The sequence below is a fragment of the Shewanella psychrophila genome, from assembly GCF_002005305.1.
GTDB classification, from domain to species: Bacteria; Pseudomonadota; Gammaproteobacteria; order Enterobacterales; family Shewanellaceae; genus Shewanella; species Shewanella psychrophila.
On sequence record NZ_CP014782.1, the window covers coordinates 5,651,808 to 5,709,478 of the forward strand.

Genomic DNA, 57,671 nt, shown 5'->3' on the forward strand with positions numbered 1-57,671 from the left:
AGACTGTGACTTAGATTTTCACAGCAAGGCTGCCTTACACCATCGACATAATCATAAGCTTGAGCTTGTCCTACGCTCACACTCGTAAATAACCCAGTAGCATCTATCCAGATATCATCGGGAATAACGAGTTCAGGCGCGACATCATCCACATAGAGATTACTTCCGGCCTGCCACTCATCAAAATTACTCAAACCATCTCCATCGGCATCTTGCCCGGCATCTGTGGCATCAAATGGGTCTAAACCTAACTCAAGTTCGATAGTATCGGGGATCCCATCACCATCAGAATCAAGCACCTCGACATCAATATAAAAAGGATCTAACACAACCTCTAGGTTGCCATCCGAAGCATAGATAACAATGGGGCCGTAACTACCAACATCGTCATAATCTGGAGTCCCGCTCAAGGTCCCCGTGAGCGGATCAAAACTTGCCCATGTGGGGGACCCGGTAATGGTGAAAAGCAAAGTATCATTATCTACATCTGAACTAATAGGCGTAAATAGATAATCATCACCTTCGACAAGCGTTTCAGGTGAACTCCCCGAAATCTCAGGAGTATCATTAACAGGGGCAATCTCCAAACTAACTGATGCGGCATCAGAGCTCTCACCCTCATCATCACTGACTTGATAACGGAAACTATCACTACCATTGAAATTAGTATCCGGTGTATAGCCCAAGCTGCCATCAGCATTGATCTCCAACGTTCCTGAACTTGGCGCACTTGTTATAACCACGCTACTGACATCCAGAACGCCATCCAGATCCGAATCATTAGCCAAGATATTGATTGTCACAGCACTGTCTTCCTCTAACACAGCATCATCGTCTTGAGCCAGGGGCTTATCATTGATGCTATCTATGCTTATCTCAACATTAGCTTCACTACTCGCGCCATCATTATCTTTAATCAAATAGCTAAAACTGTCTGGCCCATAATAATTATCTTCCGGCGTATATCTCAGCAGTCCACTGGGTAACACCGAGACCGTACCGTACTCCGGCATTAGGGTCACTACTAGGCTTGCTACGACAAGATCACCATCAACATCACTATCATTACCCAGCACATTGATATCATTAACCCCATCTTCAACCAGCTCAGCAACATCATCTTGCAGCCTCGGTGCGTCATTGACAGATGTAATACTCACATTCACATTACCCGGTAAAGAGACTGCGCCTTCACTGTCTTTAATCGTGTAGCTAAAGCTATCATCACCAAAGTAGTCGGCGTTTGGCGTATAGGTCACCTCACCCGTTTCATAGATACTCACTACACCATGAGTCGGTGCACTGAATAACACCACAGAATCCGAATCGATGACTGAGTCAAAATCCGTGTCATTAGCCGTCACCGTCAATTTGATGCTTCCATCTTCATCAAGTGTTGCACTATCTGTTACTGCGACCGGTGCATCATTGATGCCCTGTACATTTAAGGTAACCAGAGTCACCTGGCTCACTGCACCTTCAATATCTGCCACGGTATAGCTAAAACTATCAGGGCCGACATAATTACTATCTGGATAGTAACTTAAGACACCGTCAATATTGGTTAACTGACCATGGAGCGCCGTTTGCACTATCACCACGGAATGAATATCCAGTGATGATTCACCGCTATCATCGATGTCAACGTCATTGACCAGCACAGCAATGTCGAGAATGATATCTTCCTCGACACTGGCAAAATCTGGCTCAGGTCGCGGCGCATCGTTCACTGCACTCACCACTATGGTTACTGAAACTATGTTAGACACGGCGCCATCGCCATCGGACACTCGATAAGTCAGGCTATCGCTGCCATTGAAATCTGCATTGGGGGTTAAGGTCACTACACCATTTTCCACACTGGCACTCATCTGCAGTGGTAGGTCAACCAGCACTGCACTCGCGGGGTTGAGGGCAAACTCGACGTCGGTATCATTAAGCAGCAAGTCAAACTTAAGTGATGTATCCTCCATCATGCTGATAAGATCAGTCTCGGCAACAGGTGCATCATTAACTGCTGTAACATTGAGATAAACGACCGCCTGAGCTTCACCGCCTTGGCCGTCATTTACGCTATATTGAACACTATCACTGCCATTGAAATTAGCATCCGGCGTATAGGTGACGGTGCCGTCATAGTGATTGACTGAGCTGCCATAACTGGCGCTACTTAAAGTAACAGTTAATCCATCATTATCCACATCACTGTCGTTACTCAGCACAGAGAAAGTCACAGAGCCATCCTCGGCGACATTGGCATAATCATCCACCGCCACAGGCTGATCGTTGACGGCATTAACCGTGATAGTTAACTGCGCCTGAACCGTGCCTCCATGACCGTCATCGATTGAATAAGTCAGACTGTCAACACCATTGAAGTCCTGCATTGGCGTGTAACTAATACTGCCATCTAGCCCAACGGTGACATCTCCATTAGCCGGTGATTGTGCCGTCACCACCAATAAGTCATTATCCAGATCGCTGTCATTTGCCAGCACCAGTACCGTCACACTGGTGTCTTCATCCAGGCTCGCCGCATCATTCATCGCAACAGGTTGATCATTAACACCGCTCACCGAAATAGAGAGTACGGCACTGGCACTACCGCCATTACCATCCTCTATGGTGTAAGTCAGATTATCAAACCCATTGAAATTCGCATTCGGCGTGTACTTGACCAGACCTAGCGCAGTCACAGATGCCACACCATTGACGGCAGGTTGCACGGTTACCGTCAAGGTATCGCCATCAATATCACTGTCGTTAGCTAGCACGGGGACTGTAACACTCATGTCTTCATCGAGAGTCGCACTGTCATTAACTGCCACAGGGGCATCATTGACGCCATTTACCGTCACACTCAAGAGCGCAGAATCTTGGCCACCATGGCCATCGTCTATGGTGTAGATCATGGTATCACTGCCATTGAAATCAGCATCCGGCACATAGGTGATACTGCCATTAGCCTCGACGCTGGCTTGGCCATGACTCGGCTGAGCGATTGAAACAGTTAAAGGATGGTTTTCAATATCAGTGTCGTTATCAAGCACTGCATAAGTGAGGCTAGAATCCTCATCCAGTGACATAGAGTCATCTTGAGCGTCAGGCCCATCATTAACCGATGTGACTTGAATATTAACGAGAGCAGATTCTGATACACCGGCTTCATCATCACTGACTCGATAACTGAAGCTATCGCTACCATTGAAATTAGCATCCGGCGTGTAACGCACGCTGCCATCGGCATTAACTTCCAGAGTTCCTGAAGTAGGCGAACTAGTGATCACCACACTGCTTACATCCAACACTCCATCTAAGTCAGTATCATTCGCCAAAATATCGAGTGTGATCTGGCTATCTTCATCCAACACAGCCCCATCATCTTGGGCCAAGGGATGATCGTTGATGCTATCGATACCGATCTGAACATTCGCTGCGCTGCCGACACCGTCATTGTCCTTAATGAGATAACTAAAATTATCTGAACCATAATAGTTTTCATCAGGAGCGTATCTTAACAATCCTCCCGGCAGTACTGAGACAACGCCATGCTCCGGCATAACCGTCACCATCAGGCTATCTATGATTAACTCACCATCAATATCTGTGTCGTTACCCAGCACATTGATGTCATTGACGCCATCTTCCATAAGTTGAGCGATATCATCCTGCAGCCTGGGGGCATCGTTGATAGAAGCAATACTCACACTCACATTGCCCGGCAAGGACACTGCATCGTCACTGTCCTTGACCGTGTAGCTGAAGCTATCATAGCCAAAATAATCGGCATTTGGCGTGTAAGTGACCTCTCCCGTTCCTGAAATACTCACCACGCCATGAGTTGGTGCGCTAAATAAATTCACTGACTCAGGCACTATCTGTGAGTCTATGTCGGTGTCATTCGCCGTCACATTGAAGCTTATACTTTGGTCTTCGTCAGCTGTCAGGCTATCGCTCACGGCTACAGGCGCGTCATTGATGCCTTGCACATTTATAGTAACCAGAGCGGCCAGACTCACTGCCCCCAGTGTGTCCGCCACGGTATAGCTGAAACTGTCCGGGCCAACATAGTTAGTATCGGACTGGTAACTTAACACTCCTCCCACATAAGCTAGTTGACCATGAAGTGGTGCCTGTACGAATGCCACGGAATGAATATCCAGAGAGGACTCGTCAGCATCATCGATATCTATATCATTGGCCAAGATGTCGATATCTGAGCTCACATCTTCATCAACACTGAAAAAATCGGGCTCTGGTCTAGGTGCATCATTCACCGCCGCCACCACTATCGTCACTGACACTATGTTAGACACTGCACCGTCACCATCTGACACTCGATAAGTCAGGCTATCGCTACCGTAAAAGTCAGCATTGGGGGTTAAGGTCACCACACCATTTTCCACACTGGTCTCCATATGCAGTGGCAGGTCAATCAACACAGTACTCGCAGGATTGAGGGCAAACTCGACATCAGTGTCATTGAGCAACAAGTCAAACTGAAGTAACGTATCTTCCTCCATGCTGATAAAGTCAGCCTCGGCCACGGGAGCATCGTTGACCGCAGTAACATTGAGGTAAATTACCGCCTGAGCTTCACCGCCTTGGCCGTCACTCACGCTGTATTGCACACTATCGCTGCCATTGAAATTGGCATCCGGCGTGTAGCTAACACTGCCGTCATAATGATTGACTGTGCTACCATGACTGGCGGTGTTTAGGGCCACTGTTAACCCATCATTATCCACATCACTGTCGTTACTCAGCACAGAGAAAGTCACAGAACCATCCTCGGCGACATTGGCATAATCATCCACCGCCACAGGCTGATCGTTGACGGCATTAACCGTGATAGTTAACTGCGCCTGAGCCGTGCCTCCATGACCGTCATCGATTGAATAAGTCAGACTGTCAACACCATTGAAGTCCTGCATTGGCGTGTAACTAATACTGCCATCTAGCCCAACGGTGACATCTCCATTAGCCGGTGATTGTGCCGTCACCACCAATAAGTCATTATCCAGATCGCTGTCATTTGCCAGCACCAGTACCGTCACACTGGTGTCTTCATCCAGGCTCGCCGCATCATTCATCGCAACAGGTTGATCATTAACACCGCTCACCGAAATAGAGAGTACGGCACTGGCACTACCGCCATTACCATCCTCTATGGTGTAAGTGAGATTATCAGCCCCATTGAAATTCGCATTCGGTGTGTACTGGACCAGACCTAGCGCCGTCACTGATGCCACGCCATTGACGGCAGGTTGCACGGTTACCGTCAGGATATCGCCATCAATATCGCTGTCGTTAGCTAGCACGGGGACTGTAACACTCATGTCTTCATCGAGAGTCGCACTGTCATTGACAGCTATAGGAGCATCATTGACGGGTCTGACCGTGATAGCCACGGTAGCCGTTGACTCGCCGCCATTACCATCACTAATACTGTAAGTGATCTGATCTTGGCCGAAGTAATTTAATGCAGGGGCGTAAGTTAGGCTCTGGTCTCCATTGACTGTTGTGCTCCCATGAAGAGATTGATGGGAGGTCACAACCAGTGGGTCGTTTTCTGGATCGCTATCATTTGTCAGCACGGAAATTGAAATGCTCTGATCTTCATCTAGTTCAGCAGAGTCATTACTCGCGACAGGCAGATCATTAACGCTCAATACCGTCACAGTAACATTGGCGGTATCGCTGCCACCGATCCCATCATTAATGGTATAGCTAAATAAATCTGTGCCATAAAACTGCGCATCGGGTGTATAGGTCACTGTATTATTAACCAGGCTTAGCAGTCCATGGCTTGGAGTTGTGAGTGTCATATTTAACGCGTTACCGTCAGGCTCACTGTCGTTACCCAGCACATCCAGCACTGAACTTGTATCTTCATTTATGCTGAAAAGGTCATCTACTGCAACAGGATTACCATTGACAGTCACTAAAATATTGGCACCAGCAACTGAACCAATCCCATCAGAAATTACATAAGAAACAGTGTCTAACCCACTAAAGTTTGCGTTCGGTGTATAAGAGATGGTGTTGTCACCATTGAGCACTACAGTGCCATTAGGAGCATTAAATTGGGTAATGGTTAACGGATCGCCATCGGGATCTGAATCATTCGCCAACACATCGATTATCACCGTCTGCCCTTGCTGGGTAAATGCCGTATCATCTTGAGCAATTGGAGCCTCATTGACGATAACTAAGTTAACTGAAGCCTCGGAGGTGATGCCATTGCTATCTTTGGCACTAAAAATCACCGCATAGGCCTTACCTAACATCTCATCGGAGGGCGTAAAGATCACCTCAATTACGCTTGTCCCGGTTACAGGATCTTGGCTTATTATGCTAGTGCTCCATATTGCCGGATCCGTCGACGGTGGATTTAATACACTGAGTATTGGCACATCAGGATCGCCATTCTCATCGACATCGGTGGCCGAAATTGTAAAGGTGGTTGTTTGATGTAGCTGGATATATTGTGTTGCGGTGATCTCAGGGCCAGGATTGAAACCTGGTGAAGCATTATCGGGATCGCTGATGATAAACACAAAATCCAGTGGCGCCTTGGATTTTACCGCGCCATTAATGTCCAGATCTTCCAAGACTATGGCAGCCTGCCAACGGTTACTCGTTACTGTGCTCGGATTAGCATGATCCGTATAGGTAACAAGATCGCCATTTGCCAGATCCGCAGCTAGATCCCAGGTAATTAAACCTTCAGAAGAGAGCTGCATTCCCGTCGGTATACTTACCTGTGCATTACTGCTGCCTGAATAAAATTCTCTTTTTTCCCCCCAGCGATACCTAATTTCATCGCCATCTTGATCTACTCCAGAGACTTGCATAGTGAACAAGTGATCGTCTCGAACATAAACTAACGCCGAAACAGCCGTCACGGGAGATGCATTGGTAACCTCACCATTAACGACTGAGGTGGTGAGTTCACCGCGCCAATAAGAGTTATCCTGACTTCTAGCTGGACTTCTGGCATAAGAATTCCAGGACAGAGTGTAATCACCATCAGCCTGATATTGATGCACTATGCCTGGCTCATAGCCATTAGCACCTTGGCTGACAATTTCAACTAACGAATCATTAGTGGCACTGTCTTTTGACAGTAGTTGTACACAAATGTTGCTTTGGCCTTGGCCGTCTCCCCATGAGAAACCAGCCAGATAATTCATCTCACAGTTTACTGTGCCTACTGAGGAGTTAACCAACTTAGTCATGATGTAGTGATCTAAAGTGTAGCCAATCTGCACCTTGAGGCGAACCTTACCACTCTCCCCCGCTATAGGCTCGACCGCCATGGTACCGTAACGAAAGTGATTCAGTGTGGAGGAGTAGGAAGTTGGAAGCGCTTCAGAAAATAAAGAGCGAGAATCTATGTTTCCCACCTGATACTCCAGCTCCCAGTTGTGACCTTGTTTAACTCCCCCAGTCGTATCTGTAGAGGCTGCGACATCCAGCTGAGTTAACTCCGCCACTCTGTTTATAAAGCTTTTACCCGATACACCTGACGCTAAATTACAGCCATATAGTTTGAGATCGGCTCCCTGTTTCAGGCTAGCACCAATCTCATTCATCATAGGTTCATGCTGATTTATATAATCCTTATCGATCCATTTTCCCGACAGGAAGAGCGCACCATTAGACGCATGGGAAACAATAGATACTTGAGATAAATTAGGCGTAATTTTAATCGCGTTTCTTATCTGCTGTAAGGGCTCAAGTTCAGGCCTAAGGAAGACAATTTCAGTTTTATTTTTCAAACCTAAATGCTGGGTAAATTTGGCATTTAGGGCTTGATAAAGCATGTGAGGGTCATGAACTGCGGGATCTATGACTATCAGCTCAGTCTCAGGGATATCAACTAATAAATACCCAGTTTCATTTTCCGTCGCTTTTGCCTGTTGCACAGTCAAAAGACAAGTAATAAGTAGCAGAAAGCTACTCAAATAAGTGGCATCATCATGTCCTTTAGAAACAAGTTTAGAAATAAACTTAAAGAGATTATGTTTGCCTGAAAATAATGGCGAGAAAAATCTGCTAACCCATCTAGTTAGCAGGAGGAACCATGGATATTTGAGATCAAGTTTCATCGCTCACTCCAAGTTAAAGAGTATTCAATTCAACTTGGATGCATAGAGCAGGCCACTTTTTACTTATCTGTTTTTAAAGGAATTATATCATTTAAAATACAAGGTTCACTTCTATTCCGACAAACTGCATAGCAAAATGCGAAGTCAAAATTGATACCTTTCAACTAATTTAAAGGAGTTAGCATTATTGCAAAACCCGGCGATAGATATCCATCACCCTATGGGCATGTTCCTCAGCTGTAGCCTTGAGTATCTGCACAGGAAGATGCTGCAAGGCCAGTCTATGACTCTCATCACGAAAAAAGAAGTAGGCTTGAATGAGTGACTGAACATCGATAAGAGGCAAGAGTTCGAGTTCACCTAAGGTTTCAAATATCCTCACATTATCAGATCTGGTCGACAAATCATGGTATTCATGGGCATAAGCTAACACCAAGTATTGAGCAAGAAACTCTATATCGGCGATCCCGCCCTCACTCTGCTTAAGATCGAACATGCCGGTATCGATTTTTAATAGGTGTTCGCGCATCTTGAGACGCATCTCCCTCACATTTTTGGCTAAGGTATGCTTGTCTCGCTCCTGCTCGATAACCTGAGCTCGTATCTGACTAAAACGACTCGACAGCTCATTTGCACCGAACATAAATCTAGCCCTAACCAAGGCTTGATGCTCCCAGGTCCAGGCTTCCTCTTTCTGATACTCACCAAAATTTTCTATCTCGCTTACCAGCAAACCAGAAGCACCCGATGGGCGTAAACGCATGTCTACTTCATAGAGCTCGCCGGATGTGGTACGGGTAGAAAAAAGGTGCAAAATCCGCTGAGCTAGCTTGAGGTAAAAATGCCCTATCTCTATGGGCCGATCGCCATTGGTCTCACTATGCTGCGAATATCGCTCTCGGGAATAATTGTGTAAAAATACCAAGTCGAGATCCGAACCGTACCCAAGCTCTAACCCTCCAGCTTTACCATAACCAATAACGGCAAAACCCATATCGCCGCCTTCAAGGTGACTCGGAATGCCGTGACGACTCGTGACTTGCAGCCAGGCTTGAGTAACGACTTGATCAATAACCGCCTCGGCAAGTAAGGTAAGGTGATCGCTCACCTCGCTTACAGGTAAGACTCCTGTGACATCGGCCGCGGCTATCTTTAACTGCTGTGATAGCTTAAATTGCCTCAGAACCTCCATCTGCTGCTCCATATCCTCCTCAGGAACACGCAGTAAATATTGCCTCAGTTCGCTGCCATAATCATCGAGAGAAGTGGTGTCATATAGCTGAGTAGGATCGATAAGCTCATCGAGTAACATGGGGAATTTTGCTAGCTGCTGAGCAATCCAGGGACTCGCCTGACACAGGCTCACCAATTGTTGTCTGGCCCCAGGGTTCTCATAGAGAAGTTCGAGATAAGTAGTGCGAGTTAAAATCTGATCTAGCACCTTAGACACTGACACGAAGGCCTTAGATGGAGAGGCTAGATGAGTAAATTCACGCAATAGCCAAGGCATAAGCTTATCTAAGGTATCTCGTCCACGGGGACCTATGCTACGTTTTGCTATGGTTTCACGCCATTGTTTAAGTAAGGGCCAAAGGTCGGGATCATCTATGGCTTGTTCACTTATCAAACTTTGAGCATGATCATCTTCCTGAACATTCCAAAGATCTTGAGTCCAAAGGTCTGTTATCTCATCTTGATCATGTCCGCCAACGGTATCATTAAAGTGACGATGGATCTTAGCCATAGCCGATTCAATATGAGTCCTGAGCTCAGCTTCCGAAGCCATGCCCATAGCGTGACATAATCGATACCAGTCCAAGCCATTATCAGGCAAAGTTTGGGTCTGCTTATCCCCTATGGCCTGTAGTAAATTCTCAACTCGCCTTAACAACATATAGCTCTGCTTGAGTTCATCCACCACCAAATACTCAAGTTGTCCCAAGCTAAATAGGATATCTATCGCCGCAAATAGACTCTGCTGGCGCAAAGAAGGCTCACGACCTCCACGGATCAGTTGGAAACTCTGAATAACAAACTCAACCTCACGGATACCACCGGCACCTAATTTTATATTGTCGGTGAGCTGTCTACGCCTGACCTCTTGGGTGATAAGCTGCTTCATCTTACGCAGGGATTCGATGGCTGAGAAGTCGATATAGCGACGGTAGACGAACGGTCTCAACATGGAATGAAGTTCATCTGAGTACGAAGTCCAGGGGCCAAGAGCCCTAGCCTTGACCATGGCGTACCTCTCCCAATCTCGCCCCTGTTCCTGATAATAATCCTCCAGACCACTGAAACTAACCACTAACGGGCCGCTCTCACCATAAGGGCGCAGGCGCATATCGACGCGATAGACAAAACCATCCACAGTGACCTGATGCAGCAGATTGACCAAACGCTGACCCATACGAATGAAGAATTGCTGATTATCCAGACTTCTGCGGCCACCTTGGGTTTCGCCATGCTCTGGAAAAGTAAAGATAAGATCGATATCGGAAGAGAAGTTAAGCTCACGTCCCCCCAGTTTCCCCATGCCCAGCACGAGCAAAGGCTGAGCATTTCCTTCACTATCACAGGGGGTACCCAGTTGTTTGCACATATCTTTATATAACCAGTCTCTACTGGCTATGATTAAGGCTTCAGATAGAGCCGACAGATCTAACAGTGAATCTTCTAGGCTGACATAACCGAAAAAATCTCGCCAAGCTAAGCGCACCATTTGTCGATTTCGATAACGTCTCAGATGAGCTTTAACTTCATCTTCACTAGTCGAAAGTGCTAATAGATCATGCAACTCTCTATCGAAACTTTGACGTTCCAGACTATCTAACTGCTCATTAAATAACCCAGATATCCAATCCGGATGACGACATAATTGTTCTGCAATAAAATCACTGAGTCCCATAATGCGATAAAGCTCGTCGCTCTGCTGCTGACTAAGTTCGTTGGAGAGTTGAGGCCAGACTTCATTCAGCCTTTGCCAGTAACGATCTGCGACTTTAACAATAATGGCAGACAAGGGCTTGTTACTGATATTTTCCATTGCAATAATAATCCTTAACAATTTTGGCGGTCGACATATTATGTCTTTGGTGATATAGATATGTCTAAAATGATCTGCTTATGTCCCGAATGATATATATTAGTCATCATCTTGCATTAAGATGAACAGCTAACTGATATCTTAGATAAAACGACTATTTATAATCTCAGTTGAAAGGTTACTATAACCTAAGCAAGCACTACCTTGGGTAGTGAAATCTTGCACTGAGAATAAAAATTCAGTCACTACCACAGAATAATGGAGAAAACATGGCAGCGATGCTTATGCGCATTCTCACCCTTACATTGCTACTAACCTTAGTCGGTTGTGGCGATGACAGGCCCGACAAGATTGCTCAATTTCAGCAATTAGCCGGCCAGAGAATCGATACTTTGGGCCAAATGCTCAATGACGGCCAGATCCGTAATGCAATGTTACTCAAGCAGTACACAAGTATTTTGGAGAGGCAAAATCCGGACATGGCGCCGTTATTTGGTGAGCTAGCCAAAGATGCGACTACCAAAGGCCCCATGTACACCTCTTTGGTGAATAGATATCAAGCGCTGGGCAGTGCCAGTAACTATGTTGATCTGGATCAGCAACTCGCTGAAGCTGAAAATGTCTATTATGCCGCCGATCCTAGTCTGTATAACGATATGATCTCGGATCCACTCAATGTCGTCGCAGATATGTCTAATGGTGCATTAGCCAGAGTAAACTCTATTAGCCGTGAAGCCGCCGCTTTAGCTAATGGTGCCGATGATTTTGGTACCGGCAGCCAACTTGTGGGTAATCCAGGTTACGGTAACTGGCAAACAGGTTCAAATGGCATGTCTTTCTGGGCTTGGTATGGCATGTACTCCATGTTCTCTAATGTGATGCGTGGCCCTATCGGCTACGATCGTTGGTCAAGCCGAAGAAACTACAGCTATTACAATGATGTGGGTCGTGCTCGCTATACCTCCCCCAAACAGGCTACCGCACAAAACAAAACCTTTGAACGCACTAAGAAGCAGTTCAGTTCACAGGGGAAAAAGTTCGATAGCCCCTATGCCAAATCTCGTACAGGCTCTACAAGCCTTTCAAGACAAAGCACCAGTACACCCAAGGCGAGCACCACAGGTACTCGCAGTAAAAGTAGCAGCAAGTTTCGTTCTAACTACTCTAAGAACAGCAACTTCCGCAATTCTAACAGTCGCACGACTCGCGGTGTACGCCGAGGCAAATAGGTAAGGAATTCACATGACATTATTTCAAAACTTCGGCATCACAACGGATCTCGCAATCATCTTAGTGATCGATCTGACTATCGCCATTATTCTGCTAACTCTGATGCGCTACCTACAGGGGTGGACAGCTAAAGTTGATAGCCGTGTAGAACTGGCAGAGAAAGATAACTTTGCTTTTGGTATCAGCACCGCTGGTGCCATTGCGGGTTTAGGTATTGTACTCACGGGCGCCATCTCTGGTGAAGCGGCGAGTTCATATGCTGTCGAGGCCATCGGTATGAGTATCTATGGTTTATTCGGCCTGATACTGATTAAACTTGGTCGCTATCTTCACGATAAAATTGCGCTTAATGAATTTAATAAAGGCGAGCAGATCCTTAAAGGTAATATCTCTGTTGCCATCGTCGATGCCAGCGCCGCGATTGCTACAGCGATTATCATCCGCTCGGTACTCATCTGGGCCGAAGATCTGACTGTGGATACCTTTATCGCCATATTCAGTGCCTTCGCAATTTCTCAGCTAATGCTAGTGCTGCTGACACGTTTTCGTGAGTACAGGTATGCCAAGCGCAATCAAGATGCCTCCATGCAAGATGCCCTAGTTCAAGGACATAAAGCCGTGGCGATTCGCCATAGCGGTTATATGTTAGCTATGGCACTGAGCTTCAACGCTGCAAGTCACTTCATCATCTATAACCCCCAGGCCTACATAGCAAACCTCATTGGTTGGCTGGTTTTCTCGGTGATCATGTTGGTCGCACTCTCAGTGCTGATAAAGATAGTGAAGAAGCTAGTACTGTCGAAAATCAATTTAGCCCAGGAAGTTGAACAGCAACACAATATAGGCATCGCTACCGTGGAGTTGGCAATCAGTGTCGCCGTGGCGCTCATTCTCACCAGCTTGATGTACTAACTCTGGTTACTTTGTATAACACCAAATACGGTTAATCATCTGATTAGCCGTTTTATTTTCCTTAATGCAAGAGATACAAGTGACTGAAACAGCGCTTAATACCAGCTCGACAAACCAAGAACGAAAGCTCAGTTGGTTTGACGATACCTTACTACTCGGCATCATGGCCGTACTCGCCGGCTGTGGTTTAATCTACGAATATCTGTTATCCCACTATGCAGGTCGTATTCTGGGAGCATTAGAAGCCGCTATCTATACCATGATTGGGCTGATGATCGTCTCCATGGGCATAGGTGCATTTGCAGCCAGAAAGATACGTTGCGCCTTCACAGGCTTTGCCGTACTCGAGCTCAGTGTCGCCCTGTGTGGCTCACTGGCCATATTGATCACTGCTGCCGTTATCGGCTTCGGCCAACAGCTCCCTCTAATCATAGCTAGCACATTAGGCCTGCCACCTGATCAACTCCCCGAAGGTGGCTTTATCGGTTTGTTACAACACCTGAGTGAATATCTGCCCTATTTCTGGGGCGTACTGCTTGGCTTAATGATCGGCATGGAGATCCCCCTCATCGCTCGCGTGCGCCAATCTCTATGTGATGAGCACCTGATGCACAATGCCGGTACCATTTATGGCGCCGACTATGTGGGCGCGGGGATAGGAGCCGCCATCTGGGTGACCTTTATGCTCGCCATAGATATTCAGCTTGCGGCGGCATTGACAGCCAGCTTTAACTTACTGGCAGGCTTTATCTTCATCTGGCGCTTCTGGGATCGCATTAGGTTCGTAAAAACCTTGTTGGTTGGCCATTTTATCGCATCAGGGATATTACTCTTGCTGGCCTGGCACGGCCCAGGCTGGGAGCAGAACTTCAATAACTTGCTCTATAAAGATAATGTCATCTATGCTAAGTCGACCCGTTTTCAGCAGCTCACCTTTACCGAAAGGTTGAGAGGCAGCGGCATAGCTCCTGTCTATTCTTTGTATATCAATGGACGATTACAGTTTTCCAGTATCGATGAGCATATCTATCATGCATTTCTGGTCCATCCGACCATGGAAGCGGCGGCTCGCCATGATAAGGTATTGATCATCGGCGGCGGCGACGGATTAGGGCTAAAACAAGTATTAAAATGGCAACCTAAACATGTCACCTTGATGGATCTCGATAAAGATCTACTGGCCCTATTCACCTCACACGACGCCGATATGCCGAAGCGACTGAGCCAAACCTTGCTCAAACTCAATGGTGATGCCTTAAATGATCCCAGAGTCGAAGTCTTAGTAGACGATGCGTTCAATGGCGTAGATAAGCTACTGAGAGAAAACAAAAAATATGATGTCATCATAGTCGACTTGCCCGATCCCAGTCATCCGGATCTCAACAAGCTATACTCAGATCTTTTTTATAAAAAGCTAAAGGAACTCTTGAGTGCAGATGGGGCTCTAACTGTACAATCGACATCCCCCTACCATGCACCTAAGGCCTTTATCTCAGTAGGAAAAACCTTAGCGCTTGCAGGCTTCGATGTTAGCCAGTACCACCATAATGTGCCGAGTTTCGGAGAGTGGGGCTGGAGCATAGCCACTGCATCTGGCAAGAATGCTAAGGCAAGACTGAGTGACATCGAACAGCTATCGATAACAGATGACTGGCTGACACCAGGGCTAATTAAGGGGGCCTTCGAGTTCCCGGGGAATTTCTATCAAGAGATAGATAATATTGAGCCGAATCGAATTGGCTCAATGCAGTTATACCAGTACCATCAGAAGGCCTGGACAGAAAACCAGGGAGTGACACTATTTTGATGACCTGTGACTATCACAGGTCATCAGTTACAGAAATAAGCATCTAGATCGACATCGAGCTGTCTCAATTTTATGAAGTAATAGATAAGACAGCTCAATTTATCAGTTATTATTTTCTCAAAAATAGCACTTGACATATTATGTCGTAGTGCTATCTTTAATCGCAGACATAATATGTCAAAGAGGACAAATATGAATATCCACAATATTGCTAACCACCTCAATGATCTTTGTGACAAGAGTCACACAGGCCTCCAGTTCGATTGCTACCCAATCGATGGTGAAGTCGAAGTATTGCAGGTCAATGTCGTAGGTCGTGAAGAGATACCCGTATTTGTATCGGTAACTGAAAACCAAGTTTTGTGTATTAGTTATCTTTGGGGTGAGGAAGAAGTCAAGCAAGACCGTCGCATGGAAATGTTCGAAACCATGCTAGAGCTTAACATTCCAATGCCACTCTCATCATTTGCAAAAGTTGATGATAAATATGTGGTTTATGGCGCACTTTCTGTGCAATCAGATATGGAAGAGATAGAGCAAGAGTTATCAGTTCTATCTGACAACTGTTTGGAAGTTATCGACGAGATGTCTGACTTCCTCAAGTAATGCTAACGCATTTAATTAACTAAATTTGTAAGTAATGACACAGGTAGAAGTCAGTGTTATTACCTAATTAAAGGAGCCACATCATGGGCATACTAAACAAGATTTTAACCGCTTTCCGTGGCGGCGCTACCGAAGTTGGCCAAGGCATCGTTGATGCTAACTCTACACGTATTTTCGAGCAGGAGATACGTGATGCAGAGAAGCACCTCACCAAGGCTAAGCGTGAACTGACAGATGTCATGGCTAAAGAGATGCAAGCTAGCCGTGAAGTTGATCGCTTAAAGCGCTCTATTGCTGAGCACGAAGGTTTCGCGACCCAAGCACTTGAACAGGAAAATGAAACACTTGCCTTAGAAGTTGCTGAGAAGATCTCTCAACTTGACCAAGAGCTTGCTGAGCAGTTATCGGCTAATGATAACTTCAGTGCACATGCTGCACGCCTGAAAGAGCTAGTACGTAAAACAGAGCGTCAACTGACAGACTACCAACGTCAGCTTACTATGGTAAAGACCACTGAAAGCGTACAGAAAGCAACGGCGAGTATCACTGACTCTTTCGCTGGAAGTAATTCAAAACTACTTAATGCTAAAGACTCTTTAGAGCGCATAAAAGCACGTCAGCAGCAATTTGATGATCGCCTTGTCGCATCAGAGCAGCTAGCCGATGAAAATAGCGATAAATCGTTGCATGCTAAACTTGCAGAAGCAGGCATTGGCGAGCAAAAATCTAACGCTAATGCAGTACTTGATCGCCTTAAAGCGCGTAAGTAATCACCATTAGCTTTTACATGAAGTTAGCCACTAACTTTTCATGCATTGACTAAGAATCAAGCGCTTTTCTTATGACTAAGAAAGGCGTTTTTTTGTCAAAGCAAATCAACAACTCAGGAGTGATGATGAGTTTCTTAAAAGGTCTTTTTGGAAAAAAAGAAGTCCCCACACGTCAACTTGACCATCCCTCGAAGCTCCTCAAGGGAGATATGATATCTCTTGATGATAGCTTTGCCTTGCCCCCGCAGTTGCGCGGTCAACAACTTAGGGTTGAGTCTATCTGTACTTACGAATACCAACGTAAACAGCAAACAGAATGGGCACTAAAGGGACACGGCAGCGATACCTTATTTCTTTCTCTAGATGAAGATGACGAAACCTATCTGGCTTTCTCTATCAAGATCAACCGTTCTCTAGTCGAAAATATTTTCGATCTCGATCAGTTTGGGGCCATATTCGAAGAAGATGAGCAGGCACATTTAACCACTCAGACACTGCCTAAAGAATTAGTTGCTGAATTTTCTCAATGGCTGGGCATGGAATACCATCAGGTTAACTTCGCTCAGTTTGGCTATTTTCATCGTGAAGATTACCGGGGTAAGAAACCACCACAGGATGCCGAGGGTGCCACAGGCGATGAATTCGAGTCCTATCATCTTCTTGACGAAGATGAGAAATATGCCGTCGATGTGGAAGTCTATGCCGATGGCGATACCGATGTCATGTTAACCTTGTACCGCCCGCTTTCCGATATTCGAGATTATTGGCCAGGGAAATAGTAACAAGCTCGTAGCCCGTGGGTCGCGAGCAGCGAGCCAAAGACAGGACAAAGCAAGTCTAGCTCGTAGCTCGTAGCTCGTAGCTCGTAGCTCGTAGCTTAACAATAATTTTTAAGGTAATACCGAATGACTAAGAAAAAGAACTCACTCCCGGATCAATGGTTACAAAACCAAAAAGCCGCGAAAGCGACTCAGGTGGCGTTCGACTTAGATGAAAAATTTCAGTATTCCATCCGTAAAGCCGCTCTAGACTCAGGCTTCAGCCCCTCGGATCAGATCCGCACCATCTTAGGGCTTTCTGTCACTAAGCGCCCTAAACGTCCACGCCTTACCGTGTCTCTCAGTTCTGAAGATTATGTCCAACTCGCCGAAAAATATGGCCTACCTCCCGAGTCTCAGTTGGAAATAAAGAAACGTGTATTGGACGATCTCATCCACTTTAGTGATAAAAACTAGTACACTCAGTCAGATACCTATGGAGTATCCTATCGCTAATCTAGTGATAGGATGAAAAACGGATGTATGTGAAATGGCAAATTTAAGTCGATGGTTACCCGACACTGAGACTCACCCAACCCCCTTTCAATTAGCCATGATGGTGCTGTCTTTTCTGTCTGTCATAGTGGTGTTGGTGCTCACTTTTGCCAAAGTTGAAGAGGAAACCCGCCGTCTACTCCTGATCATCGATTTTAGTATCTGCATGATATTTCTGAGTTATTTCTTCTTCAACCTACTTAGAGCCGAAAACAAGCTTCAATATTTTCAACATAATTGGATCGATTTAGTCGCCAGTATTCCTGCTATAGAACCCCTAAGACTAGCCCGCTTGTTTCAGATATTACGGGTTATCCGTCTTATTCGTATGACCCACTCCCTGATAATACCTATGGTGAAACAGCGCAGACAAGCTACCTTAGCTAGCTTACTCGTCGCCATGGTGACTATCCTAACCTTCTCATCAGTATTGATGCTCATCGTCGAAAGTGGGGTGCCTGGTGCGAATATACATACGGCAGAGAACGCTATATGGTGGGCATTAGTCACTATCTCCACAGTTGGCTATGGCGATTTCTATCCGGTATCCACAGCTGGACATGTTATCGGGGCGATAGTCATTATCTGTGGAGTGAGCTTCTTCGGTGTGATCTCAGGTTATATGGCATCTATCTTCATCGCACCAGATGAGACTGAAAAGCTGGAAACCCAAAGTGAAGAGATAAAATGTGAACTGAAGATGGCCATCGACCGTATGGAGCAGAACCAGAATGTGTTGATGGCAGAAATAAATAGTTTACGTGAAGAGATACGTAAAGAGAAAGAAGAGCCTAGGAGCTAGTTCCTAGGCTCTAAAAGCAAAAAGCTAAGATGACGAGCTTCTTAGCTCTCAAAATTCATTGGGTTATTCTCTCCCCGGTAAAGCCAATCCAGCAACAAAGAGTTTTGATAGTGGCAAAGTCACGTCGTCTTAATCTTAGTCACTAGTATCTAGGACCTAGAGTCTAGACTAAGAACTGCTCCTATCGCCAATACGGCTGATTACTCAATGCAGAGCGTCTCGAATGCTCCATGGCAAATACTAAGCTTTCCTCTTTATTGCGTAGCCAATCCGAGATATCAATATCCAACGACTCACTGATATGGGCTAGCTGCCGGTAAGCGGCCAAGGTTCTGATGCCTAATACCAAGTCTTGCCATGGTGCTCTGAACACATCTCTGCTTTGCTTACTATAAAGCTCACCATAGGCCACACCGACGAAGATACTGTCATCTAATGCACGAGCGAAAGACTGGTACTCTCGACTAGTCAAATCGGCTTCCGATGGCATCAGGGCTAAGATCTTCTGCCAGGAAGCTTCCTGCATTTTATCGGCAAAGGTCTTAAGGTCGGTGTTAATATTGATGTTAAGATTGACACGACTCTCTCCAGCTCGCATTGCGAACAAGAGATCCACCAAGCTAAGTTGCAAACTGCCATAACAGGTATCGGCTAACATCTTCTCAATAAGACTCGAGATAGATAACTGCTGTAATGACTTTAAGGCCTGCTCGGCTAATTTAGTCTTCTTTGGCTGCTTCGCGATAAGCTGACTGTTCTGACTCAATATTTCAGCCAAACTTAATCCTGTCTCGATAAAGCTTAAGTGGCTCTCTATACAGTCAAACATAGTAATAAGACTATCGCTGAGCAGATTAAACTGCTTCAATGTACACCTCAACAGCCGCACACAAGCACGTAGACGATAGCAAAGCGTCGGTACTTGCTCCAAACTATGAACACCAGTCTCTAAAATCATGGCTTCTAGTTGCTGCCAACGTTCTAGGCCAGTGCTTAAGAGTGAAACCAGTGTTTGCTTGAGATCTTGGCTCGCTTCTAAGGCGATAAACTCCAGAACTTCCAGACTTAAGGGGCTCGATTGCGCCGCTAACCGGTAACCTCGCAGAGCCTTACTCGCCTTGCCTAATCGAACGGGAATGGTTTCGGCGACTTTTATGCCCAGCTCAATTAGCGCCCCGGTTTTACCCGCCATTAATTCAAACTCTAACTCACATATAGGCTCTGATTTTGTTTCACCACCTCTCGTGACACTCACATGCCCAATATCTAAGGCTACTTCCACCAGGCTTTCATCCACATAAATATGCCAGGTTCTTCTCTCGAAATCCGTATCGAATAAACAGGTCAATTGAGATTGCACTGCTGAAATATTCGCCTCATCTGGCCATATATTTTCTGGAAATAAATTTAAATTAGGCTCGTCTTGATCTATATCGAGGTTGTATTCCGGTCGTGAATGAATCCCCCCGACCACTGTCCCTGCCGTTTTTATCGTCTGCTCACGCTTGCCATCACAGCCACGAACCCTAAGACCCATGTCCCATTTTCTGAGTTGCAGATCTGGGGTATCGAAATAGCCATTCGACAATTTACGGCAGGCCTGCTGCTCACTACTGGGTAACCTATCAAGTAGATTAATCAAGGTTTGTTGTTGTTCTAATTGAAAAAATAATTTAAGTTCTATCTCGGCACTCATTAGCCAATCGCTCGCTTTGTCTTAGGTTTTAGTTTTGTATTTTTTGACGCTAAAAAAAATGTCATCAAAATTTCATTAATATTTAATCAAAATTTCATCTGCCGGATGAAATGTAATATTACTGTCACAAACAATCCGTAGGATTGCGCTTTGCAGTTTAGATATAACTCGTTAGAATAAAAACTGTCTTTTTTAATGTAAATCACAGTTTCAATACGCGGTCGCTTGGGTTAACATGCGCCCGCTTTTTCCAACAGTGGAATAACCTAAATAGGTACACGGCAATGCCAGTAAACTCTATTTTGGGCGTGTTTGCAAAATCGCCAATTAAGCCTCTACAAGAGCATATAGACAAAGTGCACCAATGTGCATCGATACTTGTCCAATTTTTCGACGCTACAGTCGCTGGAGATTGGGATAATGCAGTTGAACTACGTAAGCAGATCAGTGCTACGGAACGTGAAGCGGACGCTCTTAAGCGTGAAATCCGTTTAACGCTTCCTGGTGGACTGTTTATGCCCGTCGAGCGTACCGATCTACTGGAGCTTCTAACCCAGCAAGATAAAATCGCTAACAAGGCAAAAGATATCTCTGGTCGTATCATAGGCCGTCAACTTGTCGTCCCTCAGGAGATTCAAGCCCCCTTCAGTGCTTATTTAATCCGCTGCCTCGATGCAGTAGCGCTAGCAAAACAAGCAATCAACGAACTCGATGACCTGCTAGAAACCGGTTTCCGTGGTCGTGAAGTTGACTTGGTCGCAAAGATGATCGCAGAACTCGATAAAATCGAGGAAGATACGGATGATCTTCAAATCAAGATCCGTCGTCAGTTGTTCGCTATCGAAAACGATATGAACCCTATCGATGTGATGTTCCTCTACAAGATAATTGAATGGGTTGGCGACTTGGCAGATCTTGCCGAGCGTGTCGGTTCCCGTTTAGAGCTTATGCTAGCTCGCGTCTAACAACAAAGTTATCAAGGTAACAACATGGTTGATGTATTAGTCACCAATGGCCCATTGCTGATTGCAATTGCGGCTACATTTGGTTTTTTAATGGCATGGGGTATTGGCGCAAACGATGTTGCCAATGCAATGGGAACCTCAGTAGGTTCTAACGCGATTACGATTAAACAAGCGATCATCATTGCGATGATTTTCGAATTTGCCGGTGCTTATCTAGCGGGTGGTGAAGTTACAAGTACTATCCGTAAGGGGATTATCGACTCAGCTTACTTCGTCGACACACCAGAACTACTGGTTTACGGGATGATCTCCGCGCTATTAGCCGCAGGCATCTGGTTGATAGCGGCATCAGCTCTTGGCTGGCCAGTATCTACCACTCACTCTATTATCGGTGCCATCGTTGGTTTCGCCGCGGTAGGTGTGGGCACAGAAGCAGTTGAATGGGGCAAGGTTGCAGGTATCGTTGGCTCCTGGGTTGTCACTCCGGCAATATCTGGCTTTATTGCCTTTATGATATTCCAGAGTGTGCAGAAGCTCATCTTCAACACCGATAATCCATTGGAAAATGCTAAGCGTTACGTGCCTTTCTACATGGCGCTGGCAGGCTTTATGATGTCTCTGGTGACCATTCAAAAAGGTCTTAAGCATATCGGTCTACACTTCAGCACTGCCGAGGCATATGCTTTAGCTACTGGTATTGCGGTTATTGTAGGTATCGGCGGTACGATAGCGATTAAACGCCTTAAAATGGACAGCAAGGCCGATCGCCAAACTCAGTTCGGCAACGTCGAGAAAGTTTTCGCTGTCTTGATGGTCGTCACAGCTTGTTGTATGGCATTTGCTCATGGATCGAACGATGTCGCTAACGCGATTGGTCCACTAGCGGCTGTAGTATCAGTGGTCAACAGTGGTGGTGAGATTGGTAACAAGGCTGCTATCGTGTGGTGGATTCTTCCACTAGGTGCCGTAGGTATCGTCATGGGTCTTGCCATCTTTGGTAAGCGCGTAATGAAGACCATAGGTAAAAACATTACTCACCTTACCCCAAGCCGTGGTTTTGCAGCAGAACTTGCAGCAGCTTCAACCGTAGTGATTGCATCGGGCACAGGTCTACCCATTTCTACCACACAAACCTTAGTGGGTGCAGTGTTAGGCGTAGGTATGGCCCGTGGAATCGCAGCAATTAACATGGGTGTGGTCAGAAACATTGTAGTCTCTTGGGTGATCACCTTACCTGCAGGCGCCGCACTGTCGATTCTGTTCTTCTTTACCATAAAAGGCATCTTCAGCTAAGCCATTAGACTTAGCCTGTAGTCACAGATTATTAAGGGAAGCTAACGCTTCCCTTTTTTATACCTCCGCTCTCAGCCACTGAAGTAATGCTCGTTTAATCCCCGTCATTTTCATGACAGTCCCTCTAGTCTCGTCCAAGTTTTGACATTAATTAAGCTTCATCTACCCACAGACATATCTCTTGCATCTAGGCCTTGCAAAACGCCCTGCAAATCCCTAGCATGTGGCTATATTTCGTTGATGAGAATTCAAAGTGTTAAGATTCTTTGCTTTAGTGGGACTGTTACTACTCTCTCCAAGCTTATTGGCCGCAGGCCAAGCTGGATACATATCCGATAAAGTCTATCTCTATCTTCATGGTGGACCGGGTACCCAATTCCGAATATTGGGTAGTGTTGAGGCAGGCCAGGCAATCTCACTATTGGGCGAGACTCAGGGTGATTACACTAAGATCATCGACCATAAAGGTCGTGAAGGCTGGGTTGAAGCGACAATGGTGACTCGCCAAAAGAGTTTCCGTGAACAGCTACCCGAAGTGCAGGCTGAATTAATTAAGACCAAGTCTGAATTAGAGCAAGCCCTTAGCTCCAGCGATAACAATGCAGAACAGCTGAGTCAACTCAAGTCAGATCTTAGTCGTGCTCAACGAGACCTAGCTAAAGCAAGCAGTGAGCGCGATAACGCCACTAGCAAGCTAGCTAACATCGAAAAGAACGAACGTTTCCAGATGTGGCAAGAAGGTGGCATCATAGCAGCCATAGGTTTATTGATAGGTGTCATCTTAGTCTATCTACCTAGACCCAGACGTAAACAGAAGAATCGCTGGTAAACAGCCATTCCCCACACAAAACACCCCCTAAAAGCCAGCATTTAAAATGCTGGCTTTTTTATTTCTACATTCACCACCCCGCATAGACAGTGACGTTGCACACCATCTGGCCGGACAAGATCAAACAAAACTCACATTCACGACTACGATAGTGTTCCTCGTCACATTTTGATGATATTATCCCGCGGAAAGATGCTCGATTGTATACAAAAAATAAGATGCATCTTACTACGCTTATCTAAAGGCTCTTCAAAGCTAAATTAGAGAAGATTTTGTTCAAGCAAACTGTCCTTAACCGGCCCAGATGGAAGTGATTACTATGTTCAAAGCGAGTGAAGTTCTGACTGGTCTTTATGACTCAGCCAATCTCGATGAGCTGTTTAAAGCCATCACCAATAACTACATTGTCGATGAAGATGAATATCTATCTGAACTGATCAAACTTGTCCCCTCTAGTGACGAAGAAATTCAGCGCGTCACTAAGAGAGCTCATGATTTGGTTGCCAAAGTTCGCCAATATGACAAGAAAGGTTTAATGGTTGGTATTGATGCATTTCTGCAACAATACAGCTTAGAGACACAAGAAGGTATTATCCTAATGTGTCTTGCCGAAGCGCTACTGCGAATCCCTGATTCAGCGACTGCCGATGCCCTTATCCAAGATAAGCTATCGGGTGCTAAATGGGACCTGCATATGAGTCAAAGCGACTCTACGTTAGTCAATGCTTCCACCTGGGGCTTAATGATCACTGGCAAAATTGTCACACTCGATAAGAATATCGACGGCAAACCCAGCAGCCTGTTAAACCGTCTAGTCAATCGAGTCGGCGAACCCGTTATTCGCCAGGCCATGCTTGCAGCCATGAAGATCATGGGTAAGCAGTTTGTCCTGGGTACCAGTATTAAAGATGGTCTTAAGAACAGTGAAGCTAACCGCAAGATTGGCTATACACATAGTTACGACATGCTCGGCGAAGCTGCTCTCACTAAAGCTGATGCAGATAAGTATTTCGATGAATATTCATCTGCAATCGCAGCACTTGGCGCCCAAAGCTATGATGAGAACAAAGCGCCCCGACCCACTATCTCTATCAAGTTGTCAGCCCTTCACCCAAGATACGAAGTCGCCAATGAAGATCGTGTCCTCAGTGAGCTTTATGACACACTGATCAAGCTTATTCAGCAAGGCCGTAAGTTAAATGTCGGTATTTCCATTGATGCTGAAGAGATGGATAGACTCGAGCTTCACTTAAAACTGTTCCAGAAACTCTATAACTCAGATGCAGCCAAGGGTTGGGGTTTATTAGGTATCGTAGTGCAGAGCTATGCCAAACGTGGTCTCCCTGTACTTTGCTGGTTAACTCGCCTAGCAAAAGATCAAGGTGATGAGATCCCTGTACGTTTAGTTAAAGGCGCCTACTGGGATAGCGAATTAAAGTGGGCTCAACAAGCTGGTGAGGGTGGATACTCCCTCTTTACTCGTAAAGCTGGCACAGATGTATCTTATCTTGCATCTGCACGTTACCTACTTTCAGATGCAACTAGAGGTGCCATCTACCCTCAGTTTGCAACACACAACGCCCAATCTGTTGCAGTCATTATGGATATGGCAGGCGATCGCCAGTATGAATTCCAACGTCTTCACGGTATGGGACAGGAACTTTACGATACGTTAATCGCCGAAATTCCAACGACACGTATTCGTATCTATGCCCCCATTGGAGAACATAAAGAGCTACTTCCCTACTTGGTACGTCGCTTGCTCGAAAATGGGGCAAACACCTCGTTTGTCCATAAGCTGGTCGACCCCAAAGTTCCCATCGAGTCACTTGTCGTTCACCCAGTAAAGACACTGCAGAAATATAAAACCTTATCTAATAATAAGATAGTTAAACCCGCCGATATTTTTGGCGCAGAGCGTAAAAACTCCAAGGGACTCAACATGAATATAATCTCTGAATCTGAGCCATTTTTCGCGGCTCTCGAGAAATTTAAAGATACCAGCTGGAACGCGGGGCCTCTAGTCAATGGTGAGCTTTTAAGCGGTGAAACAAACGAAGTAGTCAGCCCCTTTGACACCACGAAAGTCGTGGGTAAGCTAGCTTTCGCTAATAATCAGGCCATCGAACAAGCCCTTGCTGGTGCAGATTCGGCCTTTAGTGGCTGGTGTAACACGCCTGTCGAAGTTCGTGCTAATGCATTGCAAAAGCTTGCCGATCTACTCGAAGAGAACCGTGAAGAGCTTATCGTCCTCTGTACCCGTGAAGCGGGTAAGAGCATTCAAGATGGTATCGATGAAGTTCGGGAAGCCGTAGATTTCTGTCGCTACTACGCCGTTCAAGCCAAGAAGATGATGGCTCAGCCTGAATTACTTCCTGGCCCAACAGGTGAGCTCAACGAGCTGTTCCTTCAAGGTCGTGGGATCTTCGTCTGTATCAGTCCATGGAACTTCCCGCTAGCGATCTTTATTGGTCAAGTAGCCGCAGCGCTAGCCGCAGGTAATACCGTTGTCGCTAAGCCTGCAGAGCAGACTTCTATCGTTGGTTTCCGTGCGGTGCAGCTAGCACATGAAGCGGGAATTCCTAAAGATGTGCTTCAATTCCTTCCAGGCACAGGCGCCACCGTTGGTGCGGCAATTACATCTGATGAACGTATTGGTGGCGTCTGCTTCACCGGCTCTACAGGCACTGCCAAGTTGATTAACCGTACTCTTGCTAACCGTGAAGGCGCTATTATCCCACTTATAGCCGAAACCGGTGGCCAGAATGCCATGGTCGTCGATTCAACATCACAGCCTGAACAAGTCGTTCATGATGTGGTTGATTCATCATTCACTAGCGCAGGACAGCGTTGTTCGGCACTACGGGTACTTTTCCTTCAAGAAGATATCGCAGACAGAGTGCTTGAGGTGATGAAAGGTGCCATGGATGAGCTAACCATAGGCGATCCTAGCTCAATCAAGACTGATGTAGGGCCAGTGATAGATGCAACGGCTCAGGCAAACCTCAATGCCCATATCGACCATATCAAGCAAGTCGGCACCCTCCTTAAGCAACTAGATCTGCCAGCAGGAACAGAAAAAGGTCACTTTGTCGCACCCACGGCTGTAGAAATTGATTCAATCAAGGTACTAGAGAAAGAACATTTCGGACCCATCCTGCATGTGATTCGCTACAAGGCTTCTGATCTGGCTAAGGTGATCGATGAGATCAACAGCACGGGCTTCGGTCTGACTTTAGGCATCCACAGTCGTAACGAAGGCCATGCCCTGGAAGTTGCCAGCAAGGTCAACGTAGGTAACGTCTATATCAACCGTAACCAAATTGGTGCCGTGGTCGGTGTACAGCCATTTGGTGGACAAGGTCTGTCGGGCACAGGTCCTAAAGCTGGTGGGCCACACTACCTAACTCGCTTCATCACAGAAAAAACCCGCACTAATAACATTACCGCAATAGGCGGTAATGCGACATTATTGTCACTAGGTGACAGTGACGAGTAATTGATTCCTTCAATGACTCGTTAGCTAATCTTAAGCTAAAAATTAGTTAACAAAAGAGCCAGACCCTGTATCTGGCTTTTTTTGTTTTAAATGCTGAATAGATGGAGTGACTTGGCTCTTCTTATAGGGCGCACAGCTGTGGTCTTTGACTATACTTGAGTCATTCCCATCCAATTTCAGGAGTAAAAGATGAGTGACAAAGTGTTAGGTCTTGATGAGGTCAGTAAAATCTTAGGTAAATCTGAAGCCACCATAAAACGTTATGCCAGAGAGAATTTGCTCACAAATATTGGTGATGAAGACGAATTTAAGTTCAAAGAAGATGAAGTGAACCGTTATCTTGAGTTTGCAAAACGCTTAGGCTAATTCACTGCAAAGTCAGATAAAATTCAAATCCGCAAGAGAGAATGCTACTCGCTTCTCTCTCGTTACTTCGCTTGGCCCCTTCCTTACTGTTAGCACTAGATTAGCTGTCCTTCTCGCCTGTAGTCGAGCTGGAGAGCTAGGCAGGGGCTACAGACTTAACTAGCTGAGCTTATGGTTGAGACTGGCATAGTATTCATCTTTTACTAATAGCTCACTATGATTTCCGGACGATCTCAGCATTCCTTCTTCCATCAAGTGGATCATATCCATCTGCACCATGGCCGTGAGTCTGTGACTGATCATCAACAAGCTCTTATCTTTGGCGAATTCAAAGAGCAGGTTCAGAATTTCTCTCTCGGTACGCTTATCTAAGCCTTCCGTCGGCTCATCGAGCAACAACACAGGCGCATCACGCAGCAAGGCTCTTGCTACCCCGATGCGGCGCTGCTCTCCACCAGAGAGCTGTCTTCCCCCCTCACCTATCCATACATCGAGCGGCTCTTCTCCCAGGAGCAGTGCACTAAGCCCGACTTTTTGTAACACCTCAATCAACAACTTATCATTAGTGTCTTTAGCCGCTTTACGTTCGGCCCGCGTTGGCAATTCATCCACTGGTTTTTGTGCTAAGGATAGATTGTCTCTTAATGTGCCACTAAACAAATAGATACGCTGACTCACTAAGGTAATACCGTCGGTTAAGGCCTGCTGACTATATTGGTCTATCTCAACGCCATCAAGCACAATTCGGCCAGAATCGGGCAGCCACTCCCGGGTAATTAACGACAATAAACTGGACTTTCCGCAGCCTGTCTGCCCAAGCAAAGCCACTTTTTCACCGGGCTTGATTGATAAGTTAATCCCCTTAAGTACATGGGTCTTTTCTCGAGCATCTTGCTCGTAGGCGAACACGATATCTTCAAGGCACAATTCACCACGAGTCACACGAGCAGTATTCTGGTCATTAAAACAGATCCCGGGCTCCTGCTCCACAAGCTCATTAACCCGCTCAGCGGCCGACACACACGCAGAAAGATGTTGAAAAGCGCTCGCTATTGGCATTAACATCTCGATACATGCCAAGGTCATAAAAACTATCATAGCAAGCATAGGTCCAGGAGGCAGGTGCTCACCGACGCCGGATGCTGCCATATACAACATAAGCACCACCACAAGGCCGTGACATAAAATCAAGGCACCTTGACTCAACGCTGTTACGTTTGCCATTGCCCTTTGGCTATTGAGCAAACTCGCCTCTGATTCAGCTAATCTAGCCCTAAAACGGTCGTTTGCACCAAACAGTGAGATCTCAGCCAGCCCCTGGATAAACTCCAGCACTTCAATCCGATAAGCCCGCTTACTTTCAAGTATTCCCACACCAGGTTTACGGCCAAGGAAGTAGAATATCCAAGGCAATAACAGCCATATTAAGAGTAAGCTACCGCATAGCACTAAGGCTAAGTCGGCATCTATCCAAGCTACAAACAGATATAAGGCAGCTAACATCAAGAAAGATGCCACCATAGGGGTTAATAGCCTAAGATAGAGATGATCTAAGGTATCGATATCGGCAACGAGCCGGTTTAACAGATCGCCTTGCCTCAGCCCCTGCATATTACTAGCACTGAGTGGCAGTAATTTACGCCAAGCCCAGGTACGAAGCTGTGTCAGCAATTTAAAGGTTGCTTCATGGGTAGCTAAACGCTCACCATAACGACTGGCAGTCCTGACAATGGATAGAAACCTCACCCCACCAGCAGGGGTAAAATAGTTGAACATCATAGCCGTCGCGGCAGTTAAACCCGCTACTGCCGCGGCCGATAAAAACCAGCCTGACAGCGAGAGTAACCCGATACCGGCCATCAAGGTGGTGATACTCAATATCAGACCGGTGAACATCATCAGCCACTGATGCTTAAACAACTTGATAAAAGGTAATAGGACTCTCATGAGTGTGACTCCTTATCCATACAGGTATCCAGTTCGCACTCATCATCTTGCATCTGTCTAAATAGCCCTTCTACTCGATTCAGTTCATCAAAACTTCCTCTCTGAACGATATCGCCTTTATCCAGCACTAGAATAGTATCCATCCCATCGAGCTGTTCAAGTCTATGGCTCACCATCAAACATGAGGATTGTGACATTGCTTCACGCAGTGCACTGAGTACCGCCTGCTCACTATGACTGTCTAAGCTTGCTGTAGGTTCATCTAACAGAAACAACTTAGCCTCTTGTCCTAAGGCCCTGGCTAACGCGATGCGCTGAGCCTGACCAACAGAGACACCTGCCATCTGCTCTCCAATTGGATACCCTAAGCCTAAGGCTTGCTCCTGAACGAAATCCAACACCTTAGCTTTAGCCAATAATGCCTCAACCTCGGCGTCCCCCATATCAGGATTAACCATGGCCACATTGCTTCTAATCGAGCCATGAAAAAGCTGAGGGTCTTGTCCAAGCCAAGCAAGATGCCTTCGATAATGAGCTTTATCCAGATCTTTTAACTCATTTCCGTTAATCTGAAGTGAGCCCTGATAAGGCAAAAAGCCAAGTATGGCGTTGAGTAGACAGGTTTTACCTGAGCCACTTGGCCCAACGAGCGCCACATGTTCACCGAATTTGAGGTGAAAGCTCAATGGGCCCACTAATCGACTACCATCATGACTCATCACGGCTAAATCCGTGGCGATAATCTCGGCTCCGCTGTGCCAGTCCAATTCAATGCCACCAGCCTTTTTTTCACTGACATCTGACTCAAGCCTATATTCTAACAGGGCCATCAACTCTTCGGCCGCTCCTATGGCTTGTGCTTTTGCATGGTAATGTGTGCCCATATCGCGTAATGGCTGGTAAAATTCTGGAGCCAGCATCAGCACAAACAGGCCGATAAACAGGCTAATGCCATGATCGTAGTCTCCAAAATTAAGATGACCCAGATAACTGAAACCAAAATAGACCGCCAGAACCGCGATAGACACGGCAGCAAAAAACTCCAATACCGCAGAGCTTAAAAATGCCATTTTCAGTACTGACATGGTTCTTTCACGAAACTCTTCCGAGGCAGATTCAATCTCTTTCGCTTCGGCTTCGCCGCGATTAAACAGCTTTAAGGTATTAAGGCCCTTTAATCTATCCATAAAGTGGCCACTAAGCTTAGCTAGAGCGCTGAAGTTTTTCCGATTTGCATCGGCAGCCCCCATGCCCACTAAGATCATAAACATAGGAATAAGTGGCGCCGTAGCTAATAAAATAATGCCTGCGGCCCAGTTTAACGGGAAGACAACCACCAGAATTGTTAGCGGTATAAAGCCTGCCAGAATGATCTGCGGTAGGTAACGGGCATAAAAATCATGCAGGTCTTCGACTTGTTCAAGTACGATACTTGCCCAGCTTCCTGCGGGTTTTCCCTTCACAAAAGCTGGACCCAGTTCGGTAAGTTTATCGAGCACCGCACTGCGGATCTGCAATCTAAGACGCTTCCCCGATTCAAAACTGGCGCGCTCACGAGCAAATGCCAATATTGCTCGCAGGGGAATTAATCCCAGCAACAATATAAATTCATGGACGAAGTCAGATTTGGGCAAGTCTAGAATAATGATGCCATGGAGTATCGTCGAGAGTAGGTATGCCTGTACGACCAGAGAAAATCCGGTTAGTAAGCCAAATAAAACGGTTAAATTGAGATAGAAACCACAGGCCTTTTTTTGCTGCCTTAACCAAGAAATCAATTGTTTCTCTAACGATTTGTCCATGCCGCTCCTGCAAAATAGTATTTCATGATGAAATCGAGGGAAGTGAGAGTGCACGCAGTATCGCAGGCATTGGTTGCGGAAGAAACTAACAGGGCTGTAAATGTTAAGGGATTCACAAAAATTGAGCTAGATCAAAAAAAAGAGGAACTTTTACGTAAAGTTGGCATCATCGAAAACTTTCTTGATGCCACAAAAAAGGCCGGTAAGCATTTGCTCAACCGACCTTCTCACATCTGAGTATGTCTCATGTCGATCGAAGGTATAAACACCTAAGCGACACGCTACAAACTATTTATCAGACGCATTACTTATCAGACGCATAGTCATCGCTGTCTTCGTCAAAAGAATCGGAACCAGATTCTCCATCGGCAACATCACGAGCTTCACGCCACGCATCTGCAGCCTGCTCTTTCGTCGCAGCAGCTTCAGTCCGCTCTTCACGTTGCTTAGCTTTGCGTTCGTTACGCTCCATCAAGTTTTCAAGGTATGATTTAAGCTCTTTCTCACCCCAGGCCGTTGCTTCAGCTTCAGTTGCAAAGCCAGTCTTTCTCTTAGAAACGACTGTCTTTCTTGCTGTCATACGGCGAGTGATCTCAGCAGCCCAAACCTCTTTATCTTGTTTGATGCGAAAATCGAACTTCTTAGTTTGTGTCATATTACTTATTTCCTACAGATATAATCTTATCGCCAATCATAGAGGTATGGCGTTAAGTCAAAATTTTTCCAACGGTTTCACTCATTCACATCTTTAGGCAAACCTAGATCACACTTTTTGCAATTCAGTTTATAACCAAGCATAGACGTTCTGCCTTCTGTAGTTATCACCCAAGGGCGGATAATCCAAGGCGGCATATGCCTCACATGCTGATAATGTTCACATTGAAGTATAGCAACCCAATGATTCTCATCATCTTTTAGATAACCAACTATCGACTGTTTCATAAAACCTAAAGACTAATAGCTCAAGTGCTTTAGCAGAGATGAGCGTTTAGGGCGCGAGATTAACACGTACAGACTTTAAACAACATCATTTAACGAGCTATCTTTATCGACAGAGCAATTAGCCAACGAAGAGCGAGCAATAAGAAGCGAAATTCTCCATTTATCCACTGACCCCTGAAACACGCAGTTTCAAATTGAAATTAAAACACCTTGAAGTAAAAGTTTTTATTTTTCCTAGTTCAATAATGACTAGAGCACCAAGATTTATCATTTGATTTAACCCAAAAAGTGTATCACTTACTCAATTTCTGACCTGAAGCTCAGCCTCTAATTCAATTTATTCACCTCAATTTCAAAGTATTAAATGCTATTCATCAATAATAATATAAAGGCTTACCATGTTTAAACGTACCCTAATCGCTCTCACCATCGCCATGCATCCCATGGAGGCCGTGCTTGCTAAGCATCTAGCCGAAGGGGTAAATTTAGTGATCCCAGTAGGCGACCTTACCGATAATAGCTCAACCAAAGAATGGGCTCAATGGCGCTCAATCGCAGAGAGATATCAGGCCGATGGCATGGAGTTCCTGCCAGTTATGGGTAACCACGAGACCAGCCATGCCCATACTGTTGAGTGGATTGAAAACATGCGTCATTACATTCCACAAGACGCAGTTCATATGCCTACAGCCGAGTGGCTCAACTACTACATCATACGCGAGAATACGTTAGTAATAGGCCTGGCGTATTACAACCTGCCTATCGCATTCGGTTGGATCAAGGAAGTCATTACCGACAATGAAGGTAAGTTTGATCATGTGGTGATAGCCAGCCACGATGGCCTAGTCGGTGCTAAATATGGCCAGACCCGCGAGCAGATAGTACAAGGCACCAAAGGCGATAATTGATTATTCGATATTCACAAAGAGATCCGTGAGCTATTTGCCCAGTATGATGTCATCTGAGTACAAGGACACGAACATATGTACCAGAGATCCCAAATTCATGCCGGGTCTTAGGCTCGAATGATCTAGGCGGCATGAGTGATGTATATTCCTCCACACCAAGCGGTGGAAATTATCGTATGCCATCATACACTCAGATTGTTGGTGGAAATGCTTCCTATAAAGGCTATGAGTATCGCTATGGCGAACGTGAACTTATCCAGGATGTGATCCAACATAAGATGGCAACCATGAATCAAGGCCCCGAGTTTTTCGATGCCAATGCCGGGATCTTAACCTTCAAGGATCAACAGGTGGACCACCACGCCTATTTTGCTCCACACACTATCAAAAACAACGAAGAAGAAGGCGCTAAAGAGCTGCCACACCCAGAGTGGCAATTGATGGATAGTTTCTCTCGCACCACTAATCGCTGTGAATCGCTCATCTATCCAAGCTCTATTCCCGAAGGCCAGCGCCCTGTACTCAACCATATCGTCGAGTACAAGACCAATCACTGTGTTGCTGATGACAGCTCTAAAGTCAGGCTTATTGGTGGTATCAACAACACCTTTAACCGCGTATATACCACAGAAAGAACCATGGGCTATACCTCAGGCTTGAGTCGCGCTGAGAGCATGAATGATATGCTCAGGCTGTCTCAGCAGTTTATGTTTACCGAAATATAAGCGCCAATAAACGCGTATTTCATTTAATCGACTATGCTGTGAACTGATATCGGTTATAAATTAGCGCTTTCAGCACAGATCCTGTAAGCTGCACGCCCGCCAGACCATCTGGCTCCATGAAAGCCGCTGTTTTTAGCCGCGTCAAGAGACCAATCTATGAGTTTTACCTCCCTGGGTTTATCCGCTCCGATTTTAAAAGCCGTAGCCAATAAAGGCTATGAGACACCTTCGCCCATTCAAGCTCAAGCGATCCCCGCAGTGCTCGAAGGCAAAGATGTAATGGCAGCAGCCCAGACTGGTACAGGTAAAACCGCAGGCTTCACACTACCTCTATTAGAGCTGTTAAGCAGAGGAAATCGTGCTCAAGCTAAGAAGGTACGCGCTCTGGTATTAACACCAACTCGAGAGCTTGCAGCTCAAGTAGCCGAGAGTGTCGATACCTATGGTAAGCATCTACCACTTAAATCCGCAGTAGTCTTCGGTGGTGTAGGCATAGGCCCGCAAATATCTAAGCTAGGTAAAGGCGTCGACATCTTAGTCGCCACGCCTGGTCGTTTACTTGACCTATACAACCAAGGTGCAGTGAACTTCAATCAACTTGAAGTTCTCATTCTCGATGAAGCCGATCGAATGTTAGATATGGGCTTCATTCATGACATCAAAAAAATCCTTAGAGTATTGCCGGCTAAACGCCAGAACCTAATGTTCTCGGCGACCTTCTCCGACGATATTCGTAAACTGGCTAAAGGCTTAGTGAACAATCCTGTCGAGATATCTGTTACGCCACGTAACGCCACGGCAAAAAGCGTTGAGCAATATATCTATCAGGTCGATCAGAAGCAGAAAACCGCTGCGCTAATCCACTTGATCAAGCAAAATGACTGGAAACAGGTCTTAGTCTTTAGCCGCACTAAGCATGGCGCAAACCGCATAGCCAAGAACCTCGAAGCTAAAGAACTTACCGCAGCCGCAATCCATGGCAACAAGAGCCAAGGCGCACGAACAAAAGCCCTTGCTAACTTCAAGAGTGGTGCTGTTCGTGTATTAGTCGCAACCGATATTGCAGCTCGTGGTATCGATATCGACCAACTGCCTAATGTAGTTAACTTCGACTTGCCGAATGTACCAGAGGATTATGTCCATCGTATCGGCCGTACTGGTCGCGCTGGCGCCAGTGGTCAAGCAGTCTCCCTAGTGAGTGGTGATGAAAGCAAGCTTCTCAGGGATATAGAACGCTTAATAAAGCAAACTATTCCCCGTAAGGAAGTGGAAGGCTTTGTGCCAACTCAAGTTGTAGCCGAAACCGATCTCAATGACAGAAAGCATGGTCAAAACCGTGGCCCGCGTAATGCTAATGGCCGTGGTAATGGTCGTAACGGCAACTCGAATTCACGTAGTAATGATGCTCGTTCAAGCTCAGGTTCTCGTCAATCCCGCAACAGCGAAGGCAAGGTCGAGCATAAAGATGGTCAACGCAGTGGCGAAGCCGCTCGCGGTCATAAACCAAATGACAATAACTCGGGTCATAGCCGTCGTAGATCAGGGTCTCAGTCACAAAACAGTGCAAGTGCTGGCGCCTCAAAGCCTTCAAGTAATGGCAATATTTGGGGCAACAAGTAATTCAAATCGATAAAAGTGACGACTATAAAGTCAGCAGCGAGAATATCATTTAACCAAAAAAAACCTAGCTTTTGCTAGGTTTTTTATTGGGATAAACTAGGTGAAGAGTTTATTAGAAACTATATTCAGCTCCAGCATAGAAATAAGCCCCATTAAACCCAAAAGGGGCTGAGCGACGTGAATAAGTAAACACACCTGGGCTGTTCACTATCTCATTACCATCATTGTCGACAATGACACCCGCTCTCGAGTTGCCAATTTCATTTTTATCAGGGTAAACATCGAAAATATTATTACCACCAAGATTAAATGACAAATTTTCAGTCAAATGATAATTAACTCTCAGATCTGTCAGAATTTCCGCACCATAGGTTTGACTATCTCCATCAGTCACTGTGTATTCACCGTAACGGTTAAACGCTAAATTCACGCTCCAATCACCCTGTGTGTATAAGCTGCTTAGACTCATACGGTCCTCAGGTTGCCAATCTTCGATAATAGAGATGTCCTGCTCAGAAAAGATATCTTCTGGTGGGATCCCATCTAACGCACTGTTAGGGGGCGTGAAAATATCTGTCACTTCTGTTTCAGTAAAATTAGCTGCAAAGGTTAACTTTAAATCACCACTTAACACTTCCGTATTCCATGTAGCAATGATATCCACACCAGTTGTCTCAGTGTCTGCACCGTTTAAGAAAAACTGTCCGGCACCGGCTCCTGCAGCAGTAAGGGCATCATCTAGCTCATCGGCTAAGCCATAACCCAACTTATTACTGATCACAATACGATCATCGATATCAATCGAGTAATAATCTATGGTCATGTTAAGCCCATAACCAAAGTCGATAACGGTACCAATACTAAAGTTAGTGGATTCTTCCTCTTTCAGCTCAGGAATACCAATCGATTTAGCCAGCTTACTATCATTTCTAAAAGTACCAATCTGCACAGCTATCTGATCGCCTGAAGGATCTTCAGGATTGGTAATAAACTGAGTACTTATATTATTGAAATACAGCTGCTGCATTGAAGGAGCACGGAACCCGGTACTCACAGCACTTCGCAATGAAATCTCTTCTGTAATGGACCAATTTGCCGCTAACTTAAAATTAGTGCTGTCGCCGAAACCATCATAACGGTCATAGCGCGCTGCACCACTAATCAGTAAGTCGTCGGTAATATCGGCTTCCATCTCAGCATAAAAGGAGATCACATCACGTGACTCATCCACAGCAGAAATAGGACCTATTCCACCAAAACCTTGAGTGCCGGCACTACGATCAGTGTCATAAAGGCTTTCCCCTGATTCGGTATCATAGTCTCGATAAGAGTATTCATCTCCGGGGTTAACACGATATTCATCCGTTCTTATTTCCGCTCCCATCGCCAGTCCAAACAGCTCAAATTGCTGAGTGTAATCCAGGTTTATTGTTTGTAACGAAAGCTCTAAGCCATAAGCAAAACCTTGACGTGGCACCGAGGTACGTATCTCATCCGCACTCATCGAAGAGGTGTAGATCAATGAATTAGCATATGATGAGTTAATCGTGTCACTTGTTGTATAGTCGATTTTATTACGACCATAGGTATATGACAGATCTAATGTCGCATCGTTATTAAATTCAGTGTTGTAACCAAAATTATAAGATACATCATTTATCTCGGAGTTAATTTTGGGTAAGAAGCCTGCCGGAATGGTTGCATCACCATCTTGTAAAGGGGCGTTACCACCATTGTTATTGTTGTGACGAAAGAATGCCGCGGATTCATTATCTCGATTTGAGTAGGTGATAAAACCATACAATTCCCCTTCGTCTAGTTCAAAGCCGGTATTAACTACCACACCTATTTGCTCAGAGTTCGCATCACCGATACGGAACGTATTTCTACTCGCGGTTAACTCCCGTGAATCGCCTGCTAACTGCGCACCGTTTCCAGCATCTGTACACCCGGAAAACTGACAAGAACCATGCAAACCCGCTCTATTGGTATAGCCACGATCGCGATAATTAAATGTCGTGTTCAAAAAGCCATTGTCACCCAAGGCAAAACCTTTTGAGATATCGATGTTGGTGGTTTCGCCATCACCTTCAGAATACTCACCATAAGAGACGCCGACTTTACCGCCGTCTTCTGCATCCTTTAACACAATATTGATCACACCAGCGATAGCATCCGAGCCATATTGAGCCGCTGCGCCATCACGCAACACCTCAATACGCTTAATAGCAGATGCTGGAATCGCATTCATATCAGTCCCAGCTGTACCTCGACCAACCGACGTATTGATGTGAATGAGACTCGCTTGATGGCGTCGTTTACCATTGATCAATACTAAGGTTTGATCTGGCCCTAAGCCCCTCAAAGTGGCAGGTCTTAATGCATCGGTTCCATCACTGATCGCTGAACTTGAAAAATTAAATGAAGGTGCAATGGCCTGTAACATACGGCCCACTTCCGTTTGACCGGTATTGGCCAAATCTTCTGCGGTTAAGATATCTACCGGCACAGGTAACTCATTTGAACTTCTACCAGGAACTCGGCTACCAATCACAGAGATTAATTCCATTTCTTCCTCTACTTGAGCTACCTCTTCAGCTTGCGTAACTTGACTTGTCCCCATTGCCAGAGGAATTAAAGCTGCAATTGTTGTTTTTCTCATTGTTGTATTTATCCCATCCTGTTCATCGGCTCGAATGCTCAACAGACCAGTGAGATTAGCTACAGCGATTAATCCGGTACCATCTAGTAATTTTTTTAAACCGGAAGTAGCTGAGTAATAACCTTTCAAATCATTTGCTTGATGTTTTCTCGTTAAATCGAACGAAAAAACTATCGTTTGATTAGACTTCTTGGCAAATTCAATAATGGCTTTATCAGCGCGTTGTTTACTAATATCAAAGCGAATCAAACCATCGGCAAATACAAACGGTGAAAATGACAACACCATTGCCAGTAATAAAAGGCAGCATGTTTGCAATACTGTGATTTGCTTCGGACAAACTCGCATTTGCCATCCGCGCAATATGAATAAACAGTTCAGAAAGAGAAATCCTCTATTGTTCTTATTAATTATTTATTTTCCAATATTGGTGTTTTTGCATTAGCAGAGGTTAAATGAATGATGTTGTCAGCACCTTTACTGTAGACAATACTAAAATTACTCTGTAACGAGGCCAGCAAACCATCTATATCCCCGGCCTTAAAATAACCCGCCACCTTTAATTCCGATAATGCCGGATCAACAATATCAAACTTAATGGATGAGTAACGACTCACCTCAGTTAATGCTGTAGACAAAGGTTCGCCTTCAAAAATTAACATACCTTGCTGCCAGGCTAAGTCGCGTTGCAATTGTTCGAGCGGAAGCTTTTCAACTTCTTTACATGTATTTTCAATAATCACAACCTTCTCGCCTGTTGACACTAACAAACCAGCTAACGCTTGCTTGGAAGTATCCTTTATCGACTCAGTAATCTTCTCAATACTCTGACCTGCGATAGTGACCAAAACCCTACCGTGGCTGACCACTAACTCCATGTCGAGATCATTGTTTTTTTGCACATTAAAGATAGTGCCTAAGGCGGTAAATGATTGTTCACCTACGGTAACGGTAAAGGGCCTTGATCTGTCTTTCGCAACATCAAATTTGGCCTCCCCCCGTATTAATGTAAGTTGGCGATAGCTGGATGAATAATTAACCTTGATAGCACTATTCGTATTTAATTGAACTGTTGACCCGTCGGGCAAAGAAAAGGTGGTTTGCTTACCAATTGAGGTAACGAACTTTTGGACATACTCCTGTTTATCCCCAGATTCCCATTGAATGAATTGAGTATTTAAAACCCAACGCCCACCAAAAAGAAACAGCAATAAAAAACTTGCTGCAACAGCCAAATATTGCCATTTAGCCTTACCATTACTCACTGACTTTTTAAGCGGGAATAGCATACTTAATTCATTTAAGACACTTAAATCATCCCAATATGAAGCCATATAAAACAAGGCCTCACGATGCGCATTACTCTCACTTATCCACTTCGACAATGCCTCTATTTCAGCCTCAGACAAACCTCTATCGATACGGCTTACCCACCTGGATGCTTGATCTTGAATATCTTCTTTGGTGTAAAACTTTTTGACTGTACTCATCGGCTAATAAACTCTTTTATATTAGACTGATTATTGGCGATACTAGCTGATCTATCCATTGAGGCTGTGACACTCACTGAAGAGTCACTTTGAGTCATGTTAGCACTCATTTTTTCCATATACTGTACGCTCTTAAGCAAACCTTTTGCCACATGCTTTTCTACTGTGCTCTCACTGATACTTAGATATTTTGCAATTTCACTCTGACTTAAGCCATACACTTTTTTCAATATAAAACATTTTCGTACAGGACCTGAGAGCTGGTCTGTCGCCCGACAAAATAGTAAGAAGCGTTCTTTACTTTCAAATTCAGACTCAAATGAGCTAGAGATAAGTTCAATTGGAGGCTCAACAAATGTTTCAATAGAGTCATTGTATTTATGGGAGGATTTAGCGATATGATTTAATGCCAAATGCTTCGCTGTTTTAAGCATATAGCTACGGACATACTTAATCTCTTGCTTTAATTCAGCCTCATAACTACGAACAAAAGTATCTTGCACTATGTCATCGATATCGTCAGGTTGGACGATTTTACTAATGACCCGCTTTAGCTTATTCGAGTAATTAATAAAAATATCTGACACATTTGATTTATTTTTAGCAGCCACCAAACAAACACCCTGAAACACAACAAACCCATTAACTTAACCTTAACCTAACACACCTTGCATCGATTCCCCTTTAAATTCGTTTACAGGTTTTATTTGAAGCACTATGACTGGTTAGTGACTAGGCTAAGAGCGACACGCCATTGACCAGCAGAGTATTGCTCACAGTCGATAGCAAAGCGCAGGCGTATGATATGCTGGCAATGAATGAGGCAACTTAGTGACATGAACAGTTCGGAAAATGACTAATAAGAAAAAGACCCAAGAACAAGCTGTAAAAGAAGCTTCTGCCATCAATTTAGAAGGCGGCTGCTTGTGTGGCGCACTCAGATATAGTGTATCGGCAATGCCCTTCGATGCAGACCATTGCCACTGTCGCATCTGCCAAAAAAGCACGGGAGCCGTAGTAGGCAGCTGGATGGATTTTCTTATCGAGCAGATCAGTTGGCTTTGCGGCAAACCAAGCGAATATGCTTCCTCAGACACCACAAGGCGCGGATTTTGTTCTAACTGTGGTACCAGTATCAGCTTTCGCGATACAAAGCATCCGAAATACTACACGTTAAGCATTGCATCATTGGATGAATCACACTTAGTGCCAGTTAAGTATCATATACACACTTCCAGCCAGATTAGTTGGCTATGTATAAAGGATGATACTCCCAAGTATCCAGGCTCTCGTCGTTAGGGGGTTAACTCTTCTTTTTACTTTATTTGTATCAACTAAGTGCAGTGAAATAGCGCCTTTCTTCCTCTTCAATATACTAACATCCGCTTATAAGTAGGCATGGATCTTACTTCCTACTTAAGTCATACACTCAAAGCGCGATTGTTCTGCTCTATAATTATTTTCAGTTCATCGAATAAAACTCTCACTTATCAGGTCTTATTGCAGCACCAGTAATAGCAGCACATATACGACTAAATCTAACAATAGCAACAGAAACAAAAACAAAAACAAAAACAAAAACAAAAACAGGAATAGTGACATGACTGAAACACTCAATCTCAAGTTTATCCTTACCTTTAAAGCCATTACGGTTTTTTTCTTGGTATTCATAGCGGCGTCCATCGCTATCACAACCCAAGCCAAAGCCGACGAGATAACCGAAATGACTGAGATAACAGGTGAGCATAACGGTCAAGTCATGGCAGTGAGCGGGCAATCTAAGGCATGGGAAGCGTCGAGCCAGCAATGGATGAGTCTGGATAGTTTCTGGCAAAATTGGGCTGACAGCCGTGGCGGTATCACCTGGGGACGCAGTAAAAATTACCCAGCTTATGAGCAAGTCAAAGAGCAAGATACGCTTTTGATAGAGCTCGACAGTGGTACCTGCTTGATGGAGTTCTGGCACTCCCGTTGGAGACGCGCCAACGATGTTCGCCGCTGGGATGATGCTTTTAATACATATTCTGCATGTAATAAAGTGTTCGACTAAATGGGTTAGTCGGTCAACTTGTTTAGGGGTGATCTACTACTTTAATTTGTATTGGTAAGGTGGAAGATGAAGGCTGCACCTTCATGGCAACCTATCACCTGTCTGGCAGCGGGCTTATGTGCAGATACTTCTGTGAGACGCAGCAAGTACGCTCCCTGTATGCTCTACGACAGCATCCATGCTGCCGAAGCTCACAGCCGCATCTACACTTTATAACTTACTAGAAGGGTTTACCTTCGATTAAAGAGAGCTATCCACCTTGCTCTTGTATGAAATGGAATTCCACGACGTTAATCCAAACGGAGTTTGGAAAATCTCTTCGGCCAGAGATACAAACTATCAAACAACAAAAAAGGGAGTGAACTTAAGTCCACTCCCTTCCTCTCGATATGTTATACAAGCTGGCAGCCTAGGAACTAGAGTCTCTAACCTAGGGCCTTAGTCGACAGACTAGCGCATTTCCCATGCACGATACATGCGGCCTTTAAGCTTGCCATTGACTATCTTATGCAGAGCACGCTTGGCGACTTTGCGGTCAACGGCTACATATGAGCGGAATTCGGTGATCTTAATCTTGCCGACTTCAGAGCCTTGAATCCCATCTTCACCTGTTAGTGCTCCGAGAATATCCCCAGGGCGAACCTTATTCTTCTTACCGCCTTCGATCTGCAGAGTAACCATCTTAGGCTGAGTCGGGAAGGTGTCTAACAGGTTCTCAGGTGGTAAACCTTCGCTAACGATATCACGTTCAAGATACTCTTCTAATAACTTGATCTTGTAATCATCATCATAGGTATAAAAAGTAAAGGCTGTCCCCTTGCTACCAGCGCGCCCGGTTCGGCCAATGCGGTGAATATGCACTTCGGTATCGAAGGCAAATTCGTAATTAATCACCATATCTAAGGCTTCGATATCCAAACCGCGAGCGGCGACATCCGTTGCCACCATGATAGAGGCACTCTTGTTGGCGAACTGCATCAGGGTGATATCTCTATCTCTCTGCTCCAGATCACCATGAAGTGCCACTACGCTAAAGCCATCATTGGCTAATGTGGCGGCAACATCTTTGGTTTCACGCTTGGTATTACAGAAGACCACGGCGCTCTCGGGACGATGCTGCAACAGTAATAATCGCAGCGCTTTTTGGCGATCTTTATTGCTGTCGATCTGATAAAAGTGCTGATCGATACTGCTGCTGTCGTGAGTTGATGCTACCTTGACCATCACGGGTTCAAACATAATCTCTTCTGCGACCTTTTGAATCTGCTTAGGGAATGTGGCGCTAAACAATAAGGTCTGACGTTCACGTGGCATCTCAGCCATAATGTAGTCTAGATCAGGTAAGAAGCCCATTTCCAACATACGATCGGCTTCATCAAGGACTAAGGTGTTGACGTTTTCCAGATTTAGCAGCTCACGTGACAGGTGATCAATAATACGACCCGGCGTACCCACTATGATATGGGCTCCATGCTCAAGCGAGCCGATCTGCGGCCCCATCGGCACACCACCACATAGGGTCAGCACCTTGATGTTGTGAATACCACGAGCCAGAGTACGGATCTCTTTCGCTACCTGATCGGCCAGTTCTCGAGTCGGACATAAGACTAGCGACTGAATACGAAAACGTTTCACGTCTAACTTGTTTAATAGACCTAAGCCAAATGCTGCGGTTTTACCTGAACCTGTTTTACCTTGGCCAATTACATCTTCACCATTTAAGATAGCCGGTAAGCTTTGTGCCTGAATGGATGTCATCGAGTCATAACCCATGGTTTTTAGGTTACTAACTAACTCAGGTTTCAAGGTTAATGTCGAAAATGACATATTTGTATCTGCTTTGGGGGTAACTTGGCTCAAGGTCTATTCCTATTTTTATCACGACGACAAGCTCGCCATGAAAGCGAATATCAATGCTAATCAACTGATATTCCGCTGATATAAATCGAATTTACTAAGCTAAACACCATCCCGTGAAATCGATGATAATCAGGCTCAATAATAATGGGCGGAGTATAGCAATATTTATACTGACTTGCGCTAATAGGTGTCCGAAAATCTTAGCCTATTTAAGAAAATATTATAAAAACTATTCCCCCCGCAAAACTATCGGCGTAATGCTTTATTGCTCACATCCTCAGCATAAGCTTCGCCTAAACTTCCACAGTTTGGACTCTTATAGAGCTAAGTCACTGCCTGTTACTAGCCTGCTCTCTTCTCTCTTGGCGTCTAGCCGCTCAATCACGACTCCATAGATGATCAATAAAATCGCAGAGACAGTGGCAATAGCCGCAAACACATACCAGATGTCGTGAGCATTAGTCTATGCTTCGAACCAAGCCTCATGGCTGGAAAATGTGCGTGGAACCGAGTAATAAGCTTGCAACAGATAGCCAGTTAACCAAAATCGAGCAAAGAGCTAATAAACGAGTGCAGATGAGAGAAGAGGCCATTAGGAGTGCAGAAAAAGAACCCGCTAACCAAGCCGCTTCAATACTGGTGAAGCCCAGTACTCTAGACTGGTACAAGGTGTTCTGTGGACATATGCACTCATGTTTCCTCCAATGACAATAAGGTCCTATTCATTGATAACAATGAGGCTCATAGTTTTACTCATTAAGCTTACAGCGACTAAAACTTTAGATGTAGAAATTTTTAGCTAACCCCCCTGCTTCTTAGGGAGTTCGATTTCAAACAGAGTGTGTCCCTGAGTGTCGTGTCGACAGGAAATACTCCCTTGTAGCGAGTGAACAATCAAGTTATACACTATGGTAAGACCTAATCCATTGCGCCCCAATCCTCTTTGGGTAGTAAAGAATGGTTCAAATATTTTCTCAAAGTCTTCTTCCGCCACCCCCCTACCTGAGTCGGAGTAAGTTAAACGTATCTTGTCATCTTGCTCTGAGACATGAATAAACACCTCTCCTCTATCTAAGTTTTCAAAACCATGCTGCAGTGAATTCATGATCAAGTTGGTCATAATCTCCTCCAACACACTCACAACGAGTTCAACTTCAACCGCTTCAGAGCAATCAAGATTTATGATGTATTGACTACCCTTCAACTTAGGCTTGAGGGTAAAGATAATTTCGTTGATATAATTGCAGAAATTTACCTGCCTTGGTGTCTCAGATGACTGCTGAATAGACAGTTTTTTAAAGGCTTTGACCAGATTAGATGAACGAGATAAGTTGGATAAAATTAAGCAAAGACTTTGCTCTATAGTGTTGATAAATTCGTCGAAGTCATCCCGAGCCAAATCTTCACGGGCATATTTCTCTTTCAATAAACGAGCCGAATCTGACAAGTAAGAGCCTGACGTTAAGCAGATCCCGATAGGAGTATTGAGCTCATGTGAAATTCCTGCGGCTAGACAACCTAAGGAAGCCATTTTTTCAGACTCGACTAGCTTGCTCTGAGTGAGCTGTAAGGTCATCAAGGTGGTTTGAATTTCATCAAAAGAATGTTTTAAGGCGTCAGTTCTAGCTTTAACCTTGCCCTCTAACTCATGATTTAACTTATCTAGTTCCAGCTTGGCGCTCTGCAGTCGTGTATTGACTACCACAAGTAAGCCAATGGTCATGGTTATTATGATGATCACCACCACTAAGGTATTAATTTCCGATTGTTTGAAATTGATCAGCAGCTGATTAATATCGGCTTGATCTTCTTTGATAAGCTTATTGAGATTGCGGGCAATGTCTAATGTCTTTGGGGTTATCTCTTCAATTATCTCGAACGCCATTTGGTCTTGATTTCTTTTGGCATAGCCAATAATCTTCATTCTATGGGGCTTAATCTCATTCAAACTGAGGGCAAGCAGACTTACCGTATTGTTGTTTGGAAGCTGGGATTGTAAGTTCTGAATTTTCTCATCGAGAATAGAGGTAGCCAGAATAGATGCGATCGCCGCCTCGCGGATGCTGGCCTTATCGCTGACTGCAATTAACTTGATTAAAGCCTTCTCCATATGATTAACCGAATCGTTTGCAGTATAGATAGCCTCAGTTCGGATCTTTGAACTCTCGAATGTCCGTTCCACTTCGATATTCAACTTATAAAGTGAATAGGTGGTATAGATGCCTAGAATAATAAGAATACTAAAGAGCACTATAGAGGTCAGTATTAAGCGTTTTTTGATGACTAATTGAATTGAATCAGACACTGACATCTGGCTAATCCCTTAATGTCTTAACGTAATCGGTCACTGCATTGATCTCATTAACACTCAGCACCTCTCCCCAAGGAGGCATTTTAGATGATCGCCCGACGGCTTGACCACCCAAGGTGATTATGTCAAACATGGATGCCCTTAACAGCCGACTTTGAGTTAGATTAGCAGGAGAAGGCTGGGTGATAAGCTTTGAAAGGCGCCCATCACCTTTACCACCCATTCCGTGACACAAGGAGCACCGGGTTTCAAATATGACCTTACCTTCCTCTAAACTTCGTAGCAGTTTGCTGGTGTACTTATTTAACATGGCAACGGCAGATTCAGTATCCTCCCTTAAGTAAATGATCAAATCAGCCACATCAGCAATCTCTAAAAGAGATAACTCATCTTCCCATGGCGGCATATTTTGATTCACACCTTTAGTGACCACAGAGATCACTTGCTTTCTGCTTGCGGCTTTTATCTTGATAAACAAATTTGTCTCAGGATAATCGTTAATTCGCAGTGGTAGATAACCATCACCCGTGCCAGTATTACCATGGCATAGGACACAACGTTCGGCATAAACCTTAGCGCCCCGATCCAAGCCTACGGCATAAATGTCCAAACAAAAGAGTGAAAGGGTAAAAGTAAAAGCTATCGCTACAGTATGAGTCATGAAAGCCGCTCACTCTTTAACTTCGACTGTTAGCATCATTTGAGAATGGATCGCGCACTCGATTTGAACTAAGCCCGGAGTAGTAAATACAACCGGACGAGACTCATCTTTGGGATAAGATCCCAGATCAAAAAATTGAGTGTCAGAAAGGCTAAAGATATTATGAAAAAAGGGATCCGCATTTAAAAAATAAATCGTATCGCCGACATTAATTGAGATTGTTTCAACACTAAAGGCTTTATCTTTCTGGGACACGACAAACTCTTCAGTGGCGTTTACCGTCTGAATAGAAAGCCAAATACCAAATGTTAAGATAAATATCTTCATGGGTGTCTCCAGTTATTGTGGCAACAGGGGTAATGTAATGCTCTTAGGAGCGCTACTCAGACCTTGTAGAAACGCGATAATGGCAGCCATTTCATCTTGGGTAAGGGACTGGGTTTTCAAGTTGGGTGAGAGATTCGTTTTCACTTCACCACCAAGATTGTAAAATGCTAAAACATCCTCAAGAGTCTCAGCGGAACCATCATGAAAATAGGGGGCAGATAACGAAATATCTCTTAAAGTTGGTGTCTTAAAAGCGCCTTTCATCAAGTTTAATGGGCGCTCTCTATACCTTCCCAAATCAGGCTCTTCAACCCCAAAAGAAACAAGCCCAATATTATGAAAACCATCATCAGTAAAATTTGGCGCGCTGTGGCACACGGCACAATTGCCTTTACCTGGATCGATGAACAGCTTAAACCCTTGGATTTGTAAGATCGTCATAGCTAATCTATCCCCCCTCACCCAAGCATCGAAGGGTGAGTTATTGCTGACAACGGTGCGCTCAAAACTAGCTATCGCCTTTACCACCGTTTCTTTATTAATACCTTCAGTAGGAAACACAACTTCGAATGCATCAACATACCCCTGAGTATTTTTGAGCAGACTAAGCAATTGTTCAAAATTGCTATTCATTTCCATTACGGCTTCCATAGGGCCGATAGCTTGCTCTTCCAGTGTTTTGGCTCTTCCATCCCACATCTGTATATGATTAAAGCCAGCATTGGTTATTGTTGGTGTAGCACGTTGCAGCAACTGGCTCTTATGCCCTCTGGCGACAGGTTGTGCATCTGACCAACCAAGCATAGGATTATGACAGCTTGCACAGGACATACTGCCATCGCCACTGAGTCTGGGATCGAAGAAGAGCATTTTCCCTAATTGTATTTTTTCTTGGCTTTGGGGGTTGTTCTCTGGCGAGGGGGCAACCTTAGGCAACAGCCACTTTTGCAAACTCGAGTGACCCGGTTCAAAAATATACCCATTCAAGTCTTCAGCACTCAATGAATTTGATAAACTGAGCGCAGATACCATTAGTGCTATATGAATCAATGTCTTCAAGGAGGCCACCTAAAACTCGGCAAGATTAAGCTTTCGAATCTAATACCAATCGGTATAAGTATAGAGCAAGCTATTCGTTTGAACTGAAAACAGAATATCTACACTAAGAAATACAGAATGACCGCTAAAAGTTATAATCATAAAACACACACACTTAAGAACAGTTAGTTAAATAAATTTGAAAATAAGACACCTCTAAAAATCTAAGCCAATTGTTATGATTTGCCTCTACTAACAAACCCGATGATTAGCTGCCCCTCGATAAATAAGCGAAATAGGGTTACTCTCCGCCTCCTGAAATATTTTTTTATAATGGCAACTCTCATGGTCAAACCTAATATCACTAAACAACAGCTTCTCGATGTAATTAAGTCTTGGGGAGAGCAGAAGATAAGCTCAGATCAGCTTCAGGATTGGATGGTGACTAACTATGATCCTGATGACAATGATATTGGTTTAGGTGAGCCTGAGTGGACTCAAGAAGCAATGAATATAGTTATGAATGAATACGAAATAGCTAAACAAGAAAAATTTCTTCTAGCAAAATATCAGCTAGCCATTAATTTTATTACTGCAGAAGAATCTAGATTTAACCAAACTAGGCATCTATTTTTGCATGAAGGTTTCTGCGATTAATCCACTCTAATTATTTATAATTTTGATATCTACACTCAGATAACTCTTCCACAATACGATATCTAATTTCCATACAAAATCATATTCATCTCCTATACTTATGGCAGCATAGGAGAGCTTAAAATGTTGAAACTGAATATCCGGCGCAAGGTAGTACTCACTACCTTGGCTTCTGTCGTGTTGTCTATATTGATCATCAGCGTCTACTCACTCAGTACCAGTCGCTCTATAATCTTAGAGAGCACCTTAGACAGGGAGCTTCCAGCTGTACTAGGAGAAGTCGCTAACGACATAGACGCCCAGTTACTTATGCCTATTACTATTGCAAAAGTCATGGCAAACAACGTCGATTACCAACAAATTATTCGCTCAGGAGACAAGCCTGATAGTCATCAAAAAATCATAAATTACCTGAATAACATTCAGCAGAAGTTCGGCACAATAGCAGCCTTCTTGGTCTCATCCGAGAGTGGACGTTACTTCACTCAAAATGGGGTATTTAAGACCATCTCAAAATCAGATCCAAAGGATCAGTGGTTTTATAATTTTATGGCCAGTGGAAAAGATTACGATCTAAGTCTAGATATTGATGAAAGTAATCAGACACCAACCCTCTTCATCAATTACCTAATGAAAGTCGACGGTAAACCCAACGCAGTTGCTGGGGTAGGGTTATCTTTAGCGAGTTTAGCAACCAGCATTAAACAGTACCAGATAGGCACTAATGGCATCGTATTCCTCACCGATGAGCTGGGAATAATAAAGCTACATCCGGACACGGGTAACATAGGTAAAAATATCAAGAACCTTGGAGACATTGACACTAGTTCACTCCTACAAAAACAAGCATTTTCAACCACTGAGTACCAAGACTCTGGTACCGATATGCTAGTTGCCAGTCGTTATTTACCTGAAATTGGCTGGTATCTTGTTGCACAAGTTCCCCGTGATGAAATATTTGGCCCCCTGAATCGAGCCACCTGGTCTGTGGCTGTTATGGGGCTAATTATCGCGATCCTATTTATGGTTATCAGCGCTTGGTTAATAAATCGACTAATATCCCCCTTCGGCGAACTAGCTAACATGCTAGAAGCGATAGGAGATGGTGAGGGAGATCTCACCATACGCTTGGATGAATCTAGGCATGATGAAGTAGGTAATATGGCCAGAGGTTACAACAAATTTGTTAGCTATTTGAGCAGCACCCTAAGAAGTGTATCTGCGACGGGAAACGACTTATATGAGGCAGTTGAAAGAATAGATAACCAAGCAAAACATATGGAGGGAGACATCACAGATCAAGTTAGCAAAATAGAACAGATTGCCACTGCAATTCACCAAATGGGGATGACAGCAGAAGAGATTGCCGGCAGTGCAAATAATGCGGCAGAAAATGCACAAGTAGCAGAAGAGGCTGTCGTACAAGGCAACATGTCGGTCCAGAAAACGATTTCAAGCGTTTCTACCATGAGTGAGCAACTACTCAACACCAGCCAGACCATCAGCCAGCTTGCAGAAGATGCCAACTCAATCGATACAGTACTGGAAGTTATCCGTGCCGTATCAGAACAAACGAACCTACTCGCCCTCAATGCAGCCATTGAAGCCGCTAGAGCGGGTGAACAAGGTAGAGGCTTTGCTGTAGTGGCAGATGAAGTCAGAACTCTAGCCTCAAGAAGCCATGCATCAACTGAAGAGATAAAAGGCATTATTGAGAAGCTACAAGCTAAGACCCATGAGGCGGTAGAGGCTATCGAAAGAAGTACAGAGCTAAGCAGTGACAGCCAAGCTGAAGCGACTATTTCCGGCGAACATTTACAAAGTATCTCTGAAAACATCAAGGTGATGAACGAGATGAGCGTCCAGATCGCCACGGCAACGGGAGAGCAATCAAACGTAGTTGGAGAGATAAACCCACATGTCACCGCTATCGCAGATATCTCAAGTACCAGCAGCCAAGTTGTCCAACAAACATCGGTAGACTGTAGTGACTTACGCGAGATGGCAGTACAACTCAACGAATTGGTAGCCAGATTCAAGATATAACACACTAAGTTATAAGCATATCAGCCACACTACATAAGCAGCTTTGCGCTGCATGTGAAGTAGATGATTTCGTGTATACGCCGACTGAAAATGACCAGTTCTCACATGGAGATGAAATTCAGGAGTTCTGCATGGGCAGCATTCAACCCTATTGTTTAGGTTTTCGAAGCGGGAGAGTCCGCTCAGCGGCGGGTTGCTCCTTCGAGGAGCGTATATACGAAGTCCAAAAGCACCTTCCAATGGCCAGCTTCGAATAGACCCTTCGCGCTCAAACCTAGCATCAAACTATGCTTGATAAACGCAGAACCTTCCCCCAACTATCAAATGGAATGAACCTCACTACGTGAGGACTCTTTATATTCCCCATGAACGAGTGGTCATTTCAAAAGCTGTTAAACGATAAATTTCAGACGTAAAAAAGCCCGCTACATCGTAGCGGGCTTAAATACTACTCTTTACGAGTAAAATAGGCGCCTGGAAATGACCTACTCTCACATGGGGAGACCCCACACTACCATCGGCGCAATTGCGTTTCACTTCTGAGTTCGAGATGGGATCAGGTGGGGCCACAATGCTATGGTTTCCAGACAAATTTTCTAAAAATGGTGCTGATACCCAGAATCGAACTGGGGACCTCATCCTTACCAAGGATGCGCTCTACCGACTGAGCCATATCAGCAATATTTTCTTTTTCTTTCGCTAATTTAGTCTTATGTGATACATCGAAATGTAATTTAACAGCTAAACAATACGGTAATTAGGCGCCTGGAAATGACCTACTCTCACATGGGGAGACCCCACACTACCATCGGCGCAATTGTGTTTCACTTCTGAGTTCGAGATGGGTTCAGGTGGGGCCACAATGCTATGGTTTCCAGACTAATTTGGCGATTACTTTCAGCTTTTAAAAAAGCTAAAGGTAAAAGAATTTAGAAAGCTGGCTATTCAGAAATCGTCTAAATAGCGTTAAATAATTGGGTCTAGTACACGGATGTACTCTATGTCATAAATACAGAAGCATTTTATGACCAACTTAAATCAAGTTCGTATTCTTTTGTGCTTGTAAAGTAATCAACATTAACGCTACAAACCCATCTGGGTTGTATGGTTAAGCCTCACGAGTCATTAGTACAGGTTAGCTCAACGCCTCACAACGCTTACACACCCTGCCTATCAACGTCCTAGTCTCGAACGGCTCTTTAGAGGAATTAAATTCCTAGGGATGACTCATCTTAGGACTCGCTTCCCGCTTAGATGCTTTCAGCGGTTATCGATTCCGAACGTAGCTACCGGGCAATGCTATTGGCATAACAACCCGAACACCAGCGGTTCGTCCACTCCGGTCCTCTCGTACTAGGAGCAGCTTCCTTCAATCATCCAACGCCCACGGCAGATAGGGACCGAACTGTCTCACGACGTTCTGAACCCAGCTCGCGTACCACTTTAAATGGCGAACAGCCATACCCTTGGGACCGACTTCAGCCCCAGGATGTGATGAGCCGACATCGAGGTGCCAAACACCGCCGTCGATATGAACTCTTGGGCGGTATCAGCCTGTTATCCCCGGCGTACCTTTTATCCGTTGAGCGATGGCCCTTCCATACAGAACCACCGGATCACTATGACCTACTTTCGTACCTGCTCGACGTGTATGTCTCGCAGTTAAGCTGGCTTATGCCATTGCACTAACCGTACGATGTCCGACCGTACTTAGCCAACCTTCGTGCTCCTCCGTTACTCTTTGGGAGGAGACCGCCCCAGTCAAACTACCCACCAGGCACTGTCCTCAACCCCGATTCAGGGGCCAGAGTTAGAACATCAAAACTACAAGGGTGGTATTTCAAGGTTGACTCCATCAGAACTAGCGTCCCAACTTCAAAGTCTCCCACCTATCCTACACATGTAGGTTCAATGTTCAGTGCCAAGCTATAGTAAAGGTGCACGGGGTCTTTCCGTCTAGCCGCGGGTATACGGCATCTTCACCGCAATTTCAACTTCACTGAGTCTCGGCTGGAGACAGCGTGGCCATCATTACGCCATTCGTGCAGGTCGGAACTTACCCGACAAGGAATTTCGCTACCTTAGGACCGTTATAGTTACGGCCGCCGTTTACCGGGGCTTCGATCATGAGCTTCTCCGAAGATAACCCAATCAATTAACCTTCCGGCACCGGGCAGGCGTCATACCGTATACTTCCTCTTGCGAGTTTGCACAGTACTGTGTTTTTGATAAACAGTTGCAGCCACCTGGTATCTGCGACTGCCAGCAGCTTAAGGAGCAAGTCCCATCACCGCCGGCAGCGTACCTTCTCCCGAAGTTACGGTACCATTTTGCCTAGTTCCTTCAGCCGAGTTCTCTCAAGCGCCTTGGTATTCTCTACCCAACCACCTGTGTCGGTTTGGGGTACGATTCCTACTAACCTGAAGCTTAGAAGATTTTCCTGGAAGCATGGCATCAACTACTTCAACCCCTTAGGGTCTCGTCATCAGTCCTCAGTCTTGCAATTTAATGCGTATTCCCGGATTTGCCTAAGAATACAACCTACAACCTTAAACGCGGACAACCAACGCCGCGCTAGCCTAGCCTTCTCCGTCTCTCCATCGCAGTTAGCAGAAGTACAGGAATATTAACCTGTTTCCCATCGATTACGCCTTTCGGCCTCACCTTAGGGGTCGACTTACCCTGCCCTGATTAACATTGGACAGGAAACCTTGGTCTTTCGGCGAGGGAGTTTTTCACTCCCTTTATCGTTACTCATGTCAGCATTCGCACTTCTGATACCTCCAGGATGGGTTACCCCTTTCCCTTCAACGGCTTACAGAACGCTCCTCTACCGCACTAGTGCAAGCACTAGTACCCATAGCTTCGGTGTATTGCTTAGCCCCGTTAAATCTTCCGCGCAGGCCGACTCGACTAGTGAGCTATTACGCTTTCTTTAAAAGATGGCTGCTTCTAAGCCAACTTCCTAGCTGTCTAAGCCTTCCCACATCGTTTCCCACTTAGCAATAACTTTGGGACCTTAGCTGATGGTCTGGGTTGTTTCCCTTTTCACGACGGACGTTAGCACCCGCCGTGTGTCTCCCGAGTAGTACTCATTGGTATTCGGAGTTTGCAAAGGGTTGGTAAGTCGGGATGACCCCCTAGCCTTAACAGTGCTCTACCCCCAATGGTATTCGCTCGAGGCGCTACCTAAATAGCTTTCGAGGAGAACCAGATATCTCCCGGTTTGATTGGCCTTTCACCCCCATCCACAAGTCATCCGCTCATTTTTCAACATAAGTCGGTTCGGTCCTCCAGTTGATGTTACTCAACCTTCAACCTGCCCATGGATAGATCACCGGGTTTCGGGTCTACACCTTGCAACTAAACGCGCAGTTAACACTCGGTTTCCCTACGGCTCCGCTATTCGCTTAACCTCGCTACAAAATGTAAGTCGCTGACCCATTATACAAAAGGTACGCAGTCACGGTCTCAAGAACCGCTCCCACTGCTTGTACGTATACGGTTTCAGGTTCTATTTCACTCCCCTCACAGGGGTTCTTTTCGCCTTTCCCTCACGGTACTGGTTCACTATCGGTCAGTCAGGAGTATTTAGCCTTGGAGGATGGTCCCCCCATGTTCAGACAAGATGTCACGTGTCCCGTCCTACTCGTTTTCATCTATAGTTAGTTTTCATGTACGGGGCTATCACCCTGTGCCGCTGAGCTTTCCAACTCATTCCACTAACACCCTATAGACTTAAGGGCTAATCCCCGTTCGCTCGCCGCTACTAGGGGAATCTCGGTTGATTTCTTTTCCTCCGGGTACTTAGATGTTTCAGTTCCCCGGGTTTGCCTCACTACACTATGTATTCATGTAGTGATACTCACTTATGTGAGTGGGTTTCCCCATTCGGACATCGTTAGCTCAAATGCTTGTTACTAGCTCGCCAACGCTTTTCGCAAGTTACTACGTCCTTCATCGCCTCTGACTGCCAAGGCATCCACCGTATACGCTTAGTCACTTAACCATACAACCCACATAAGTTTGTTGTATCGCAACTAATGGTGTTTACTTTCGCCAAAAGAATACTCATGACTCAATCGTTAAAGACCTTTTCTTACAAGAATCTATAATGAATGAGTCGGCACTTGATTTAAGTGTTTGAGAACTCAATTATTTATTTTTCGCGCTAATGCTATTAACCACTGCTATCACTTCATCTTACGACGTCGCTTTCACAATAGTCCCTTTCGCATTAACACTATCAGCTTTCCAAATTTTTAAAGAACAAACTACACCGTAAAGGTGCGTTTCTCGCTCTAACAAGAACAAGTTATCTGTGTGAACACTCAACAAATATTAAGTTAGTCGTATAGGTAAGGAGGTGATCCAGCCCCAGGTTCCCCTAGGGCTACCTTGTTACGACTTCACCCCAGTCATGAACCACACCGTGGTAAACGCCCTCCCCGAAAGGTTAAGCTATCTACTTCTGGTGCAGCCCACTCCCATGGTGTGACGGGCGGTGTGTACAAGGCCCGGGAACGTATTCACCGTAGCATTCTGATCTACGATTACTAGCGATTCCGACTTCACGGAGTCGAGTTGCAGACTCCGATCCGGACTACGACCGGCTTTGTGGGATTAGCTTGACCTCGCGGCTTTGCGACCCTCTGTACCGACCATTGTAGCACGTGTGTAGCCCTACTCGTAAGGGCCATGATGACTTGACGTCGTCCCCACCTTCCTCCGGTTTATCACCGGCAGTCTCCCTAAAGTTCCCACCATTACGTGCTGGCAAATAAGGATAAGGGTTGCGCTCGTTGCGGGACTTAACCCAACATTTCACAACACGAGCTGACGACAGCCATGCAGCACCTGTCTCACAGTTCCCGAAGGCACCAATCCATCTCTGGAAAGTTCTGTGGATGTCAAGAGTAGGTAAGGTTCTTCGCGTTGCATCGAATTAAACCACATGCTCCACCGCTTGTGCGGGCCCCCGTCAATTCATTTGAGTTTTAACCTTGCGGCCGTACTCCCCAGGCGGTCTACTTAATGCGTTAGCTTGAGAACCCAGTGTTCAAGACACCAAATTCCGAGTAGACATCGTTTACGGCGTGGACTACCAGGGTATCTAATCCTGTTTGCTCCCCACGCTTTCGTACCTGAGCGTCAGTCTTTGTCCAGGGGGCCGCCTTCGCCACCGGTATTCCTTCAGATCTCTACGCATTTCACCGCTACACCTGAAATTCTACCCCCCTCTACAAGACTCTAGTTTGCCAGTTCAAAATGCAATTCCCAGGTTGAGCCCGGGGCTTTCACATCTTGCTTAACAAACCGCCTGCGTACGCTTTACGCCCAGTAATTCCGATTAACGCTTGCACCCCTCGTATTACCGCGGCTGCTGGCACGAAGTTAGCCGGTGCTTCTTCTGCGAGTAACGTCACAGCTATAGTTTATTAAACTACAACCTTTCCTCCTCGCTGAAAGTGCTTTACAACCCGAAGGCCTTCTTCACACACGCGGCATGGCTGCATCAGGCTTTCGCCCATTGTGCAATATTCCCCACTGCTGCCTCCCGTAGGAGTCTGGACCGTGTCTCAGTTCCAGTGTGGCTGATCATCCTCTCAGACCAGCTAGGGATCGTTGCCTTGGTAAGCCATTACCTTACCAACTAGCTAATCCCACCTAGGTACATCCAATCGCGAAAGGCCCGAAGGTCCCCTCCTTTCCCCCGTAGGGCGTATGCGGTATTAGCAGTCGTTTCCAACTGTTATCCCCCTCGACTGGGCAGTTCCCTAGGCATTACTCACCCGTCCGCCGCTCGACAGCAAAGGTGCAAGCACCTTCCTGTTTCCGCTCGACTTGCATGTGTTAGGCCTGCCGCCAGCGTTCAATCTGAGCCATGATCAAACTCTTCAATTAAAGTTTTTTTGATGCACTTCCTTTCGAAAATGACATCGGCTCAACGAATTATACTGTTTTTCATTAACCACTCTCTATAAAGAGAATGTCAATGAAGCTTACATATTTTGCTTCTTTGAATTTACTTTGCTTGCTCGTGAGAGTAAGAAAGTAGAAACCAAAGTTGCTATGGTCACTCAGTGGTTCATTGAGAAAATTTGTTGCCACTTACAAAGTAAGATGGCTTCGAATAACTCAACACCTGTGAGTGCCCACACAGATTTCTTGTTTTGAATTGTTAAAGAACGTGGTGCTAAGTAGCACCGCCGTTGACGCTAGGTCGAAGGCTTTTACTTACTGGCCAAGGCTATTCGTCTTGGCTAGGGAGGCGTATTTTACACTCTCCGTAGTTGGCGTCAAGGGCTTATTTTAAGAAGATTTCCAAGTGATGATTTGTTAATCACTATTGTGAGAACCAAACAAAACCCGAAGCTCTTAAAGCACTTTTCACCTGAGTTAAATTCCGAAGAAATAAACTCTCTAACACTGCTGCAAGTCCCGTACTATCTAATCTTTCGACTGTTTATAAGCTTTAATAATTAGTCTAGATGGCCTGCTGTGCCGTGTCAGTGGATGCGCATTATAGGGAAGTCAGCCCAGAGCACAAGGGGTTTTTAGATATAAAATCACTTTATTTAAAAATAGATATTTAAGCACACGCTACACACCACTTACCCACAAACTTACCCACAAACATGCATAATTCGTCTGATTTTCGCTCAACTCATATCCATTCTACTCACTTTCCAAACTATCGGCTTACTTCTACTTGGCAGCTTCTCTATAAAAAGTGTGCACTTGTGGCTAATATCTTTCATTTAACGCAAACGAACTAGCAGAAGTTCATGCAGTCCCTTCAACTCTCACCATAACTAGCTCATTTATGCCAAATAGACTTGATTACCTCAATATTCCTAAATAGAAGCTGATATTCCACTTCATATTTATCCATGAATACCAAGAATAGAGTCTATTGCCGGCAAGTAAGTCCATTAATAAAAATTGGAATTTTGTATTTACATTTTATAGCACTCACAAGGAGCAGAGCATGACTTTAGGACAGCGGTTAAAACAATTCAGAATAGACAGAGGATTTAGCCAACCAGAGTTGGCAGAGCTAGCCGGTATTGAGCAATCCTACTTATCAAAATTAGAAAACGACAAGTCCGTTCCATCTAATGATATCTTTCGCGCTTTATTAAAAGCCTTAGCTATAACAGTAGAAGAATTCATTCATCGTTTCGATGCAATCAAAGACAGATCGCAGCTTATTCTGATCCCAGACATCGAATTAAAGTTGGCACAACAAGAACAGGTACTCATTCATAATTTACGTCGCTACCTTTATATGGCAAGTCTATTAATTATTCTGGGTGTCACGCTTTTCTACACTGGTTACAGCAAGCAGCTATTCGATGAAACGCGTTACCAATA

The 57,671-nt window shown here is 45.1% G+C and carries 38 protein-coding genes, 1 tRNA gene and 4 rRNA genes (2 of these 43 cut by a window edge); 23 read left to right on the forward strand and 20 right to left on the reverse strand.

Going from position 1 to position 57,671, the window contains the following annotated elements:
• Both sps_RS28360 and glnE read right to left on the reverse strand, forming a co-directional pair.
• Positions 1-8,114, reverse strand: partial view of an Ig-like domain-containing protein gene (locus sps_RS28360; RefSeq protein WP_149027355.1) — the 5' portion only. 2,284 nt of this gene lie to the left of the window's left edge; 8,114 of the gene's 10,398 nt are visible here — the first part of the coding sequence; its start codon is at positions 8,112-8,114; its stop codon lies beyond the left edge, outside the window.
• A 184-nt stretch (positions 8,115-8,298) separates the two neighbouring features.
• Positions 8,299-11,160, reverse strand: a complete 2,862-nt coding sequence (gene glnE / locus sps_RS24665; protein ID WP_149027356.1) for a bifunctional [glutamate--ammonia ligase]-adenylyl-L-tyrosine phosphorylase/[glutamate--ammonia-ligase] adenylyltransferase — start codon at positions 11,158-11,160, stop codon at positions 8,299-8,301.
• Between the two features lie 269 nt (positions 11,161-11,429).
• On the opposite strand from glnE, the gene sps_RS24670 reads away from it, so the two are divergent.
• The 8 genes from sps_RS24670 to sps_RS24705 all read left to right on the forward strand — a co-directional run bounded on the left by sps_RS24670 (position 11,430) and on the right by sps_RS24705 (position 18,600).
• Positions 11,430-12,389, forward strand: coding sequence for a hypothetical protein (locus sps_RS24670; protein WP_077754921.1), 960 nt, complete (start codon positions 11,430-11,432; stop codon positions 12,387-12,389).
• A 13-nt stretch (positions 12,390-12,402) separates the two neighbouring features.
• A complete protein-coding gene (locus sps_RS24675; protein ID WP_077754922.1) occupies positions 12,403-13,302 on the forward strand; it encodes a DUF350 domain-containing protein in 900 nt (299 codons plus the stop codon).
• Between the two features lie 64 nt (positions 13,303-13,366).
• Positions 13,367-15,109 (forward strand): polyamine aminopropyltransferase, encoded by a 1,743-nt coding sequence (locus sps_RS24680; protein ID WP_077754923.1) that lies wholly within the window; start codon positions 13,367-13,369, stop codon positions 15,107-15,109.
• 192 nt (positions 15,110-15,301) lie between these two features.
• On the forward strand, positions 15,302-15,715 hold the full coding sequence (locus tag sps_RS24685) for a YjfI family protein (protein WP_077754924.1): 414 nt from the start codon (positions 15,302-15,304) through the stop codon (positions 15,713-15,715).
• An 83-nt stretch (positions 15,716-15,798) separates the two neighbouring features.
• Positions 15,799-16,485 carry a PspA/IM30 family protein gene (locus sps_RS24690; RefSeq protein WP_077754925.1) on the forward strand — a complete coding sequence of 229 codons (687 nt, stop codon included), beginning with the start codon at positions 15,799-15,801 and terminating at the stop codon, positions 16,483-16,485.
• Between the two features lie 125 nt (positions 16,486-16,610).
• Positions 16,611-17,264, forward strand: coding sequence for a hypothetical protein (locus sps_RS24695; protein ID WP_077754926.1), 654 nt, complete (start codon positions 16,611-16,613; stop codon positions 17,262-17,264).
• Between the two features lie 126 nt (positions 17,265-17,390).
• Positions 17,391-17,720, forward strand: a complete 330-nt coding sequence (locus sps_RS24700; RefSeq protein ID WP_077754927.1) for a hypothetical protein — start codon at positions 17,391-17,393, stop codon at positions 17,718-17,720.
• Positions 17,721-17,793: 73 nt separating this feature from the next.
• On the forward strand, positions 17,794-18,600 hold the full coding sequence (locus tag sps_RS24705; RefSeq protein WP_077754928.1) for an ion transporter: 807 nt from the start codon (positions 17,794-17,796) through the stop codon (positions 18,598-18,600).
• 181 nt (positions 18,601-18,781) lie between these two features.
• Here the strand turns inward: sps_RS24705 and sps_RS24710 are convergent, their stop codons facing one another.
• Positions 18,782-20,296, reverse strand: a complete 1,515-nt coding sequence (locus sps_RS24710) for a CYTH domain-containing protein (RefSeq protein WP_077754929.1) — start codon at positions 20,294-20,296, stop codon at positions 18,782-18,784.
• A 284-nt stretch (positions 20,297-20,580) separates the two neighbouring features.
• On the opposite strand from sps_RS24710, the gene sps_RS24715 reads away from it, so the two are divergent.
• From sps_RS24715 to sps_RS24735, 5 genes are all read left to right on the forward strand, one after another.
• Positions 20,581-21,261: a TIGR00153 family protein gene (locus tag sps_RS24715; RefSeq protein WP_077754930.1), complete on the forward strand. Its 681-nt coding sequence runs from the start codon at positions 20,581-20,583 to the stop codon at positions 21,259-21,261.
• Between the two features lie 24 nt (positions 21,262-21,285).
• Entirely contained in the window at positions 21,286-22,554 is a 1,269-nt protein-coding gene (locus tag sps_RS24720) for an inorganic phosphate transporter (RefSeq protein WP_077754931.1), read from the forward strand.
• A gap of 253 nt (positions 22,555-22,807) precedes the next feature.
• Positions 22,808-23,383, forward strand: coding sequence for a TIGR04211 family SH3 domain-containing protein (locus tag sps_RS24725; protein ID WP_077754932.1), 576 nt, complete (start codon positions 22,808-22,810; stop codon positions 23,381-23,383).
• A gap of 304 nt (positions 23,384-23,687) precedes the next feature.
• The gene (gene putA, locus sps_RS24730; protein WP_179948387.1) at positions 23,688-26,882 is read left to right on the forward strand and encodes a bifunctional proline dehydrogenase/L-glutamate gamma-semialdehyde dehydrogenase PutA; all 3,195 of its coding nucleotides are present in this window, start codon (positions 23,688-23,690) and stop codon (positions 26,880-26,882) included.
• A 189-nt stretch (positions 26,883-27,071) separates the two neighbouring features.
• On the forward strand, positions 27,072-27,248 hold the full coding sequence (locus sps_RS24735; RefSeq protein WP_077754934.1) for a helix-turn-helix domain-containing protein: 177 nt from the start codon (positions 27,072-27,074) through the stop codon (positions 27,246-27,248).
• A gap of 159 nt (positions 27,249-27,407) precedes the next feature.
• Here sps_RS24735 and cydC read toward each other — a convergent pair whose 3' ends face one another.
• Positions 27,408-29,195, reverse strand: coding sequence for a heme ABC transporter ATP-binding protein/permease CydC (cydC, locus tag sps_RS24740; protein ID WP_077754935.1), 1,788 nt, complete (start codon positions 29,193-29,195; stop codon positions 27,408-27,410).
• Positions 29,192-30,997: a heme ABC transporter permease/ATP-binding protein CydD gene (gene cydD / locus sps_RS24745; protein WP_077754936.1), complete on the reverse strand. Its 1,806-nt coding sequence runs from the start codon at positions 30,995-30,997 to the stop codon at positions 29,192-29,194. Before cydD ends, cydC begins: the two co-directional genes overlap by 4 nt.
• A 48-nt stretch (positions 30,998-31,045) precedes the next feature.
• On the opposite strand from cydD, the gene sps_RS24750 reads away from it, so the two are divergent.
• On the forward strand, positions 31,046-31,234 hold the full coding sequence (locus tag sps_RS24750; protein WP_149027357.1) for a hypothetical protein: 189 nt from the start codon (positions 31,046-31,048) through the stop codon (positions 31,232-31,234).
• Positions 31,235-31,301: 67 nt separating this feature from the next.
• On the opposite strand, the gene sps_RS24755 is transcribed toward sps_RS24750, so the two are convergent.
• Both sps_RS24755 and sps_RS24760 read right to left on the reverse strand, forming a co-directional pair.
• Complete coding sequence (locus sps_RS24755) at positions 31,302-31,652, reverse strand: DUF3622 domain-containing protein (RefSeq protein ID WP_077754938.1); 351 nt, start codon at positions 31,650-31,652, stop codon at positions 31,302-31,304.
• Positions 31,653-31,729: 77 nt separating this feature from the next.
• Positions 31,730-31,939, reverse strand: coding sequence for a DUF3565 domain-containing protein (locus sps_RS24760; protein WP_077754939.1), 210 nt, complete (start codon positions 31,937-31,939; stop codon positions 31,730-31,732).
• A gap of 398 nt (positions 31,940-32,337) precedes the next feature.
• Between sps_RS24760 and sps_RS28715 the strand changes: the two genes are divergently transcribed.
• The 3 genes from sps_RS28715 to sps_RS24770 all read left to right on the forward strand — a co-directional run bounded on the left by sps_RS28715 (position 32,338) and on the right by sps_RS24770 (position 35,192).
• Positions 32,338-32,847, forward strand: coding sequence for a metallophosphoesterase family protein (locus sps_RS28715; RefSeq protein WP_218919615.1), 510 nt, complete (start codon positions 32,338-32,340; stop codon positions 32,845-32,847).
• A 176-nt stretch (positions 32,848-33,023) separates the two neighbouring features.
• Positions 33,024-33,572: a hypothetical protein gene (locus sps_RS28720; RefSeq protein ID WP_218919616.1), complete on the forward strand. Its 549-nt coding sequence runs from the start codon at positions 33,024-33,026 to the stop codon at positions 33,570-33,572.
• A gap of 156 nt (positions 33,573-33,728) precedes the next feature.
• The gene (locus sps_RS24770) at positions 33,729-35,192 is read left to right on the forward strand and encodes a DEAD/DEAH box helicase (RefSeq protein WP_077754940.1); all 1,464 of its coding nucleotides are present in this window, start codon (positions 33,729-33,731) and stop codon (positions 35,190-35,192) included.
• Between the two features lie 112 nt (positions 35,193-35,304).
• On the opposite strand, the gene sps_RS24775 is transcribed toward sps_RS24770, so the two are convergent.
• From sps_RS24775 to sps_RS24785, 3 genes are all read right to left on the reverse strand, one after another.
• Positions 35,305-38,202, reverse strand: coding sequence for a TonB-dependent receptor plug domain-containing protein (locus tag sps_RS24775; RefSeq protein WP_077754941.1), 2,898 nt, complete (start codon positions 38,200-38,202; stop codon positions 35,305-35,307).
• A gap of 62 nt (positions 38,203-38,264) precedes the next feature.
• Positions 38,265-39,344 carry a FecR family protein gene (locus sps_RS24780; protein WP_077754942.1) on the reverse strand — a complete coding sequence of 360 codons (1,080 nt, stop codon included), beginning with the start codon at positions 39,342-39,344 and terminating at the stop codon, positions 38,265-38,267.
• Complete coding sequence (locus sps_RS24785) at positions 39,341-39,955, reverse strand: RNA polymerase sigma factor (RefSeq protein ID WP_077755853.1); 615 nt, start codon at positions 39,953-39,955, stop codon at positions 39,341-39,343. Before sps_RS24785 ends, sps_RS24780 begins: the two co-directional genes overlap by 4 nt.
• A 241-nt stretch (positions 39,956-40,196) precedes the next feature.
• Here sps_RS24785 and sps_RS24790 point away from each other — a divergent pair, with 241 nt between their 5' ends.
• The 3 genes from sps_RS24790 to sps_RS28625 all read left to right on the forward strand — a co-directional run bounded on the left by sps_RS24790 (position 40,197) and on the right by sps_RS28625 (position 41,610).
• A complete protein-coding gene (locus sps_RS24790; protein ID WP_077754943.1) occupies positions 40,197-40,643 on the forward strand; it encodes a GFA family protein in 447 nt (148 codons plus the stop codon).
• A 301-nt stretch (positions 40,644-40,944) separates the two neighbouring features.
• Entirely contained in the window at positions 40,945-41,394 is a 450-nt protein-coding gene (locus sps_RS24795; protein WP_077754944.1) for a hypothetical protein, read from the forward strand.
• A gap of 66 nt (positions 41,395-41,460) precedes the next feature.
• Complete coding sequence (locus tag sps_RS28625; protein WP_169915934.1) at positions 41,461-41,610, forward strand: hypothetical protein; 150 nt, start codon at positions 41,461-41,463, stop codon at positions 41,608-41,610.
• A gap of 234 nt (positions 41,611-41,844) precedes the next feature.
• Here the strand turns inward: sps_RS28625 and dbpA are convergent, their stop codons facing one another.
• The 5 genes from dbpA to sps_RS24825 all read right to left on the reverse strand — a co-directional run bounded on the left by dbpA (position 41,845) and on the right by sps_RS24825 (position 47,612).
• Complete coding sequence (dbpA, locus tag sps_RS24800) at positions 41,845-43,221, reverse strand: ATP-dependent RNA helicase DbpA (RefSeq protein ID WP_077755854.1); 1,377 nt, start codon at positions 43,219-43,221, stop codon at positions 41,845-41,847.
• Between the two features lie 832 nt (positions 43,222-44,053).
• On the reverse strand, positions 44,054-45,565 hold the full coding sequence (locus sps_RS24810; protein ID WP_077754945.1) for an ATP-binding protein: 1,512 nt from the start codon (positions 45,563-45,565) through the stop codon (positions 44,054-44,056).
• Between the two features lie 4 nt (positions 45,566-45,569).
• Positions 45,570-46,226 (reverse strand): c-type cytochrome, encoded by a 657-nt coding sequence (locus tag sps_RS24815; RefSeq protein WP_077754946.1) that lies wholly within the window; start codon positions 46,224-46,226, stop codon positions 45,570-45,572.
• 9 nt (positions 46,227-46,235) lie between these two features.
• A complete protein-coding gene (locus tag sps_RS24820; protein WP_077754947.1) occupies positions 46,236-46,553 on the reverse strand; it encodes a cupredoxin domain-containing protein in 318 nt (105 codons plus the stop codon).
• Between the two features lie 12 nt (positions 46,554-46,565).
• A complete protein-coding gene (locus sps_RS24825) occupies positions 46,566-47,612 on the reverse strand; it encodes a cytochrome-c peroxidase (protein WP_237157942.1) in 1,047 nt (348 codons plus the stop codon).
• 324 nt (positions 47,613-47,936) lie between these two features.
• Here sps_RS24825 and sps_RS24830 point away from each other — a divergent pair, with 324 nt between their 5' ends.
• Together sps_RS24830 and sps_RS24835 are read left to right on the forward strand one after the other, a co-directional pair.
• On the forward strand, positions 47,937-48,248 hold the full coding sequence (locus sps_RS24830) for a hypothetical protein (protein WP_169915936.1): 312 nt from the start codon (positions 47,937-47,939) through the stop codon (positions 48,246-48,248).
• Positions 48,249-48,371: 123 nt separating this feature from the next.
• The gene (locus sps_RS24835; protein ID WP_077754950.1) at positions 48,372-50,294 is read left to right on the forward strand and encodes a methyl-accepting chemotaxis protein; all 1,923 of its coding nucleotides are present in this window, start codon (positions 48,372-48,374) and stop codon (positions 50,292-50,294) included.
• A gap of 472 nt (positions 50,295-50,766) precedes the next feature.
• Here sps_RS24835 and rrf (sps_RS24840) read toward each other — a convergent pair.
• The 5 genes from rrf (sps_RS24840) to sps_RS24860 all read right to left on the reverse strand — a co-directional run bounded on the left by rrf (sps_RS24840) (position 50,767) and on the right by sps_RS24860 (position 56,198).
• Positions 50,767-50,882 (reverse strand): 5S ribosomal RNA (gene rrf, locus sps_RS24840).
• A gap of 15 nt (positions 50,883-50,897) precedes the next feature.
• Positions 50,898-50,973: transfer RNA gene (locus sps_RS24845), tRNA-Thr, on the reverse strand.
• Between the two features lie 84 nt (positions 50,974-51,057).
• Positions 51,058-51,173 (reverse strand): 5S ribosomal RNA (rrf, locus tag sps_RS24850).
• A gap of 225 nt (positions 51,174-51,398) precedes the next feature.
• Positions 51,399-54,303 (reverse strand): 23S ribosomal RNA (locus sps_RS24855).
• Positions 54,304-54,653: 350 nt separating this feature from the next.
• Positions 54,654-56,198 (reverse strand): 16S ribosomal RNA (locus tag sps_RS24860).
• The 16S, 23S and 5S rRNA genes sit together here with 1 tRNA gene alongside, the layout of an rRNA operon.
• Before the next feature lie 1,087 nt (positions 56,199-57,285).
• Here sps_RS24860 and sps_RS24865 point away from each other — a divergent pair.
• Positions 57,286-57,671, forward strand: partial view of a helix-turn-helix domain-containing protein gene (locus tag sps_RS24865; RefSeq protein WP_077754951.1) — the 5' portion only. The gene runs 334 nt beyond the window's last position; only the first 386 of its 720 coding nucleotides appear in the window; the start codon lies at positions 57,286-57,288; its stop codon lies off the right edge, out of view.

What these genes read in the sequence shown, in the direction of transcription:
- glnE (WP_149027356.1), bottom strand. Translation starts at nt 11,160, where the DNA reads ATGGAAAATATCAGTAACAAGCCCTTGTCTGCCATTATTGTTAAAGTC.
- sps_RS24670 (WP_077754921.1), top strand. Translation starts at nt 11,430, where the DNA reads ATGGCAGCGATGCTTATGCGCATTCTCACCCTTACATTGCTACTAACC.
- sps_RS24675 (WP_077754922.1), top strand. Translation starts at nt 12,403, where the DNA reads ATGACATTATTTCAAAACTTCGGCATCACAACGGATCTCGCAATCATC.
- sps_RS24680 (WP_077754923.1), top strand. Translation starts at nt 13,367, where the DNA reads ATGCAAGAGATACAAGTGACTGAAACAGCGCTTAATACCAGCTCGACA.
- sps_RS24685 (WP_077754924.1), top strand. Translation starts at nt 15,302, where the DNA reads ATGAATATCCACAATATTGCTAACCACCTCAATGATCTTTGTGACAAG.
- sps_RS24690 (WP_077754925.1), top strand. Translation starts at nt 15,799, where the DNA reads ATGGGCATACTAAACAAGATTTTAACCGCTTTCCGTGGCGGCGCTACC.
- sps_RS24695 (WP_077754926.1), top strand. Translation starts at nt 16,611, where the DNA reads ATGAGTTTCTTAAAAGGTCTTTTTGGAAAAAAAGAAGTCCCCACACGT.
- sps_RS24700 (WP_077754927.1), top strand. Translation starts at nt 17,391, where the DNA reads ATGACTAAGAAAAAGAACTCACTCCCGGATCAATGGTTACAAAACCAA.
- sps_RS24705 (WP_077754928.1), top strand. Translation starts at nt 17,794, where the DNA reads ATGGCAAATTTAAGTCGATGGTTACCCGACACTGAGACTCACCCAACC.
- sps_RS24710 (WP_077754929.1), bottom strand. Translation starts at nt 20,296, where the DNA reads ATGAGTGCCGAGATAGAACTTAAATTATTTTTTCAATTAGAACAACAA.
- sps_RS24715 (WP_077754930.1), top strand. Translation starts at nt 20,581, where the DNA reads ATGCCAGTAAACTCTATTTTGGGCGTGTTTGCAAAATCGCCAATTAAG.
- sps_RS24720 (WP_077754931.1), top strand. Translation starts at nt 21,286, where the DNA reads ATGGTTGATGTATTAGTCACCAATGGCCCATTGCTGATTGCAATTGCG.
- putA (WP_179948387.1), top strand. Translation starts at nt 23,688, where the DNA reads ATGGAAGTGATTACTATGTTCAAAGCGAGTGAAGTTCTGACTGGTCTT.
- sps_RS24735 (WP_077754934.1), top strand. Translation starts at nt 27,072, where the DNA reads ATGAGTGACAAAGTGTTAGGTCTTGATGAGGTCAGTAAAATCTTAGGT.
- cydC (WP_077754935.1), bottom strand. Translation starts at nt 29,195, where the DNA reads ATGAGAGTCCTATTACCTTTTATCAAGTTGTTTAAGCATCAGTGGCTG.
- cydD (WP_077754936.1), bottom strand. Translation starts at nt 30,997, where the DNA reads ATGGACAAATCGTTAGAGAAACAATTGATTTCTTGGTTAAGGCAGCAA.
- sps_RS24755 (WP_077754938.1), bottom strand. Translation starts at nt 31,652, where the DNA reads ATGACACAAACTAAGAAGTTCGATTTTCGCATCAAACAAGATAAAGAG.
- sps_RS24760 (WP_077754939.1), bottom strand. Translation starts at nt 31,939, where the DNA reads ATGAAACAGTCGATAGTTGGTTATCTAAAAGATGATGAGAATCATTGG.
- sps_RS28715 (WP_218919615.1), top strand. Translation starts at nt 32,338, where the DNA reads ATGTTTAAACGTACCCTAATCGCTCTCACCATCGCCATGCATCCCATG.
- sps_RS28720 (WP_218919616.1), top strand. Translation starts at nt 33,024, where the DNA reads ATGCCATCATACACTCAGATTGTTGGTGGAAATGCTTCCTATAAAGGC.
- sps_RS24770 (WP_077754940.1), top strand. Translation starts at nt 33,729, where the DNA reads ATGAGTTTTACCTCCCTGGGTTTATCCGCTCCGATTTTAAAAGCCGTA.
- sps_RS24775 (WP_077754941.1), bottom strand. Translation starts at nt 38,202, where the DNA reads ATGCGAGTTTGTCCGAAGCAAATCACAGTATTGCAAACATGCTGCCTT.
- sps_RS24780 (WP_077754942.1), bottom strand. Translation starts at nt 39,344, where the DNA reads ATGAGTACAGTCAAAAAGTTTTACACCAAAGAAGATATTCAAGATCAA.
- sps_RS24790 (WP_077754943.1), top strand. Translation starts at nt 40,197, where the DNA reads ATGACTAATAAGAAAAAGACCCAAGAACAAGCTGTAAAAGAAGCTTCT.
- sps_RS24795 (WP_077754944.1), top strand. Translation starts at nt 40,945, where the DNA reads ATGACTGAAACACTCAATCTCAAGTTTATCCTTACCTTTAAAGCCATT.
- sps_RS28625 (WP_169915934.1), top strand. Translation starts at nt 41,461, where the DNA reads ATGAAGGCTGCACCTTCATGGCAACCTATCACCTGTCTGGCAGCGGGC.
- dbpA (WP_077755854.1), bottom strand. Translation starts at nt 43,221, where the DNA reads ATGTCATTTTCGACATTAACCTTGAAACCTGAGTTAGTTAGTAACCTA.
- sps_RS24810 (WP_077754945.1), bottom strand. Translation starts at nt 45,565, where the DNA reads ATGTCAGTGTCTGATTCAATTCAATTAGTCATCAAAAAACGCTTAATA.
- sps_RS24815 (WP_077754946.1), bottom strand. Translation starts at nt 46,226, where the DNA reads ATGACTCATACTGTAGCGATAGCTTTTACTTTTACCCTTTCACTCTTT.
- sps_RS24820 (WP_077754947.1), bottom strand. Translation starts at nt 46,553, where the DNA reads ATGAAGATATTTATCTTAACATTTGGTATTTGGCTTTCTATTCAGACG.
- sps_RS24830 (WP_169915936.1), top strand. Translation starts at nt 47,937, where the DNA reads ATGGTCAAACCTAATATCACTAAACAACAGCTTCTCGATGTAATTAAG.
- sps_RS24835 (WP_077754950.1), top strand. Translation starts at nt 48,372, where the DNA reads ATGTTGAAACTGAATATCCGGCGCAAGGTAGTACTCACTACCTTGGCT.